This is a genomic window from Streptomyces minutiscleroticus, from assembly GCF_014650875.1.
GTDB classification, from domain to species: Bacteria; Actinomycetota; Actinomycetes; order Streptomycetales; family Streptomycetaceae; genus Streptomyces; species Streptomyces minutiscleroticus.
Window position 1 is genome coordinate 57284 of the sequence record NZ_BMVU01000010.1, and the last position, 57671, is coordinate 114954.

Annotated in this window: 43 protein-coding genes and 3 pseudogenes (2 of these 46 running past the window's edge); 20 read left to right on the top strand and 26 right to left on the bottom strand. The window is 74.0% G+C overall.

The window, feature by feature from the left end:
• From IE271_RS13485 to IE271_RS13530, 11 genes are all read right to left on the bottom strand, one after another.
• Positions 1-2124, bottom strand: partial view of a PQQ-dependent sugar dehydrogenase gene (locus tag IE271_RS13485; protein ID WP_190190504.1) — the 5' portion only. 402 nt of this gene lie to the left of the window's left edge; the window shows 2124 of its 2526 coding nt (coding positions 1-2124); its start codon is at positions 2122-2124; the stop codon falls past the left edge of the window.
• 239 nt (positions 2125-2363) lie between these two features.
• Positions 2364-3368: a sugar phosphate isomerase/epimerase family protein gene (locus IE271_RS13490; RefSeq protein WP_190190505.1), complete on the bottom strand. Its 1005-nt coding sequence runs from the start codon at positions 3366-3368 to the stop codon at positions 2364-2366.
• Between the two features lie 15 nt (positions 3369-3383).
• Positions 3384-4592 (bottom strand): Gfo/Idh/MocA family protein, encoded by a 1209-nt coding sequence (locus IE271_RS13495; protein WP_190190506.1) that lies wholly within the window; start codon positions 4590-4592, stop codon positions 3384-3386.
• Between the two features lie 55 nt (positions 4593-4647).
• The gene (locus IE271_RS13500; RefSeq protein WP_190190507.1) at positions 4648-5703 is read right to left on the bottom strand and encodes a substrate-binding domain-containing protein; all 1056 of its coding nucleotides are present in this window, start codon (positions 5701-5703) and stop codon (positions 4648-4650) included.
• A gap of 65 nt (positions 5704-5768) precedes the next feature.
• Positions 5769-6785, bottom strand: a complete 1017-nt coding sequence (locus IE271_RS13505) for an ABC transporter permease (RefSeq protein ID WP_190190508.1) — start codon at positions 6783-6785, stop codon at positions 5769-5771.
• Positions 6782-8299, bottom strand: coding sequence for a sugar ABC transporter ATP-binding protein (locus IE271_RS13510; RefSeq protein ID WP_190190509.1), 1518 nt, complete (start codon positions 8297-8299; stop codon positions 6782-6784). Before IE271_RS13510 ends, IE271_RS13505 begins: the two co-directional genes overlap by 4 nt.
• A gap of 533 nt (positions 8300-8832) precedes the next feature.
• Positions 8833-10014 (bottom strand): ROK family transcriptional regulator, encoded by a 1182-nt coding sequence (locus IE271_RS13515; RefSeq protein WP_190190510.1) that lies wholly within the window; start codon positions 10012-10014, stop codon positions 8833-8835.
• 325 nt (positions 10015-10339) lie between these two features.
• Positions 10340-11017, bottom strand: coding sequence for a GntR family transcriptional regulator (locus tag IE271_RS13520; RefSeq protein ID WP_190190511.1), 678 nt, complete (start codon positions 11015-11017; stop codon positions 10340-10342).
• A 390-nt stretch (positions 11018-11407) separates the two neighbouring features.
• Positions 11408-12355 carry a beta-ketoacyl-ACP synthase III gene (locus IE271_RS13525; RefSeq protein WP_190190512.1) on the bottom strand — a complete coding sequence of 316 codons (948 nt, stop codon included), beginning with the start codon at positions 12353-12355 and terminating at the stop codon, positions 11408-11410.
• A gap of 286 nt (positions 12356-12641) precedes the next feature.
• A complete protein-coding gene (locus IE271_RS43305) occupies positions 12642-12773 on the bottom strand; it encodes an MFS transporter small subunit (RefSeq protein ID WP_268256192.1) in 132 nt (43 codons plus the stop codon).
• Positions 12763-14085 (bottom strand): OFA family MFS transporter, encoded by a 1323-nt coding sequence (locus IE271_RS13530; protein ID WP_190190513.1) that lies wholly within the window; start codon positions 14083-14085, stop codon positions 12763-12765. The genes IE271_RS43305 and IE271_RS13530 overlap by 11 nt, the downstream gene beginning before the upstream one ends.
• A 139-nt stretch (positions 14086-14224) precedes the next feature.
• Between IE271_RS13530 and IE271_RS13535 the strand changes: the two are divergent.
• The 7 genes and pseudogenes from IE271_RS13535 to IE271_RS13565 all read left to right on the top strand — a co-directional run.
• Positions 14225-14470: pseudogene (locus IE271_RS13535) on the top strand (ketopantoate reductase C-terminal domain-containing protein); the annotation flags it as partial.
• Between the two features lie 34 nt (positions 14471-14504).
• Positions 14505-14729, top strand: a pseudogene (locus tag IE271_RS13540) (NADH-ubiquinone oxidoreductase-F iron-sulfur binding region domain-containing protein); the annotation flags it as partial.
• Positions 14726-15585, top strand: a pseudogene (locus IE271_RS13545) (2Fe-2S iron-sulfur cluster-binding protein). The pseudogenes IE271_RS13540 and IE271_RS13545, both read left to right, overlap by 4 nt.
• An 8-nt stretch (positions 15586-15593) precedes the next feature.
• Positions 15594-16457, top strand: a complete 864-nt coding sequence (fdhD, locus tag IE271_RS13550; protein WP_190190514.1) for a formate dehydrogenase accessory sulfurtransferase FdhD — start codon at positions 15594-15596, stop codon at positions 16455-16457.
• 598 nt (positions 16458-17055) lie between these two features.
• Complete coding sequence (locus IE271_RS13555) at positions 17056-17328, top strand: hypothetical protein (protein WP_190190515.1); 273 nt, start codon at positions 17056-17058, stop codon at positions 17326-17328.
• A complete protein-coding gene (locus tag IE271_RS13560; protein WP_190190516.1) occupies positions 17325-18179 on the top strand; it encodes a collagen-like domain-containing protein in 855 nt (284 codons plus the stop codon). Before IE271_RS13555 ends, IE271_RS13560 begins: the two co-directional genes overlap by 4 nt.
• A gap of 114 nt (positions 18180-18293) precedes the next feature.
• A complete protein-coding gene (locus tag IE271_RS13565; RefSeq protein ID WP_190190517.1) occupies positions 18294-20177 on the top strand; it encodes a sialidase family protein in 1884 nt (627 codons plus the stop codon).
• A gap of 173 nt (positions 20178-20350) precedes the next feature.
• Here IE271_RS13565 and IE271_RS13570 read toward each other — a convergent pair whose 3' ends face one another.
• Positions 20351-21391 carry a bile acid:sodium symporter family protein gene (locus IE271_RS13570; protein WP_190190518.1) on the bottom strand — a complete coding sequence of 347 codons (1041 nt, stop codon included), beginning with the start codon at positions 21389-21391 and terminating at the stop codon, positions 20351-20353.
• A gap of 204 nt (positions 21392-21595) precedes the next feature.
• On the opposite strand from IE271_RS13570, the gene IE271_RS13575 reads away from it, so the two are divergent.
• The 3 genes from IE271_RS13575 to IE271_RS13585 all read left to right on the top strand — a co-directional run bounded on the left by IE271_RS13575 (position 21596) and on the right by IE271_RS13585 (position 25774).
• A complete protein-coding gene (locus IE271_RS13575) occupies positions 21596-22465 on the top strand; it encodes a LysR substrate-binding domain-containing protein (RefSeq protein ID WP_190190599.1) in 870 nt (289 codons plus the stop codon).
• Positions 22466-22918: 453 nt separating this feature from the next.
• A complete protein-coding gene (locus tag IE271_RS13580) occupies positions 22919-24745 on the top strand; it encodes an AMP-dependent synthetase/ligase (RefSeq protein WP_190190519.1) in 1827 nt (608 codons plus the stop codon).
• Positions 24746-24985: 240 nt separating this feature from the next.
• Complete coding sequence (locus IE271_RS13585) at positions 24986-25774, top strand: aldo/keto reductase (protein ID WP_229919316.1); 789 nt, start codon at positions 24986-24988, stop codon at positions 25772-25774.
• Positions 25775-25870: 96 nt separating this feature from the next.
• Here IE271_RS13585 and IE271_RS13590 read toward each other — a convergent pair whose 3' ends face one another.
• The 3 genes from IE271_RS13590 to IE271_RS13600 form a co-directional block, all read right to left on the bottom strand.
• On the bottom strand, positions 25871-26812 hold the full coding sequence (locus IE271_RS13590) for a class I SAM-dependent methyltransferase (RefSeq protein WP_190190521.1): 942 nt from the start codon (positions 26810-26812) through the stop codon (positions 25871-25873).
• Positions 26813-27016: 204 nt separating this feature from the next.
• Positions 27017-28732 carry a glycoside hydrolase family 6 protein gene (locus tag IE271_RS13595; protein WP_190190600.1) on the bottom strand — a complete coding sequence of 572 codons (1716 nt, stop codon included), beginning with the start codon at positions 28730-28732 and terminating at the stop codon, positions 27017-27019.
• A gap of 164 nt (positions 28733-28896) precedes the next feature.
• Positions 28897-29316, bottom strand: a complete 420-nt coding sequence (locus IE271_RS13600; protein WP_190190522.1) for a hypothetical protein — start codon at positions 29314-29316, stop codon at positions 28897-28899.
• Between the two features lie 253 nt (positions 29317-29569).
• Between IE271_RS13600 and IE271_RS13605 the strand changes: the two genes are divergently transcribed.
• From IE271_RS13605 to IE271_RS13615, 3 genes are all read left to right on the top strand, one after another.
• Positions 29570-32485 (top strand): glycoside hydrolase family 48 protein, encoded by a 2916-nt coding sequence (locus IE271_RS13605; RefSeq protein WP_190190523.1) that lies wholly within the window; start codon positions 29570-29572, stop codon positions 32483-32485.
• A 133-nt stretch (positions 32486-32618) separates the two neighbouring features.
• A complete protein-coding gene (locus IE271_RS13610) occupies positions 32619-35282 on the top strand; it encodes a cellulose binding domain-containing protein (RefSeq protein ID WP_190190524.1) in 2664 nt (887 codons plus the stop codon).
• 311 nt (positions 35283-35593) lie between these two features.
• On the top strand, positions 35594-35917 hold the full coding sequence (locus IE271_RS13615) for a hypothetical protein (protein ID WP_190190525.1): 324 nt from the start codon (positions 35594-35596) through the stop codon (positions 35915-35917).
• A 215-nt stretch (positions 35918-36132) separates the two neighbouring features.
• On the opposite strand, the gene IE271_RS13620 is transcribed toward IE271_RS13615, so the two are convergent.
• A complete protein-coding gene (locus IE271_RS13620; RefSeq protein WP_190190526.1) occupies positions 36133-38004 on the bottom strand; it encodes a rhamnogalacturonan lyase in 1872 nt (623 codons plus the stop codon).
• Positions 38005-38219: 215 nt separating this feature from the next.
• On the bottom strand, positions 38220-38525 hold the full coding sequence (locus IE271_RS13625) for a 4a-hydroxytetrahydrobiopterin dehydratase (protein WP_190190527.1): 306 nt from the start codon (positions 38523-38525) through the stop codon (positions 38220-38222).
• A gap of 375 nt (positions 38526-38900) precedes the next feature.
• Between IE271_RS13625 and IE271_RS13630 the strand changes: the two genes are divergently transcribed.
• On the top strand, positions 38901-39764 hold the full coding sequence (locus tag IE271_RS13630) for a Sco1979 family transcriptional regulator (protein ID WP_190190528.1): 864 nt from the start codon (positions 38901-38903) through the stop codon (positions 39762-39764).
• A gap of 143 nt (positions 39765-39907) precedes the next feature.
• Positions 39908-40708, top strand: coding sequence for an SAM-dependent methyltransferase (locus IE271_RS13635; protein WP_190190529.1), 801 nt, complete (start codon positions 39908-39910; stop codon positions 40706-40708).
• Between the two features lie 267 nt (positions 40709-40975).
• Here the strand turns inward: IE271_RS13635 and dnaK are convergent, their stop codons facing one another.
• The 4 genes from dnaK to IE271_RS13655 form a co-directional block, all read right to left on the bottom strand.
• Entirely contained in the window at positions 40976-42871 is a 1896-nt protein-coding gene (gene dnaK / locus IE271_RS13640) for a molecular chaperone DnaK (protein ID WP_190190530.1), read from the bottom strand.
• Between the two features lie 240 nt (positions 42872-43111).
• Positions 43112-43537 (bottom strand): OsmC family protein, encoded by a 426-nt coding sequence (locus IE271_RS13645; protein WP_190190531.1) that lies wholly within the window; start codon positions 43535-43537, stop codon positions 43112-43114.
• A 262-nt stretch (positions 43538-43799) separates the two neighbouring features.
• Positions 43800-45866, bottom strand: a complete 2067-nt coding sequence (locus tag IE271_RS13650) for a phage holin family protein (protein ID WP_190190532.1) — start codon at positions 45864-45866, stop codon at positions 43800-43802.
• Between the two features lie 121 nt (positions 45867-45987).
• Positions 45988-46422, bottom strand: a complete 435-nt coding sequence (locus tag IE271_RS13655) for a recombinase family protein (protein ID WP_190190533.1) — start codon at positions 46420-46422, stop codon at positions 45988-45990.
• Between the two features lie 83 nt (positions 46423-46505).
• On the opposite strand from IE271_RS13655, the gene IE271_RS13660 reads away from it, so the two are divergent.
• Positions 46506-47279, top strand: coding sequence for an MBL fold metallo-hydrolase (locus IE271_RS13660; RefSeq protein ID WP_190190534.1), 774 nt, complete (start codon positions 46506-46508; stop codon positions 47277-47279).
• On the top strand, positions 47276-47893 hold the full coding sequence (locus IE271_RS13665) for a DedA family protein (protein ID WP_190190535.1): 618 nt from the start codon (positions 47276-47278) through the stop codon (positions 47891-47893). Before IE271_RS13660 ends, IE271_RS13665 begins: the two co-directional genes overlap by 4 nt.
• Before the next feature lie 225 nt (positions 47894-48118).
• On the opposite strand, the gene IE271_RS13670 is transcribed toward IE271_RS13665, so the two are convergent.
• From IE271_RS13670 to IE271_RS13685, 4 genes are all read right to left on the bottom strand, one after another.
• A complete protein-coding gene (locus IE271_RS13670; protein ID WP_190190536.1) occupies positions 48119-49285 on the bottom strand; it encodes an MBL fold metallo-hydrolase in 1167 nt (388 codons plus the stop codon).
• A complete protein-coding gene (locus IE271_RS13675) occupies positions 49282-50604 on the bottom strand; it encodes an aminotransferase class I/II-fold pyridoxal phosphate-dependent enzyme (protein ID WP_190190537.1) in 1323 nt (440 codons plus the stop codon). Before IE271_RS13675 ends, IE271_RS13670 begins: the two co-directional genes overlap by 4 nt.
• A 503-nt stretch (positions 50605-51107) precedes the next feature.
• Positions 51108-52259 (bottom strand): hypothetical protein, encoded by a 1152-nt coding sequence (locus IE271_RS13680; RefSeq protein ID WP_190190538.1) that lies wholly within the window; start codon positions 52257-52259, stop codon positions 51108-51110.
• Positions 52260-52418: 159 nt separating this feature from the next.
• Complete coding sequence (locus IE271_RS13685) at positions 52419-53210, bottom strand: SigB/SigF/SigG family RNA polymerase sigma factor (RefSeq protein ID WP_190190539.1); 792 nt, start codon at positions 53208-53210, stop codon at positions 52419-52421.
• Between the two features lie 724 nt (positions 53211-53934).
• Here IE271_RS13685 and IE271_RS13690 point away from each other — a divergent pair.
• The 3 genes from IE271_RS13690 (at position 53935) to IE271_RS13700 (ending at position 56727) form a co-directional block, all read left to right on the top strand.
• On the top strand, positions 53935-54372 hold the full coding sequence (locus IE271_RS13690) for a CBS domain-containing protein (RefSeq protein ID WP_190190540.1): 438 nt from the start codon (positions 53935-53937) through the stop codon (positions 54370-54372).
• Positions 54373-54738: 366 nt separating this feature from the next.
• Positions 54739-55302: a type 1 glutamine amidotransferase domain-containing protein gene (locus tag IE271_RS13695; protein ID WP_190190541.1), complete on the top strand. Its 564-nt coding sequence runs from the start codon at positions 54739-54741 to the stop codon at positions 55300-55302.
• A gap of 303 nt (positions 55303-55605) precedes the next feature.
• Entirely contained in the window at positions 55606-56727 is a 1122-nt protein-coding gene (locus tag IE271_RS13700) for a baeRF2 domain-containing protein (RefSeq protein WP_190190542.1), read from the top strand.
• A gap of 358 nt (positions 56728-57085) precedes the next feature.
• Here the strand turns inward: IE271_RS13700 and IE271_RS13705 are convergent, their stop codons facing one another.
• On the bottom strand, positions 57086-57671 hold the 3' end of the coding sequence (locus tag IE271_RS13705; RefSeq protein ID WP_190190543.1) for an ABC-F family ATP-binding cassette domain-containing protein. 1034 nt of this gene lie beyond the right edge of the window; 586 of the gene's 1620 nt are visible here — the last part of the coding sequence; its start codon lies off the right edge, out of view — the gene reads right to left on this strand; its stop codon occupies positions 57086-57088.

Below are 57671 nucleotides of genomic sequence, written 5' to 3' on the forward strand. Positions count from 1 at the left end.
GTTCTGGTCGTGCGTGGTGAGGGCCGCCTGGCCGCCGCCCCCGTTGTCGGTGTACTCGGCGTCGAGGACGCCGAAGATGTTGGCGTTCTCGTCGTGGCCGCCGTCGGCGCTGGTCTGGATGGTGCCGGAGCAGCCGTTCGCCGAGGTCAGCGGGTGGCCGTGGCTGTCGTGGCCGAGGATGAAGCTGACCTTGACCTTGGAGCAGTCGATGTTCCTGCGGTCCTCGGGGTCGGTGACCTTCACCTTGAACGGCACGGCGTCACCGAAGCTGAACAGCTGGCCGTCCTGGGGCAGCTGGAGCTCCACCGTGGGCGCGGTGTTGCCGACGACGATCTGCACGCTGGCGCTGCCGGTGCGGCCGTCGGGGTCCTCGGCGGTCAGGGTCGCGGTGTAGGTGCCGTTGGTGCGGTAGCGGTGGGTGGGGTTGGCGGCCGTCGAGGTGGAGCCGTCGCCGAAGTCCCAGCGGTAGGTGAGGGCGTCGCCGTCCGCGTCCGTGGTGCCGGCGGAGGAGAAGGAGACCCGCAGCGGGGCCTGGCCGGAGGTGCGGTCCGCGGCGGCCTGGGCGACCGGGGAGTGCCCGTCGGTGGCGTTCTCGATGCGGTACAGGGCGGAGTTCTCGTCGCCGCCGAACCAGGAGAGGCCGTAGTCCAGGACGTACAGCGCGCCGTCCGGGCCGAAGGCCATGTCCATGATCTGGGTGCCGGACCACGGGACGTCGTTGATCGACTGCACGGTGCCGTCGGCGTCCGAGGTGATGCGCTTGATCCACTGGCGTCCGAACTCACCGGCGAAGAAGTCGCCGTCGTATGCCTCCGGGAACTTCACCGGGGAGTCGAGGTCGGGGTCGTAGTGGTAGACCGGGCCGCCCATCGGGGACTCGGAGCCGTCGCCGAGCTCGGGCACGGACGCGCCGTCGTAGGGGATCCAGGCGGGCTGGGCCGGGGGCAGCTGGGTGAGGCCGGTGTTGTTCGGCGAGTCGTTGACGGGCGCCGAGCAGTCGAAGGGCTCGCCGGACGTCCTGGTGGCGAAGTCGTAGTCGACGTAGGGGTCGTTGTCGCCGGTGCAGTACGGCCAGCCGAAGTTGCCGGGGCCGGTGACGCGGGCGAACTCGACCTGTCCGGCCGGGCCGCGGTCGGGGTTGGCCGCGCCGGCGTCCGGGCCGTAGTCGCCGACGTAGAGGATGCCCGTCTCCTTGTCGACGCTGAAGCGGAACGGGTTGCGGAAGCCCATGGCGTAGATCTCGGGCCGCGTCTTCTCCGTGCCGGGGGCGAAGAGGTTGCCCTCCGGGACGGAGTACGAGCCGTCCTCGTTCACCTTGATGCGCAGGATCTTGCCGCGCAGGTCGTTGGTGTTGCCGGAGGTGCGCTGGGCGTCGAAGACCGGGTTGCGGCCGGCGCGCTCGTCGATGGGCGTGAAGCCGTCCGACTGGAACGGGTTGCTGTCGTCGCCGGTCGACAGGTAGAGGTTGCCCTCGGCGTCGAAGTCGATGTCGCCGCCGACGTGGCAGCAGATGCCCCGGGTCGCCTGGACGTCGAGGATCTTCTTCTCGCTGGCGTTGTCGAGGGTGCCGTCCTCGTTCAGCACGAAGCGGGAGAGGCGGTTGACGCCGTCGAAGGGCGCGAAGTCGGCCGCGGTGCCGTTCTCCGGGGCGTCGCCCTCGGGGGTGTCCAGCGGCGGCGCGTAGTACAGGTAGATGAAGCGGTTCTCGGCGAAGCCGGGGTCGACGCCGACGCCCTGCAGGCCCTCCTCGTCGTGCGAGTACACGTCGAGCTTGCCCGCGATCTCGGTGTCGCCCTCGGCGTCGGTCAGGCGCAGCGTGCCGTCGCGCGAGGTGTGCAGGACCGAGCGGTCCGGCAGCACGGCCAGCGACATCGGCTCGCCGACCTCGGCCGCGCCCTTGGCGAGGGTGACCTGCTGGAAGTCCTCGGCTGCGGCGGCCGCGCCCGAGGAGTCGGAGTCGGCGGCGCCGGCCGGGGGCACGGCGAGGGTGAGGGAGGCGCCCGCCAGGAGCGCTCCGCTGAACAGGGCGACGGCCCTGCGGAGTCCGGGGCGCCGTCTGCGGCCGCCGGTTCCGGGGGTGTTCCCGGTACCGGTGGTACTGGTGGTGCTGTCGTTCCCGTGCACGAATGGCCTCCAGGAAAAGGCTGGTTGTACGGGCGGGTGCGATACGCCGGGGTGCGCCGTCACCCCGGAGAGGGTGTGGGTCGTGCGGCCGGGGCCCGCCGCCGGGCGGCGGGCGGGACCCGGGGTCGTCGCCGTCCGTTCCTCCGTCCCCGCTGGGGCGGGGACGGAGGAGTGCCGGACGACGGAGTGTCGGTCGCCGCGGCCGGAGGGTTCACCGGCCCGCGACGCCCGGCACGGCGCTAGTCGTTGCCGCCGAACGCCGCGTCGAACGAGGCGGACGGCGGCTCGAAGTCGAAGGCCTTCAGGCGGGTCAGCGCCTCGGGGGCGCCCTGGAGCCGGTCCATGCCGGCGTCCTCCCACTCCACGGAGACGGGACCCGCGTACCCGATGGAGCGCAGCATCCGGAAGACGTCCTCCCAGGGGACGTCGCCGTGGCCGGCGGAGACGAAGTCCCAGCCGCGGCGCGGGTCGCCCCAGGGCAGGTGCGAGCCGAGCCGGCCGTTGCGCCCGTCCAGGCGCTTGCGGGCCTCCTTGCAGTCCACGTGGTAGATCCGGTCGCGGAAGTCCCACAGGAAGCCGACCGGGTCGAGGTCCTGCCAGACGAAGTGCGAGGGGTCGAAGTTCAGGCCGAAGGCGGGCCGGTGGCCGACCGCCTCCAGGGCCCGGTGCGTGGTCCAGTAGTCGTACGCGATCTCGCTGGGGTGGACCTCGTGGGCGAAGCGGACGCCCTCGGCGTCGAAGACGTCCAGGATCGGGTTCCAGCGCTCGGCGAAGTCCTCGTAGCCGCGCTCGATCATCGACTCGGGCGCGGGCGGGAACATCGCCACCAGGTGCCAGATGGCGGAGCCGGTGAAGCCGATGACGGTGTCGACGCCGAGGGCGGCCGCGGCGCGCGCGGTGTCGGCGATCTCCGCCGCCGCCCTGCGCCGTACGCCCTCCGCCTCGCCGTCGCCCCAGATGCGGGCCGGCAGGATCGCCCGGTGGCGCTCGTCGATGATGGCGTCGCAGACGGCCTGGCCGACGAGGTGGTTGGAGATCGCCCAGCACTTCAGGCCGTACTTGTCGAGCAGGGCCCGGCGCGATTCGACGTAGGAGGGGTCGGCGAGCGCCTTGTCGACCTCGAAGTGGTCGCCCCAGCAGGCGAGTTCGAGTCCGTCGTACCCGAAGTCGCGGGCGAGCCGGCAGACCTCCTCCAGGGGCAGGTCGGCCCACTGGCCGGTGAAGAGCGTGAAATTGCGCGGCATGGAACGGGCCTCCCTTTAGACCGCTACGGACGTGAAGACGGAGTTCTTCGCGGCGCTCTCCTCCACGGCCGCGAGGACGCGCTGCACCTGGAGCCCGTCGGCGAAGGACGGCAGCGGCTGCGTGCCCTCCGCGACGGCGTGGACCAGGTCGCGGGCCTGGTGGACGAAGGTGTGCTCGTAGCCGAGCCCGTGCCCGGGCGGCCACCAGGCCGCCAGGTAGGGGTGGTCGGGCTCGGTGACGAGGATGCGGCGGAAGCCGGCGTGCGTGTCCGGCTCGGTGCCGTCGTGGTACCAGAGTTCGTTGAGCCGCTCCAGGTCGAAGGAGAGCGAGCCGCGGGCGCCGTTGAGCTCGATGCGCAGCGCGTTCTTGCGCCCGGTCGCGTACCGGGTGGCCTCGAAGGAGGCCAGGGCGCCGGTGGTGAACCGGCCGGTGAACAGGGCCGCGTCGTCGACCGTGACCGCCCCGCGGCCGGCGCCGCCGGCCCCCGACAGGCCGCTGGAGGCGCCCTCGGGCAGCGGCCGCTCGCGCACGAAGGTCTCGGTGAGCGCGGAGACCCCGGCCAGCCGCTCCCCCGCCACGTACTGCGCGAGGTCGACGATGTGCGCGCCCAGGTCGCCGAGCGCCCCGGACCCGGCGGCCTCCTTGCGCAGCCGCCAGGTGAGCGGGAACTCCGGGTCGGTCAGCCAGTCCTGCAGGTAGGCCACCCGCACGTGCCGCAGCTCGCCCAGGCGCCCCTCGGCGACCATCGACCGGGCCAGCGCGGCGGCGGGCACCCGTCGGTAGTTGAAGCCGACCATCGCCACCTGTCCCCGGGCGCGGGCGGCCTCGGCGGCCCCGGCCATCGCCTCCGCCTCCTCGACCGTGTTGGCCAGGGGCTTCTCGCACAGGACGTGCTTGCCCGCGGCCAGCGCGGCGAGCGCGATCTCGGCGTGGCTGTCGCCCGGGGTGCAGATGTCGACGAGGTCGACGTCGTCCCGTTCGATCAGCGCGCGCCAGTCGGTCTCGGCCGCCGCCCAGCCGTGCCGGTCGGCCATCGCGCGCACGGCCGCTCCGTCGCGGCCGCACACGGCGGCCAGCACCGGCCGGCGCGGCAGGTCGAAGACGCGGCCCACGGTGCGCCAGCCCTGTGAGTGGGCGGCGCCCATGAACGCGTAGCCGACCATGCCCACGCCGAGCGGGGGGCTGCCGTCCCCGGCCTCGTCGCGCTGCTCGGGCTGTCCCATGCGGTGGTCCTCCTCGTCGTCGTGCGAAGCGCGGTGGGGGGTGCGACCGGATCGGTCACTTGAAGCCGGTGGGCATGTACTGATCGACGTTGTCCTTGTCGACGACGGCCGAGTAGAGCGTCAGGGACGACGGGATCTCGAACTCGGCCAGGCCGCCGATGCCCTTGCCCTGGCCGAGCGCGCGGGCCAGGTCGATCGCGGAGGCGGCCATGGTCGGCGGGTACAGGACGGTCGCCTTCAGCACGCCGTCGTCGGCCTCGATGGCCTGCATGGCGGAGAGCGCGCCCGCTCCGCCCACCATCAGGAAGTCGTCGCGGCCCGCCTGCTCGATGGCGCGCAGGGCGCCCACGCCCTGGTCGTCGTCGTGGTTCCACAGGGCGTCGAACCCGGACTGCGCCTGGAGCAGCTGCGCCATCTTGGCCTGGCCGGACTCGACGGTGAAGTCGGCGGCCTGCCGGGCGACCTTCTTGATGTTCGGGTAGTTCTTCAGGGCCGCGTCGAAGCCCGCGGTGCGCTGCTTGGTCAGCTCCAGGTTGTCCAACCCTGCCAGCTCGACGACCTTGGCGTTCTCCTTGTCCTTGAGCTTCTCGCCGATGTAGTGGCCGGCGTTGAGGCCCATGCCGTAGTTGTCGCCGCCGATGTAGCAGCGGTACGCCTGCGGGGAGTTGAAGATGCGGTCCAGGTTGACCACGGGGATGCCCGCGCGCATCGCCTTCAGTCCGACCTGGGTGAGGGCCTTGCCGTCGGCCGGCAGGATCACCAGGACGTCGACCTTCTTGTTGATCAGGGTCTCGATCTGGCCGATCTGCGCGGCGGTGTCGTTGGAGCCCTCGGTGACCTCCAGCGTGACGTCCTCGTACTTCTCCGCGCGGCTCTTGGCGTTCTCGTTGACGGCGTTGAGCCAGCCGTGGTCGGCCTGCGGTCCGGCGTAGCCGATGGTGACGGCCTTGCCGGGCTTGTCGTCGGCGGCCGGCCGGGTGTCGGCGCCGGTCTTCTCCCCGCTGTCGGCGGGCTCGTTGCTGGTGCAGGCGGTGAGGAACGCGCCGGCCGAGACGGCGGCGGTGCCGAAGAGCAGTCCTCTGCGGCTCGTGAGGCTCCTGGACTCTGGCATGGCGGTGGACCCTTCCCGTAGGGCGGTGGGCGGTGGGGCTGGGGGTGGCGGTGCGGCCGGTGGGGTCAGTCGCGCGCGGTGCGTCGCTGGACCAGGACGGCGGCGACGATGATCGCCCCCTTGGCGATCTGCTGGACGTCGGTCTGCAGGTTGTTCAGCGCGAAGATGTTGGTGATCGTGGTGAAGATCAGGACGCCGAGGACGGAGCCGACGATCGTGCCGCGGCCGCCGCTGAGCAGCGTGCCGCCGATGATCGCGGCCGCGATGGCGTCCAGCTCGTAGAGGTTGCCGTTGGTGTTCTGGCCCGAGCCGGAGAGCACGATCAGCAGGAAGGCGGCGATGCCGCAGCACAGCCCGGACAGCAGGTAGAGGTAGAGGCGCTGGCGGCGGACGTCGATGCCGGCGAGGCGGGCGGCCTCCGCGTTGCCGCCGACGGCGACCGTGCGGCGGCCGAAGGTGGTGCGGTTCAGGACGAGCCAGCCGGCGACCGTGACCGCCGCGAAGACCAGGACCAGCGGCGGGACGCCGAGGACGTAGGAGTCGCGCTCGCCGAGGTCGAGGATGCCGTCGACGGTGACGACCTGGGTCTTGCCGTCGGTGATCTGCAGCGCCAGGCCCCGGGCCGAGGCGAGCATGGCGAGGGTCGCGATGAAGGGCACCATGGCGCCGTAGGCGATGAGCACGCCGTTGACCAGGCCGCAGCCCACGCCGACGATCACCGCGGTGAACAGGATGCCCAGGAAGCCGTACTCCTGGGTGGCGACCGTGGTGGCCCACACGGAGGCGAGGGCGACGATCGCGCCGACCGAGAGGTCGATGCCTCCGGAGATGATGACGAAGGTCATGCCGACCGTGACGACGCCGATGACCGACGCCTGGGTGAGCACGAGCTGGAGGTTGCGGGTGTCGAGGAACTCGTCGGGCTTGGTGATGCCGCCGATGAGGACCAGGGCGGCGAGCACCCCGAGCAGCGAGAGCGTGCGCACGTCCGCGCGGGCCGTGACGGCCCGCCACGGGGTCGCCGCCGGTGCCGCCATCAGCTTCTCGCCGCCGTCGCGGGGCGGGGACACGGGCTGTGTCATGACGCGGGCGTTCCTTCCATGACCAGGTCGAGTACGCGGTGTTCGTCCAGCTCCGCGGCCGGCGCCGTGTGCACGACGCGGCCCTCGCGGAGCACCAGTACGCGGTCGGCGAGGCCGAGGACCTCCGGCACCTCGCTGGAGACCAGCAGGACGGCGAGGCCCTCGTCGGCCAGGCGGCGGACGACGGCGTACAGCTCGGCGCGGGCGCCGACGTCGACGCCGCGGGTGGGCTCGTCGAGCAGCAGCACCTTGCAGCCGCGCAGCAGCCAGCGGGCCAGGACGGCCTTCTGCTGGTTGCCGCCGGACAGGGTGCGCACGGGCACGGCCGGGTCGTCGGGCCGCAGCGACAGCTCGCGCACGGCCCCGCGCGCGGCCTCGCGCTCGGCGCCGCGGTCGAGCCAGCCGCCGCGCGAGAAGCGGGACATGGAGGAGACCGACACGTTGTTGGTGACGGACTCCAGCATCAGCAGGGCCTGCGCCTTGCGCTCCTCGGGGGCGAGGCCGAGGCCGGCCCGGACCGCCGCGCGCACGCTGCCCGGCCGCAGCGGCCGCCCGTCGACGAGCACGCGCCCCGCGGTGGACTTGCGGGCGCCGTAGATCGTCTCCAGGACCTCGGAGCGCCCGGAACCCACGAGACCCGCGAGACCGACGATCTCGCCGGGGCGCACGGCCAGGTCGAGGGGGGCGAACTCGCCCCTGCGGGTCAGCCCCTCCACGGTCAGCACGGGTTCGGGCAGGTCCCGGTGCCCGGGCCGCGCGGGGAAGACGTACTCGACGTTGCGGCCCGTCATCAGCGCGACGACCTCGCTGGTCGGCGTGGTCTTGGCGGGCAGGTTGCGGGCGACGGCGCGGCCGTCCTTCAGGACGGTCACCCGGTCCCCGATGCGCCGGATCTCCTCCAGGCGGTGCGAGATGTAGACGACGGCGACGCCGTCCGCCGTCAGGCCGTCCACGATGCGGAAGAGGTTGTCGACCTCGTCCGGGTCGAGGGCGGCCGACGGCTCGTCCATCACGATGAGCCGTACGTCGTGGGAGAGCGCCCGCGCCATGGAGACGATCTGCTGCTGGGCGGCGGACAGGTCGCCGACGAGCCGCGCCGGGTCGATCTCGGGGTGCCCGAGGCGGCGCAGCAGCGCGGCGGTCGCCGTCCGCGCCTCCTTGCCCCGCACGACGAACCCGGCGGCGGTCGGCTCGTGCCCGAGGTGCACGTTCTCGGCCACGGACAGGCCCTCCACCAGGTCGAGCTCCTGGTAGATGGTGGCGATGCCGAGGCGCATGGCGGCGATGGGCGAGCGCAGGACGACGGACTCGCCGCGCCAGCCGATCGTGCCGTCGTCCGGCTGGTGGGCGCCGGCGAGCACCTTGATGAGGGTGGACTTGCCGGCGCCGTTCTGGCCGAGCAGGCAGTGCACCTCTCCGGGCAGGACCTCCAGGTCCACGCCGTCGAGGGCGCGGACGCCGGGGAAGGACTTGGTGATGCCGGACATGGTGAGCAGCGGTGGTTCTGGTGCCATGACGGGTCCATTCGGCGAATGGGGCCCCTTGGCCACCGCGCCCGGACGGGGCCGGGCAGGGCGGATCGGGGACCGGATTCGGGGCAGGGCGGTCTTGCGGCAGGGCGGAGCGGTGCGCTGGGCGGGGGCGGGTTACACGTGTAGGGGAACAACGGTGGTGGTGCGACTCGGAGGCGCGCCGCACCGCGGGGTGCGCGGCGGTACGCGGGGTGGTGCGGCTCGGGTACCGGGGTGCGGGTGGTACTGCGGCTCGGGGGGTACGGGGCCGTGCGGGACCGTGCTCGGTGGTGCGGGTGGTGCGGCTCGGGGTACGGGGCCGTGCTCGGTGGGGCCGGGCGGTGCGGGGTGGTGCGTGTGGTGCGGGGCGGTGCGGCTCGGTGGTGCGGCTCGGGGCGGGACCGTGCGCGGGGCGCCGGGCGGTACGGGCCGTGCCCGGCGGTGGTGCGGGTGGTGCGGCTCTGAGGTACGGGGCCGTGCTCGGTGGTGCGGCTCTTGCCTGTGGTGCGCTTACCGGTGGTGCTCTTGCGGGCGGGTCACGCGGGTGAGAACAGGTGGTCGCTGATGAGCCGGGCCGCGCCGATGACTCCGGCGGTCGGCCCCAGCTCGCCCAGGACGATGGGCAGGTTGCCGGTCGCCAGGGGCAGCGACTGGCGGTAGACCTGGGTGCGGATCGCGGCGAGCAGCGTGTGGCCGAGGCCGGTCACCCCGCCGCCGATCACCACCAGGCCGGGGTTGAAGAACGACACCAGTGCGGCGATGACCTGGCCGGTGCGGGCGCCGCCCTCGCGGATCAGGTCGAGCGCGGTGGCGTCCCCGGCGGCGGCCGCGGCGGCGACGTCGACGGCGCTGAGGGCGCCGTTCGCGGCCAGCCGTGCCGCCAGCTCCGGCGACTGCCCCTGCTGGGCGGCCTCGGTGGCGTCCCGGGCGAGGGCGGCGCCGCTGAAGTGGGCCTCCAGGCAGCCGCGGTTGCCGCAGGCGCACGGGCGTCCCTCGGGCACGGCCTGGATGTGCCCGATGTCGCCGGCGCTGCCGGTCGTCCCGCGGTGGACCTCGCCGCCGACGACGATGCCGCACCCTATGCCGGTGCCGATCTTGACGCAGAGGAAGTCGCCCACGGAGCGCGCGACGCCCGCGTGCTGCTCCCCCATCGCCATCAGGTTCACGTCGTTGTCGACCATGACGGGGCAGCCCAGTTCCTGGCTGAGCGCCTCGCGCACCGGGAACCCGCCCCAGCCCGGCATGATCGGCGGGGCGACCGGCACGCCCTCGGGGAAGCGGACGGGTCCGGGGACGCCGATGCCGGCGCCGTCGAACCCCTCCGCGAGCCCGGAGGCCCGCAGCTTGCCCGCCATCGCCAGGACCTGCTCGAAGACCGCGACCGGTCCCTCGCGCACGTCCATGGGCTGGTTGATGTGGCCGAGCACCTCCAGCTCGGCGTTGGTGACGGCCACGTCGACCGAGGTGGCGCCGATGTCGACGCCGAGGAAGCGCAGGGCGGGGGCGAGCCGGATGTTGTGGGAGCGGCGGCCGCCGCGCGAGGCGGCGAGTCCGTCGGCCACCACGAGGCCCGTCTCCAGCAGCCGGTCCACCTCCACCGCCAGCTTCGACCGGGAGAGGTCGACCTGGTCGCCCAGCTGGGCGCGGGAGTTGGGGCCGCCGTCGCGCAGCAGTCGCAGCAACCGGGCCTGGTGGGCGTTGGCGGGCCGTGCCGTCATACGTCTCACGATCCCCTCCCCGCCTCGTAGGCCACTGTCCGCTGCACACTGTCTGCCGGGCTTTCGAGGGGAACGTAGCAGTGGCCGCCCACCCTGGGAAGAAGTTGCGCAGGAATTGCCCTCAGCTTTTTCCACTCACAGGACAAAGCGGGGTCGGCGCGAGGACGATCTGCGACGCGCGGCTCCGTCAACTCGCTTACTCACAACCGTTGTTGACTTGACGTCACCGACTGCGGGAGAGGCTCCGTGCGCAGGGAACGCCCGCGTGCACAGGCACGTGGGCGTCGGTCACAACGGCCGGCCGCGGCGCGGGGCGCCGGCCGGTTCAGCCCTTCTCGCGGTCGTGGTACGTCCGCCGCGTGTGCTCCGTGTGGGCGCGCATCACCTCGGTGGCGCGGGCCTCGTCGCGGGCGGCGACGGCGGCGATCAGCTCGCGGTGCTCGATCCAGGACTGGTGCCCGCGCTGCCGGGCGACCGGCGTGTAGTACCAGCGGACCCGCCGGTCGACCTGCGCGGCCAGCTCGGCCAGCACGGCGTTGCCGGCCAGCTCCATGATCTTGGCGTGGAAGCGGGCGTTCAGCGCGACCGCGCCGTCCACGTCGTCCGCGGCGACCGCGCGCTCGCCCTCCTCGCACAGCTCCTCCAGGGCGGCGATCCCCGCCGAGCCCGCGGTGGCGGCGGCGAGGCGGGCCGCCTCGGCCTCCAGCAGCGTGCGCACGGTGAGCAGCTGATCGGCCTCGTCCTCGGTGGGCTCGTGCACGAACGCGCCCTGGGCGGGCCGCAGGTCCACCCAGCCCTCGGTGTTGAGCCGCTGCAGCGCCTCGCGCACGGGCTGCCGGGAGACCCCGAGGTGCCCGGCGAGCTCGCTCTCGACCAGGTGCTGGCCCGGCTGGAGCGCGCGGGTGGTGATGAGTTCGAGCAGCGCCTCGTAGACGCGGTCCCGCAGCGGTCCGGGCCGCTCGAGCCTGGGCACCGCCCCCTGGGGCAGTCCTGTCGACAGCATCGCGGTCCCCCTCCTGGTGGCGCGGCGGCCAGAGCCAAGTATGAATTGTCTTTCGTCTACAGTCTACGGAGCTCAGAGGCCAGGCCCCCTGGACGTCGGCCTCGTCACAGCACCCGGCGCCCGGCGCCCGGCCACGATCGCCCGCGACCGACCGCGGCCGTCTCCGGCCGGTCCCCTTCCCGGCACCCCCGTTCCGGTTTCCGGCACCCCCGTTCAGGGCGTTCCCGATCCGGACGTTCCCGATCCGGGCAGCGCGAAGCCGTGCACGGTCGCGTTCCCGTCCCGGACAGCACGAAGCCGTGCACGGTGTCCCGCACGACACCGTGCACGGCCGCTCGTACGCGCGCGCCCTCGCCGGCCGCACGACGGCTCGGGCGCGAGGCCCAGGGCCTAGGGGCAGCGCACGACCTGCCCGGCGTACGAGAGGTTGCCGCCGAAGCCGAACAGCAGCACCGGGTCGCCGGAGGCGATCTCGCCGCGCTCCACGAGCTTGGAGAACGCGAGCGGGATGCTGGCGGCGGAGGTGTTGCCCGAGTCGACGACGTCGCGGGCCACGACCGCGCGGACGGCGCCGAGCTTCTCGGCGAGCGGCTCGATGATGCGCAGGTTGGCCTGGTGCAGCACGACGGCGGCGAGGTCCTCGGGGGCCAGCCCGGCCCGCTCGCACACCCGGCGCGCGAAGGGCGGCAGCTGGGTGGTGGCCCAGCGGTAGACGCTCTGGCCCTCCTGGGCGAAGCGGGCGGGCGTGCCCTCGATGCGCACCGCGTGCCCCATCTCCGGCACCGAGCCCCACAGCACCGGGCCGATGCCCGGCGCCTCGTCCTCGGGGCAGGTCTCGACCACGGCGGCGCCCGCGCCGTCGCCGACGAGCACGCAGGTCGTGCGGTCCGTCCAGTCGGTCACGTCGGACATCTTGTCGGCCCCGATCACCAGGGCCCGGCGCGCGGCGCCCGCCCGCACCGCGTGGTCGGCGGTGGCCAGCGCGTGGGTGAAGCCCGCGCAGACGACGTTGATGTCCATGACCGCCGGGGAGGGCATCCCGAGGCGGGCGGCGACCCGGGCGGCGGTGTTCGGGGAGCGGTCGACGGCGGTGGAGGTGGCGACCAGGACGAGGTCGACGTCCTGCGGCGCCCGGCCGGCCGCGGCCAGCGCCTTGGCGGCGGCGTGCGCGGCCAGCTCGTCGACCGGCTCGTCGGGCCCTGCGACGTGGCGGGTGCGGATGCCCACCCGGGTCCTGATCCACTCGTCGCTGGTGTCGACCATGCCCGCGAGTTCCTCGTTGGTGAGCACCCGGGCGGGCTGGTAGTGGCCGAGAGCGGCGATGCGCGTGCCGTTCATGGGTGGTTCCCCTCGTTCGCTGGCGGGACCCACCACTCTGCTCAGTGACTCACGGGTACGACGGCAGGCGAAGCCACAGATATCGAGGGCCGGGATTGTCGGCTTCCGTCAGGTCCCCGGGCGGACGGGCCCGTGTAACGCACACGAGGGCGCCGCGCCCCGGGCGTCGTACGGCACGGCACGTCCGTTCGGGCCGGCCTTCGTACGGGCGACCCGCGGGAACGCCGGCGGCCCGCCGACCGGGAACCGGTGCGGCGGGCCGCGGGGACGCCGTACGGCCGTGCCGTCAGCCGGTGAAGAGCTGCGTGGCCTTGCGCACCAGTTCGTACAGGCCGTAGCCGAGCGGGAGACCCACCCACAGCCAGGACAGGACGATCAGGCCGGTGCGACGCGGCTGCGGGCTGCTGTCACTTGACATCGGCGGCCTCCTTCTCGGTCGCGGGGTCGACGTGGTGCCGGGCGTGGACCGGGCGGACCAGCTCGTTCGCCACGAAGCCGACCACCAGCAGGCCGATCATGATCATGAAGGAGAGCCCGTAGAGGGACGCGCCGTCCTTGCCCGCGCTCTCCTGGTGGTCGGCGATCCAGTTGACGATCAGCGGGCCGAGGACGCCCGCGGTGGACCAGGCCGTGAGCAGCCGCCCGTGGATCGCGCCGACCTGGTAGGTGCCGAAGAGGTCCTTCAGGTAGGCGGGGATCGTGGCGAAGCCGCCGCCGTAGAAGGAGAGGACCACCAGCGCGCAGACGACGAACAGCGGCTTGGAGGAGTCGCCGAACTGCGAGATCAGCAGGTACATCAGCGCGCCGACACCCAGGTAGACGCGGTAGATGTTCTTGCGCCCGATCAGGTCGGAGGTCGACGACCAGCCGATCCGGCCCGCCATGTTGGCCGCCGAGAGCAGCGCCACGAACCCGGCCGCCGCGGCCGCCGAGACGGGCGTCGAGGAGTCCTGGAAGAAGTCCGTGATCATCGGGGCGGCCTTCTCCAGGATGCCGATGCCCGCGGTCACGTTCATGCAGAGCACGACCCACAGGCACCAGAACTGCGGGGTGCGGATGGCGCTGCCCGCCGACACCTGCACCCCCGGCGGCACGGCCGGGGTGCCGTCCGCCTCGGTCGCCGCCGCGCCGCGCGGCACCCGGATGAGCAGCACGCCGAGCGACATGAAGACGGCGTAGACCACCCCGTGCACGAGGAAGGCCAGCGCGATGCCGGACTTGTCGGTGCCGAAGGACTCCAGCATCTGGGAGGACCACGGCGAGGCGATCAGCGCGCCGCCGCCGAAGCCCATGATCGCGATGCCGGTGGCCATGCCGGGCCGGTCCGGGAACCACTTCATCAGCGTGGAGACGGGCGAGATGTAGCCGATGCCCAGGCCGATGCCGCCGACGAAGCCGTAACCGACCACGATCAGCCAGTACTGGCCGGTCGCGGCGCCCAGCGCGGAGATCAGGAAGCCGGACGAGAAGCAGACCAGGGCCACGGTCATGGCCCAGCGCGGGCCGTTGCGTTCGACGAGCGTGCCGCCGAACGCGGCGGACAGGCCGAGCATCACGATGGCGAGCTGGAACGGCAGGGCGCTCTGGGTGCCGCTGAGGTCCAGCGCCGACTCCAGCGCCGGCTTGAACACGGACCAGGCGTAGGCCTGGCCGATGGAGAGGTGGACCGACAGGGCGGCGGGGGGCACGAGCCAGCGGCTCCAGCCGGTCGGTGCTACAGGGGGGCTCATGATCCGCACCTTAGGAAGCGGCGCACGCGGTTGGGAAGGCTTTGGCCACAAGTCGTCGACCGTATGCGGTGAGCGGTATGCAACGGCCGGTGAACGGCACCCCGGCACGACGAGCGGTTGCTTCCTCGCGATCCCCGGCGCCGGTGCGATCGGCGCCTACGTCGGCGCCGCCCTGCACCGTGCGGGCGCCGACGTCCTCGCGGGCGCCGAGCGCGTCGGCGACCACCGCACCTCGACCCTGCAGGACCTGGAGCGCGGCAGGCCGCTCGAACTCGACGTGCTGCTCGCCGCCGTGATCGAGCCGGCCGGCATCACCGGCGTCCGGGTCCCCACGCTCCGCACCGTCCACGCCGTCTCGGACCTGCTCGCCTCCAGGAGCGCCGCACGAGGGAACACGACCGCACCCCCAGGACCTACACCGGGTCGGCACCGTCCGCCAGGAGGAGGCGCTGCGCCGCATCGTGGAGCGCACGGGCGCCGACACCGCGCCCGACGTCGTCCTGCTGCGCGAGGTGGGCCGCGCCATGCGGGACACCTCGATCTGCGGCCTGGGCCAGACCGCGTGGAACGCCGTGGAATCCGCCGTCGACCGCCTCGGCGCGTACGGGGCGGCACCGCGCCACCGCCAGGAGGACACCGTATGACCGTCACACCGTTGGGACTCCCCGCCGGCTGCTGGAGTTCACGCTCGACGGCGAGCCGGCCCGCGTCCCGGAGGGCTCGACGGTCCTCGACGCCCGCCGGGCCGCGGGCAAGGACGTGCCGACCCTCTGCGAGGGCGACACGCTGCGCCCGAAGAACGCCTGCCGGGTGTGCGTGGTCGAGGTGACCGGCTCGCGCACCCTCGTCCCGGCCTGCTCGCGCAGGGCCGAGGCGGGCATGGAGGTGCGCACGGACACCGGGCGCACCCGCCACAGCCGCAAGGTGGTCCTGGAACCGCTCGCCTCCTCGGTCGGCCTCTCCACCACCCCGAAGGCCGCCGGACGGCTGAAGGAGTACGAGGCGGAGCCCGGCCGCTTCGGCCCGGACGCCGCCCGCGTGGACGAGGAGCCGAGGGTCGACAACGACCCCTGCGTCCGCGACCACGGCAGGTGCGTCCTCTGCTACAAGTGCGTGGACGCCTGCGGCGAGCAGTGGCAGAACGCCTTCGCCGTCTCCGTCGCCGGGCGCGGCTTCGGCGCCCGCATCGCCGTCGAGCACGACGCGCCGCTCACCGACTCCGCGTGCGTGTACTGCGGCAACTGCATCGAGGTGTGCCCGACCGGAGCGCTGTCGTTCAAGCCGGAGTTCGACATGCGTGCGGCGGGTACCCGGGACGAGTCGGCGCAGACCGGGACCACCACGGTGTGCGCGTACTGCGGAGTGGGCCGCAGCCTGACGCTCCACGTACAGGACAACGAGATCGTCAAGGTCACCTCACCGCACGACAACCCGGTGACCCGTGGCAATCTCTGTATCAAGGGCCGCTTCGGCTACCAGCACGTACAGAACCGGGACTGAGCGAAACCATGGGACGAGTCACGGAACGACGCAAGGTGATCCGCATCCGGGACGGGGCCGTCGGCAGCCGCCCGGACACACTGGTCGCGGAGGAGCCGCTGGAGATCCGGCTCAACGGCAAGCCCCTCGCCATCACCATGCGCACCCCGGGCGACGACTTCGCCCTCGCGGCCGGCTTCCTGGTCAGCGAGGGCGTCCTGGGCGCCCGGGAGGACCTGCAGAACATCGTGTACTGCGCGGGCGCGACAGTGGACGGTTCCAACACCTACAACGTCGTCGACGTGGTGACCGCGCCCGGCGTCGTCCTCCCCGACATCACCCTCGAACGCAACGTCTACACCACCTCCTCCTGCGGCCTGTGCGGCAAGGCGAGCCTGGACGCGGTGCGCACGACGGCCCGCTGGCCGATCGACGACACGCGGGGCGGCACCGCCGACCCGGTGCGCCTGGAGCCCGGGCTGCTGGCGGACCTGCCCGACCGGCTCCGCGAGGCCCAGAAGGTCTTCGACCGCACCGGCGGCCTGCACGCCGCGGCCCTGTTCTCCGAGGACGGCGAACTGCTCGACGTACGCGAGGACGTGGGCCGCCACAACGCCGTCGACAAGCTGGTGGGCCGCGCCCTGCAGAACGGGGACCTCCCGCTGTCCCGCTCGGTCCTGCTGGTCTCGGGCCGGGCCTCCTTCGAACTGGCGCAGAAGGCGGTCATGGCGGGCATCCCCGTCCTCGCGGCCGTCTCGGCCCCCTCCTCCCTCGCCGTCGACCTGGCCGCGGAGACGGGCCTGACCCTGGTGGGCTTCCTGCGGGGCGCCTCCATGAACGTGTACGCGGGCGAGCACAGGATCGCCCTGCGGGCCGCGGCCGCCCAGGGCTGACCGGCTCCCCGCGGCACGGCTGCGGGGCCCACGTCCGGCGGGGAGCGCCCCTGCGCCGGCGGGGCCCCGTCTCGACGCGTCCCCGTGAGGCCGCCGCCTCCCGCGGGCGCGCCGTGCGCGGGGAGCCGCGGCGGCCCGTCCGGCCCCGGACCGCGCCCGGGCCGCGACCGTGCCGCCGCCCCCACTGTTCGTGCCGCTGTTCGTGCCGCTCCGCCCGCCGCGCGAGCCGTACCGCTTTCCCCTGCTCGCGCCGTCCCGCGCGTCTCCCGGACCGCTGCCCCGCGCCGCCCGCGCCACCCGTGCCGTACCCCGCCCGGACCGCCGCCCAGGACGCCGGTCCGGACTCCGGCGCGCCCGGCGACCCCCGTCCGGCGTACCGCGCCTGCGTCCGTCGACGTACCCGCCGCAGGACACGTGTCGGGCGCACGGCGTGTGCTCCGGCGTCCGGCCGCGCGCACCTGACGCATCGTCAGCACCCGTCCGGAGGGTCTGCCGGGCCGTGCCGGATCCGGCCGCCCGCCGCCTCGTTGCCCCGTGCGAGTGCGACGGACCGCGTGCGCGCGGCCCGTGGTCCACCGTCCAGGTAGGAGGAAGTCGCTTGGATGCCGGCATCACCCTGCTCGGCTCGTTGCTGGCCTGCACGGGCGTGCTGGGCGCGGCCGTGGCCGCGTACCTCGGCAAGCGCGGGGAGAACGCCCTGACCGGTTACTCGAGTCTGACCGAGAGACTCCAGACCGAACGCGACCGGCTCGAACGGCAGGTCGCCGAACGGGACTCGCGCATCGACGAGCTGTCGCTGCTGCGGGCCGCCGACCAGTCCGAGATCGCCCGGCTGCGACTCGACGTCCATCGACTCGGAGGTGCGCCGTGACCCGCTTCGAACGGCTGCTCGCCCCGCGCTGGCGCAGCGTCTTCCTCGTCTGCGTGCTGATCGCGCTGTCCGGCGCCGCGATCGTCCTGTGGGCCCGCATCGACGCCGGCGACCGCAGGGCCGACCGGATGCAGGACGAGGCGGACCGGCGCGGCCTGGCCGTGTCGACGCTCGCGCGGGACGTGCGGACCCTGCGCGCCCAGGTCGAGGCGAGCGGTGGCACGCCCGCCGCGCCCGACCCGTCGAAGGCCGTCGACGACCTGGTCGACCGCGTCCGGGTGCCGGCCGGCGTCCCCGGCGGGCCCGGGGCCAAGGGCGACCGCGGCGAGACCGGCGCCGCCGGGACGGACGGGCGGCGCGGCACGGACGGGGAGCGCGGGCCGCGCGGTGAGCCCGGACCGCGCGGCGGGACGGGGCCGCGGGGGCCGTCGGGGTCGCCGGGCCCCTCCGGTGAGCCGGGCGCGCCGGGCGCCGACGGCGAGGACGGTGTGAACGGTGCCGACGGCCGGGACGGTGTGAACGGCTCCGACGGCGAGGACGGTACGGACGGCGCCGACGGTGCGGGCGGCCCGGCCGGTCCGCCCGGCACCGGCGTGCAGGGCCCGCCCGGTCCCAAGGGCGACAAGGGCGACAAGGGCGACCCCGGCGCCCCGGGCCCCGCCTGCCCGGACGGCTACAGCCCGCAGGTCCCCGCCTACGACCCGGACGCCGTGGTCTGCCGCAAGGACGGCGCCGCCGCCCCGGGGCCCGCACCGGAGCCCGCGCCGGAGGGAGCCGCCGTGCTCCCCCTGCCGCCGCCACTGCGCCGTCGGAGGGATGTCGCCCGACTGGCCGGTGCGCGCTCCTTGTGACGCGCCCCTTACGTCAGTAGCTTCTGTGCCCGCGCACGTCCGACGTGGGATGTCCGGATGTTCAGACGCATGTCCATCCGCAGGTCCGTACCCATCGAAGGGGCAGGTCGCAGCATGCCGTCACGTCTTCGCGCACGTCTCAGATCCACCTTCGCCACGGCGCTCGCCGCGGCGTCGCTGATGTCCCTGCCGGTGCCCGCGCACGCGGGCGCCCCGGCGCGGCCGGACACGGCCGGCTTCGGGGAACAGATCCTCTTCAAGGCCTCCCAGGATCCCGGGTACGCCTGCTTCCGCATCCCCGCCGTCGTGCGGACGGCCGACGGCACCCTGCTCGCGTTCGCCGAGGGACGGGTCCACGACTGCGGCGACTCGGGCGACATCGACATCGTCCTCAAGCGCTCCACCGACGGCGGCCGCACCTGGGGCCCGCTCCAGGTGGTCGACGAGGGCGGCGGCGACACGCACGGCAACCCCGCGCCCGTGGTGGACCGCGAGACCGGGCGCGTCCTGCTGGCCGAGACCTACAACACCGGGCGCACGGACGGCCGCAACTGCGCCATACCGTGCGACCGCACCCCGCACCTCCGGCACAGCGACGACGACGGCCGCACCTGGTCGCAGCCGCGCGACCTGAGCGACGAGATCATGCCCGGCCACTGGAACTCCTGGTACGCCACCGGGCCCGTGCACGGCATCCAGCTCACCCGCGGCCGGCACGCGGGCCGGCTCGTCCTCACGGTCAACACCGAGACCTGGGACGGCACCCGGATCAGCGCCAGCCACGCCGCGCTCGTCGTGAGCGACGACGGCGGCGACCACTGGCGGGTCGGCGCCACCGACTCCTGGCCCATGGACGAAGACGGGACGTTCCGCCAGAAGCCGTCCGAGATGACGCTCGCCGAGCGGGCCGACGGCGCGATCCTGGTCAGCGGACGCGAGCAGGACGGCACCGACCTGGGCCACCGCGCCCAGGCGGTCAGCCGCGACGGCGGCGAGCACTTCACCGGGCCCTTCCGGACCCTTCCGGACCTCTACACCCCGCAGGTGCAGGCCTCGGTCCTGCGGCTGGGCGACCGCGTGCTGCTCGCCGCGCCCGCCGACCCGAACCGCCGCCGGACCATGATGATCCGCTCCTCCTACGACGGCGGGCGCACCTGGGACAGCGTCGACCGCGGCACCGTCGTGACCACCGACTGGTCCGGCTACTCCGACCTGGTGGACGCCGGCGGCGGCACCGTCGGCCTGATGTACGAGGCCGGCGCGGTCGACGCCCGCGACGAGATCCGCTTCGCCCGGTTCACCGAGGACTGGCTGCGGCCGCGCCGCGGGCCCGATCCGACGACCCCCGACCGCGGCCTCCTCGCGCCCCCGGCGGCGGTGCTCGGCGGAGCCCGCCCGACGCCGGGCGTGTCCCGCGGCGCGCTGGAGTTCGACGGCGCGGACGACGCCGTGCGCCTGCCGTACGGCGACCGGCTGCCGCTGGGGACGAAGGACTTCACGGCGTCCCTGTGGTTCCGGTACACGGCTACGGCCGGGGAGCAGCCGCTGCTGTGGATGGGCGGGGTCGGCGCCGACCAGCCGCAGGTGTGGCTGCGCGCCGAGCCCGCGAACGGCCGCGTCCAGGGCCTGATCACCACGCGGGACGGCGCGGCGCCGCCGGCCTCCGCGTACGTGCGCACCACGAAGGCGTACAACGACGGCGCGTGGCACCACCTCGCCCTGCGCCGCTCCGCCGGGCGGCTCGTCCTGTCGGTCGACGGCACGGAGGTCAACGGTGCGGACGTACCGGGTTCGGTCAGCCGGAACTCCCCGTTCGGGGTGCACGTCGGCCAGCGGGTCGACAGCCGGGCGCACTTCACCGGCGCGATCGACGACGTCCGCGTGTACGACCGGGCGCTCGGCGACGAGGAGCTGGCCGCGGTGCGCGACCTGGACGCGAGGGCGCCGAGGGACGCGGTGGTGTGGCTGCCCCTGGACCGGGTGAAGGCCGCACGCTGAGGAACCGGGCGAGGCCGCACGGCGAGGGGCCGGACCATGGCCGCGTGGTGAGGGACCGGGCCGAGGCCGTGCGGCGAGAGGCCGGGACGGAGCCGCACGGCGAAAGGCCGGGCCATGGCCGTGCGGCGAGAGGCCGGGGCGGCGGTGAGGGGTGCCGGCCCGGTCGCTGCCGGTCAGCCGGAGGAGACCCCCGAGCCGGCCCCGACCCGCGGGTCGTCGTCCGGCGCCCCGGCGGCGCGGTCCGGCTCCGGGTCCCGGGAGCGCCGCTTGGCGATCACCGCGCACACCATCAGCTGCATCTGGTGGAAGAGCATCAGCGGCAGCACGGCCAGCGAGGCGTGCGCCCCGAACAGCACGCTCGCCATGGGCAGCCCCGACGCCAGGGACTTCTTCGACCCGGCGAACTGGATCGCGACGCGGTCCTCCCTGCCGAAGCCCAGCGCCTTCGCCCCGTACCAGGTCAGCGCGAGCATCACGGCCAGCAGCACGGCCTCGACCGCCAGCAGTCCCGCCAGCCGCACGGGGCTGACCTGGTGCCAGACGCCCTGCACCATGCCCTCGCTGAACGCGGTGTAGACGACCAGCAGGATCGAGCCGCGGTCGACCAGGCCGAGCACCTTCTTGTGCCGTGCCATGAAGCCGCCGATCCAGCGGCGCAGCACCTGCCCCGCCGCGAACGGCACGAGCAGCTGCAGCACGATCTCCACGAGCGAGTCCGCGGAGAAGCCGCCGCCGCTGTCGCCGAGCAGCGCCGCCGCGAGCAGCGGGGTGACGACGATGCCGACGAGGGAGGAGAAGGAGCCCGCGCAGATCGCGGCGGGCACGTTGCCGCGCGCGATGGAGGTGAAGGCGATCGAGGACTGGATCGTCGAGGGCACCAGGGTCAGGAAGAGCAGACCGGTGTAGAGGGGGTGGGTCAGGAAGACCGGTTCGAGGCCCCGGGCGGCCAGGCCGAGCAACGGGAAGACCACGAAGGTGCAGGCCAGCACGGTGATGTGGAGGCGCCAGTGGCGCAGCCCGTCGAGCGCCTCGCGGGTGGAGAGGCGGGCCCCGTAGAGGAAGAAGAGGAAGGCGATCGCCGCGGTGGACACCCCCGACGTGACATCGGCGGCCGTGCCGCGGGCGGGCAGCAGGGCCGCGAGGCCCACCGTCCCGAGCAGCAGCAGGATGTACGGGTCGATCGGCAGCCAGGACGGCCACTTCAGGCGTTTCACGGTGCTCCACTTGCCTCGGGTCCGGGGACGGGACGTGCCCTCTCCATCGTCCTCCCCGGGACCGTGATCGGGAATCCGGTACACCGCTCTGACTGTGATCGCGCATCGCGATGACCGCGCTAGCCTGGTCCCGTGCCCGATGCCTCCCGCGCCTCCGGTCCGCCCCGTGGCTTCGACCCGTCGCGCGCGCTCGACCCCTCCCGCGTGTTCGACCCCTCGCAGCTGCGCACCTTCCTCGCGGTGGCGCAGACGCTGAGCTTCACGCAGGCGGCCCGGCGGCTCGGCCTGCGCCAGTCGACGGTGAGCCAGCACGTGCGCCGCCTGGAGGCCGCCTCCGGGCGGACGCTGTTCTCCCGGGACACCCACTCCGTGGAGCTGACCGAGGACGGCGAGGCGATGCTCGGCTTCGCGCGCCGCATCCTGGACGCGCACGAGCAGGCGGCGGCGTTCTTCACGGGGACGCGGCTGCGCGGCAGGCTGCGCTTCGGGGCCTCCGAGGACTTCGTGCTGACCCGGCTGCCGGAGATCCTGGAGGCGTTCCGGCACGACCACCCCGAGGTGGACCTGGAGCTGACGGTCGAGCTGTCGGGCGTCCTGCACGAGCGGCTCGCCGCCGGGGAGCTGGACCTCGTCCTGGCCAAGCGGCGCCCGGAGGACCCCCGGGGGGAGCTGGTGTGGCGCGACCGCCTGGTGTGGATCGGCAGGGAGCACCTGCGCCTGGACCCCGAGCGGCCGGTGCCGCTGATCGCCTATCCGCCGCCGGGCATCACCCGGGCCCTGGCCGTCGAGGCGCTGGAGTGCCAGGGCCGGTCCTGGCGCGTCGCCTGCACCAGCGGCAGCCTCAACGGCCTGGTGGCGGCGGCCCGGGCCGGACTCGGCGTGATGGCCCACTCGCGGGGGCTGATCCCGCCGGACCTGGTCCGCGTGCCGGAGCGGGCGGGCCTGCCGGAGCTGGGCGAGGTCGGCTTCGTCCTCGTGCACGGCAGGCGCCGCCCGTCGGCGCGGGGCGCGGCGGACGCGCTGGCGGCGGCGATCCTGGCGGGCGGGGACCGGCTGCACCGGGGGCGGCCGTAGCCCCGCGGCCCGCCGCGGCTCCGCGGCCCGCCGCGGCTCCCATGCCCCTGCCGCACCCGGCCGCGCACCGGTACCGCCGCGCGGTGGGACGGCACACGGCGGGCGGCGCACGGCGGGACGGCGCAGCGGGGCCGAATGTGTTCGAAAAGCGCTCGCGCGGTGAAGGGGAAACGGCTGCTCCGTGCAGGGAAATCACCGACGCTTTTCCCCTGCCCGCTTTTCCCGGCGTAATTGGTCCGGTGCGGTAAGCGCGGCGTACAGATTCCGTGGAGATCGGACGCACTGAACTTACCGAACCGTAAGAATTCTCTCTCCGCCCCACCGCGTGTGGCCCGTTTCGCTCTGCTGACCTGGACATACGAGGTGCGGGTCCGGCGCTGCGGCGCCCCTCCCGCCGGGGCCTCCGGTGGGGTAGCTTTCACGGCGCTGTGCGGAGCGCCACGAGGAGCGGGATTGCGCGAGTTCACCAACACTCCGTTGGCGTCGGCGCCGCCGGTGGGCGGTCTGGCCGACGTCGTCTTCGAGTACGCACGGGAGGATCCGCAGCGCGTCGCCTTCGGCCGCAAGGACGAGACGGGTACCTGGCGAAACGTCACCGCGGCGGAGTTCCGCGACGAGGTGCTCGCCCTGGCCAAGGGCCTGCTCGCGCAGGGCGTCAGGTTCGGCGACCGGGTCGCGATCATGTCCCGTACGCGCTACGAGTGGACGCTGTTCGACTTCGCGCTGTGGACCGTGGGCGCCCAGGTGGTGCCGGTCTACCCGACCTCGTCGGCCGAGCAGGTCTTCTGGATGCTGCACGACGCCCAGGTGTCGGCGGCCATGGTGGAGCACGAGGACCACGCGATGACCGTCGCCACGGTCATCGATCGGCTCCCTGGACTGCACCGGCTGTGGCAGCTGGACGCGGGCGCGGTGGGCGAGCTGTACGAGGCGGGCGCGCACCTGGACGACGAGGTGGTGCACCGGCACCGCCGCGCGGTCACCCCGGAGTCCACCGCGACGGTCATCTACACCTCCGGCACCACCGGCCGCCCCAAGGGCTGCGTCATCAGCCACGCCAACTTCATGTTCGAGGCGGACACGGTCATCGAGCGCTGGGAGCCGGTGTTCCACTCCCGGCGCGGCGACGAGGCCGCCACCCTGCTGTTCCTGCCGCTGGCGCACGTCTTCGGGCGCATGGTCGAGATCGCCGCCGTCCGCGGCCGGGTCAAGCTGGGCCATCAGCCGCAGCTCAGCGCGGCGGCCCTGATGCCGGACCTGGAGGCGTTCCGGCCGACGTTCTTCCTCGCGGTGCCGTACATCTTCGAGAAGGTCTTCAACGCCGCCCGCCGCAAGGCCGAGAGGGAGGGCCGGGCGGCCGCCTTCGACAAGGCGGTGGACGTGGCCGTGCGCTACGCCGAGGCGATGGAGGCGAAGGCCTGGGACGTCGGCCCCGGCCCCTCGGCGGCCCTGCGCATGCAGCACCAGATGTACGACAAGCTCGTCTACGCGAAGATCCGCAACGCGATGGGCGGCCGGGTGCGGCAGGCGATGTCCGGCGGCTCGGCGATGGACCGCCGGCTCGGCCTGTTCTTCGCGGGCGCCGGCGTGCACGTCTACGAGGGGTACGGCCTGACGGAGTCCACCGCCGCCGCGACGGCGAACCCGCCCGAGCGCACCCGCTACGGCACGGTCGGGCAGGCGATCCCCGGCACGACCGTGCACATCGCGGACGACGGGGAGGTCTGGCTGCGCGGCCCCAACGTCTTCCAGGGGTACCTGAACAACCCCAAGGCCACCGACGAGGCGCTCCACGACGGCTGGCTCGCCACCGGCGACCTGGGCTCCCTCGACGACGACGGCTACCTCACGATCACCGGCCGCAAGAAGGAGGTCCTCGTCACCTCCGGCGGCAAGAGCGTCTCGCCGGGCCTCCTGGAGGAGCGGGTGCGCGACCATCCGCTGATCGCCCAGTGCGTCGTCGTCGGCAACGACCGCCCGTACATCGCCGCACTGGTCACGCTGGACGGCGAGGCCGTCGAGCACTGGCTGCAGATGCAGGACAGGCCGCCCCTGGACCCCGCCCGGCTGGTGCGCGACACCGCGCTGGAGACGGAGGTGCGGCGGGCCGTGGTCGCCGCGAACACCCTGGTGTCGCAGGCCGAGTCGATCCGCACGTTCCGGATCCTGGCCCACCAGTTCACCGAGGAGCACGGCCTGCTGACGCCGTCCCTGAAGCTGAAGCGCAGGGCGATCGAGAAGGCGTACGCGGCCGAGGTCGACGCGCTGTACCGGGCCTGAGGCCCCGGGACCGGCCGCGGCACGCCGGGCGGCGCGGTCCGGCGGCGCCCGGGAGGCCGGACGGCGGTGATGCCCGGATCAGGGCTTATTTTCGGACAAAGTGCATGCGTCGGGAGTGGCGTCCTTCACGGGAATGCGACAGGCGCGATGATCGTTGACGATGGGAGTACCACCCGACGAAAGAAGGATCGAGAGCTCGTGAGCAAGGTCCCCCCGATCACCCTGAACAACGGCGTCGAGATGCCCCAGCTGGGCTTCGGTGTCTGGCAGGTGCCGGACGACGAGGCCGAGAAGGCGGTCGGCCTGGCGCTGGAGGCCGGGTACCGCAGCATCGACACCGCGGCGATCTACGGCAACGAGGAGGGCACCGGCCGGGCCATCGCGAACTCCGGCGTCGCCCGCCAGGAGCTGTTCGTCACCACCAAGCTGTGGAACAGCGAGCAGGGCTACGACTCCACGCTGCGCGCCTTCGACGCCTCGCTGGAGAAGCTGGGCCTGGAGTACGTGGACCTGTACCTGATCCACTGGCCGGTGCCGGCCAAGGACGCCTACGTCGACACGTACAAGGCCTTCGAGAAGATCCTCGCCGACGGCCGCGCCCGCGCCATCGGTGTCTCGAACTTCCTGCCGGAGCACCTGGACCGGCTGGCCGAGGCGACGAGCGTCGTCCCGGCCGTCAACCAGATCGAGCTGCACCCGCACCTGCAGCAGGCCGCCTCCCGCGAGTACCACGCGCAGCACGGCATCGCCACCGAGGCCTGGTCGCCGCTCGGCCAGGGCAAGGGCCTGCTGGAGGTCCCGGCCGTCGTGGCCGTCGCCCGGAAGCACGGCCGCACGCCCGCGCAGATCGTCCTGCGCTGGCACCTCCAGCTGGGCAACGTGGTGATCCCGAAGTCCGTGACCCCGTCGCGGATCGAGGAGAACATCGACGTCTTCGGCTTCACCCTGGACGACGAGGACATGGCCGCCATCGGCGCCCTGAACGAGGACCGCCGTCTGGGCGCGGACCCGGCGGCGTTCAACGGCTGATCCGCCGAATCGTTCCTTCCCGGCCGCCGTCCGGTTCCCCCGGGCGGCGGCCCCGCCGTTCCCGGAACGGCAGGGCCGCTCCGGCGCCCTGCGGGGCTACCCTTCCGCGCGCACGCCCACGTACACGGTCTGCGCCGTGAGGAAGAAGGCGTCCGGGCGGTGGTGCAGGCTCTCCTTGTCACCGGGGTCGAGCAGCCGGTCCACCGTCGCCAGGTCCTCGGCGTCCAGGCCGTCGGCGAGCACGTCGCGGCGGTGGGCGAGCGTCGCGGCGACGTGGGCGCGGGCCGCGTCCGGCAACGGGGCCGGCAGGTCGAGCAGGAAGGTGCGGGTGGCCGCGTGCCGCAGGCCGGCCGCCGCCAGCAGGGCGGGCCAGTCCTCCGGCTCCGCCACCGCGCCCGGCAGCTCCGCGCGCATCCGGTCGAACCCGCGGTCCTCCAGCTCGTCCAGGCGGGACTGCAGGCCGGGGCGGCCGAGGCCGAAGTCGCGGGGCAGGAAGCGGGTGGGCAGGCCGCCCTCCAGGAGCGCGAGGACACCGCCGGGCGCCAGGCGGCCCGCGAGCACGGACAGGGCCGCGCGCTGGTCGCCGACGTGGTGGACCGCCTTGCTCGCCCAGATCAGGTCCGCCGGGTAGGCCAGGCCGTCGAGGCCCGTCGCGAGGTCGGCCTCCAGTGTGTCGAGGCGGTCCGCGAAGCCCTGCCGCTCCGCCCTCCGCCGGGCCCGCTCCAGCAGGTACGGGCTGCTGTCGACGGCGACGGTCCGTGCGCGCGGGAACGCCTCCGCGAGCAGCGCGGTGACGACTCCCGGACCGCTGCCCGCGTCGACGACCAGCTCGGGCTCCGGCTGCCACCGCCGCAGCCAGGCGGCGGCCTCGGCGTGCAGGGGCGCGAACAGCTCCGCACCCCGTTCGAGGTACGGGGCCATCGCGGCCCAGTCCACGTCGGCGCCGTGCCCGTGGCCGTGGGCGTGCCCCTGCCCGTTCCCCGGCCCCGGGCCGTGGTCTCCGTGCCGGTGTGCCGTGTCGTGGTGTCCGTGTGCCATGGCGGCGAGCCTTTCGTCCGGGCGTCCGGGAGGCTGCCAGCCTGCGCCCGCGGCCGCGGGGGCGCCACTTTCCTTGCCGTTCCCGCAAACCGCTTCTGCGGGAACGGGACGCGCCGGCGGCCGGCCGGCGGCGGGCACGCGTGATCCGCCGGGGCCGGGCGGGCAGAGCCCGCGCCGGTCCCGGCGGACCGTCTCACACCGGTGTCACAGCGCCGGGTACGCGTTCCTCATGAGCTCCTGGAACTGCGCCGAGAACCACTTCCCGGACAGCGGTGCGTTCGGCAGGGCGCCCGACATGTTGTTGCCGTTGAGCGCGTTGCCGGTGTACGTCGGGTCGCACATCCGGTCGAAGCCCTTGCCCTCGTCGTTCGGGATCTGCTGGCTGGCCCCGTCGGACTCGCCCGGAGGCTTCATCCACACGTAGGCGTCGATACCGGAGGCGGGACTGGCCTGCGGGCGCTCGCCGAGACCGGCGCCGGACTGGTTGCACCAGTTGCCGGGGTGGATACGGCGGTCGTAGCGTCCGCCGTTGACATAGTCGTCGACGCTGGTCTTCGGACCGGGGCCGGCGGGCCGGGCCGAACCGCCCCAGCCGTTGCGGGAGGTGTCGATCAGCGCGCCGATGTCCGACCGGAAGCCGGCCTTGACCAGTTCCTGACGGAAGCCCTGGGCGAACGACAGCTCGTCCACGTACTGGTTCCAGTCCACCCACTTGGACTGCCGGACCGGCTGGCCGTTCACGGTGTCGCCGACGGAGAAGTTGTTCTCCTTCAGCGCGCTGTAGTTGGCCGTGTTGAGGATGACACCGGCGACGTCGTCGACCGTGGCGCCCTCGGCGGTGGCCGCTTCGTGGATGATTTTCGCGGTGGGTGTGAAGTTGCTGTCCCAGCCGATCCAGCCGTGGTGCGCGGCGTCGATGTAGTTGTAGACGTTGGGGATGGCGCCGAGCTTGTTCAGCGCGTAGCCGACGCCCTTGACGTAGTTGCCGTTCTGCTTCATCGTCTCGCACTGCGGCGTGCTGGTGTTGGTGCCGCCGGCGTTGGTGACCAGGTTCGGCAGCGAGTCCACCTCGATGGTGTTCACGATGCGCAGGCCGGCGTACTTCGAGTCCGCCATGATCGCGGCGATCGGGTCGATGAACTCCTTCTTGTACCGGTCGATCTCGGTCGGTCCGAGCTCGCCGTTGGAGGCCAGCGCCGCGCAGTCGCGGCCGGGCAGGTCGTAGACCACGAACTGCACGACCAGTTCGCCGGAGCCCTTCTGCTTCAGCGCCTCGTCGAGGTGGGCGCGCAGGCCCATGCCACCGTTGGCACCGTTGATGGCGGCGATCCGGTCCAGCCACACGCCGGTGGGCTGGTTGGAGACCCGGCTGCCGCCCGGTTCGGCGGCCGCCCTCGCGGACCACTCGGGGTTCACGTACACCTTGGCACCGGCGTACGGGTTGTCGACCCGCGTGCCGGGCTCCGGCTCCGGGTCCGGATCGGGGTCGCCGCCCCCTCCGTCGTCGACGTTGCAGGTCACACCGTCGAGCGTGAAGGCGGTGGGCAGCGCGTTGGTGCCGCTGTAGGTGGCGTTGAAGCCGAAGCTGATCGAGCCGCCGGTGGCGAGGGAGCCGTTGTACGCCTCGTTGGCGGCGGTCACGGCGGCGCCGCTCTGGCTGAGGCGCGCGTTCCAGCCGCTGGTGACCTTCTGGTTCCCGGCGTAGGACCACTTCACGGCCCACGACGACTTGGCGGCGCCGTTGTTGGTGACGGTGACGGCGGCGGTGAAGCCGCCGCTCCACTGGTTCTGCAGCTTGTAGTCGACGGTGCACGGGACGGCGGCGGCCGCGGCGCCCGCCGGTCCGGCCGCGACGACACCGCCGGTGCCGGCGGCGACCAGCGCGAGCGCCGCGAAGAGGGCCGTTCTGGTACTTCTCATCTGTGCTTCTTCCTGTTCGTCGAGGGCGCGCAGGTGGTCGCGCGGCCCGATGCCGTACGACGCGGGGGTGCCGTCGCAGTCGGGGGTCGGGGACGGCCCGAAGGAGCGGTCCCAGGTGTTCCGGGTGCGGCCGGGGCAGGACGGGCCGCGGTCGCCGGACCGCTTCACGACGCGGTCGGCGAAGGAGTGCGCGCAGGCGTGCCCGCCGGTCCCGCCCGCCACGAGCGGCACCCGCACGGCGACCGCGCCGGCGCGGCGCGCACCGCGGCGTACCCGGGCTCGGCGCCGGCCGGCCCGAGCCGGCGCCCCGCGCCGGGCGGGACGCGGACGGTGCCCGCACTCCGGACGGCGACCGCATCGCCGTCGGCGGAGCCGGAGGCGGTGCCGTGACCGCTCGGCGCGGAGCGGTCGTCCGTGATGCTCGTGGCGCCCTGGAGGCCGTCGTCCCGCTGCCCGGTGACGGCGTGCTCCACCGTGCGGGCGGACATGGCTCCGAAGGCGCCGGTCACCGGTGCCGCCGCGGCGCCCGAGGGGGCGGTCGCGGCGGCGCCGGGTGAGGGACCTGAACGCGGGGGGTGTCGCATGAGCGACTCCTTGCAGATCGGGCGCGTCCCACGGACGCGTCGACTGACGGAATCGCTCCCACTGGTGCCGAGGACCGTAGCGCCGACTCGCGCTCCTGCCCAGGGGTCTCGGCATGTTCACTTCACCAATTTTTTTTCGGCGCCCCGACACCTTGACCCTCCACGACCCCTTTCTCATCATGGGAGCGCTCCCACTGGTTCAAGGCTTGTCGCTCCTCCCCCACTCTCCCGAGCCGCAAGGAGGAACCAGCACATGCGCACAGGACGGAGACGTCGCGCCGCGTCGCGGTTATGGACCGCCGTCGCGGCGGCTTTCGCACTGCCTCTGACCATGCTCGGCACGGGTTCGACACCCGTACACGCGGCGGCGGTCCAGTGCAGTGTCGACTACAAGACCAATGACTGGGGCTCCGGCTTCACCGCCGATCTGACGCTCACCAACCGGGGCACGGAGACGATCTCCGGCTGGACCCTGACGTACGACTACGCGGGCAACCAGAAGCTCAGCAGCGGCTGGAGCGGCACCTGGTCGCAGTCCGGCAGGACGATCACGGTGAAGAACGCGTCCTGGAACGGGACGATCGCCGCGAACGCGGCCGTGACCACCGGCGCCCAGTTCACCTACAGCGGCGCCAACGCCGCTCCCACCAACTTCGCGATCAACGGCACCACCTGCACCGGCGCCCACCAGCCGCCGGTCGCCGTGCTGACCAGCCCGGCCGCGGGCGCCGTCTACGCGCAGGGCGACGCGGTGCCGCTCGCCGCCACCGCCGCGGCGGCCGACGGGGCGTCCGTCACCAAGGTCGAGTTCTACGACGACACGAGGCTGCTGGGCACGGACACCAGCTCGCCCTACACGCTCTCGGTCTCCGACCTGTCGGTGGGCGGCCACTCACTGGTGGCGAAGGCGTACGACAGCCTGGGCGCGTCGGCGGACTCGACACCGGTCGGCATCACGGTCGCCTCGGGTCCCGCCGTCGTCGCCTCGCCCACCCAGCTCGGCGTCCAGCAGGGCGAGTCGGGCACGTACGAGGTGAAGCTGTCGACGCAGCCGTCCTCGAACGTGACGGTCACGACCGCCCGCGCCAGCGGCAACTCCGGCCTCTCGGTCAGCGGCGGCGCGAGCCTCACCTTCACGCCCTCCAACTGGAGCACCGCGCAGAAGGTGACCATCGCGGCCGACTCCTCGGGCACCGGCTCGGCGGTCTTCGAGTCGACGGCGAACGGCCACGCCAAGGCCGCGGTCACCGTGACGCAGCTCGGCGAGCAGAAGGAGTACGACGCCCGCTTCCTGGAGCTGTACGGGAAGATCACCAACCCGGCCAACGGCTACTTCTCCCCCGAGGGCATCCCGTACCACTCGGTGGAGACGCTGATGGTCGAGGCGCCGGACCACGGCCACGAGACCACCTCCGAGGCGTACAGCTACCTGCTGTGGCTCCAGGCCATGTACGGCAAGGTGACCGGTGACTGGTCCAAGTTCAACGGCGCCTGGGCGATCATGGAGAAGTACATGATCCCCACCCACGCCGACCAGCCGACCAACTCCTTCTACAACGCCTCCAAGCCGGCGACCTACGCGCCCGAGCACGACACCCCGAACGAGTACCCGTCGCAGCTCGACACCGGCGTCTCCGTCGGCCCCGACCCGATCGCGGCCGAGCTGAAGAGCGCGTACGGCACGGACGACGTGTACGGCATGCACTGGCTGCAGGACGTCGACAACGTCTACGGCTACGGGAACTCGCCCGGCAAGTGCGAGGCGGGCCCGTCCGACACCGGGCCGTCGTACATCAACACCTTCCAGCGCGGCCCGCAGGAGTCGGTGTGGGAGACCGTCCCGCAGCCCACCTGCGACGCCTTCAAGTACGGCGGCAAGAACGGGTACCTGGACCTGTTCACGAAGGACGCCTCGTACGCCAAGCAGTGGAAGTTCACCAACGCCCCCGACGCCGACGCGCGCGCCGTGCAGGCGGCGTACTGGGCGGACGTCTGGGCCAAGCAGCAGGGCAAGGGCGGTGACGTCTCCGCGACCGTCGGCAAGGCGGCCAAGATGGGCGACTACCTGCGCTACGCCATGTACGACAAGTACTTCAAGAAGGTGGGCAACTGCGTGGGTCCGTCGGCCTGCCCGGCGGGCACCGGCAAGGACGCCTCCTTCTACCTGCTGTCCTGGTACTACGCGTGGGGCGGCGCGACCGACTCCTCGGCCGGCTGGGCCTGGCGCATCGGTTCCAGCCACGCGCACAGCGGCTACCAGAACCCGTTCGCCGCGTACGCGCTCAGCGAGTACGCCGCGCTGAAGCCCAAGTCGGCGACCGGCCAGGCGGACTGGGCGAAGTCGCTGGACCGGCAGATCGAGTTCTACCGCTGGCTCCAGTCCGACGAGGGCGCCATCGCGGGCGGCGCGACCAACAGCTGGGCGGGCCGGTACGCCACCCCGCCGGCGGGCACGCCGACCTTCTACGGCATGTACTACGACGAGAAGCCCGTGTACCACGACCCGCCGTCCAACCAGTGGTTCGGCTTCCAGGCGTGGTCCATGGAGCGGGTCGCCGAGTACTACCAGCAGTCGGGTGACGCGGGCGCCAGGGCCGTCCTCGACAAGTGGGTCGACTGGGCGCTGTCCGAGACCACCGTCAACCCGGACGGCACCTTCCGCATCCCCTCCACGCTCAAGTGGTCGGGCGCCCCCGACACCTGGAACGCGTCGAACCCGGGTGCCAACGGCTCGCTGCACGTCACCGTCGCCGACTACACCAACGACGTGGGCGTGGCCGCCTCGTACGCCAAGACGCTGGCGTACTACGCCGACCGCTCCGGTGACACCGAGGCGGCCCGGACGGCGAAGGCGCTGCTCGACGGCATGTGGGAGAACAACCAGGACAGCCTCGGCATCGCCGTCCCGGAGACCCGCACCGACTACAGCCGCTTCGACGACCCCGTGCACGTCCCCAGCGGCTGGACCGGCACCATGCCGAACGGCGACGTGATCGACTCCTCGTCCACCTTCGCCTCGATCCGCTCCTTCTACGAGGACGACCCGGCCTGGTCGAAGATCGAGTCCTACCTGGCGGGCGGTGCCGCGCCCACCTTCACGTACCACCGGTTCTGGGCCCAGGTGGACATCGCCACCGCCATGGGCTCGTACGCGGAGCTCCTCGAATAAGTCCCCGCTGATGCTCCGCGTGCCGCGCCGGGCGGCCCCTCCGCACGGGGGGCCGCCCGGTCGTCGTTTTCCTCTTCCCCTCCCTCTTCCCCCTCCTCCCCTCCCACGGACGGTCACGGAAGGACCCCCCACCGTGCGAAGAATCCGCATCCTCACGGCCGTGTCGGCGCTCGCGGCCGGCCTGCTGACGGGCGGCCCGCCCGCCCCGGCCTCCGCCGACGAGGCGAAGGCGCCGATCGCCGCCGACACCTACACCTGGAGGAACGCCCGCATCGACGGCGGCGGCTTCGTCCCCGGCATCGTCTTCAACCGCACCGAGAAGAACCTCGCGTACGCCCGTACGGACATCGGCGGCGCCTACCGCTGGGAGCAGTCGACGAAGACGTGGACGCCGCTGCTCGACCACGTCGGCTGGGACGACTGGGGCCACACGGGCGTCGTCAGCCTCGCCTCGGACTCCGCCGACCCGAACCGGGTGTACGCGGCGGTCGGCACGTACACCAACAGCTGGGACCCGGGGAACGGTGCCGTGCTCAGGTCCACCGACCGGGGCGCCACCTGGAAAAAGGCCGACCTGCCGTTCAAGCTGGGCGGCAACATGCCGGGGCGTGGCATGGGCGAGCGCCTCGCGGTGGACCCGAACAAGAACAGCGTGCTGTACCTGGGTGCGCCCAGCGGCAAGGGGCTGTGGCGCTCGACGGACTCGGGAGCCACCTGGTCGCAGGTGACGAGCTTCCCGAACCCCGGCAACTACGCCCAGGACCCGAGCGACACGAGCGGCTACGGCTCCGACAACCAGGGCATCGTCTGGGTCACCTTCGACGAGTCCACGGGCACCTCCGGGAACGCCACGAAGACGATCTACGCCGGGGTCGCCGACAAGGACAACGCGGTGTACCGCTCGACGGACGCGGGCGCGACCTGGACCCGCCTCGCCAGCCAGCCCACCGGCTATCTGGCCCACAAGGGCGTGCTGGACGCGGAGAACGGCTACCTCTACCTCGCCTACAGCGACACCGGCGGCCCGTACGACGGCGGCAAGGGACGGCTGTACCGGTACGCGACCGCCACGGGCACCTGGACGGACATCAGCCCGGTCGCGGAGGCCGACACCTACTACGGCTTCAGCGGGCTGACCGTCGACCGGCAGAAACCCGGCACGGTGATGGCGACGGCCTACAGCTCCTGGTGGCCGGACACCCAGATCTTCCGCTCCACGGACAGCGGTGGCACATGGACCAAGGCGTGGGACTACACGTCGTACCCGACCCGCGAGAACCGCTACACGATGGACGTGTCGTCCTCGCCCTGGCTGACCTGGGGCGCCGACCCGTCACCGCCCGAGCAGACCCCGAAGCTCGGCTGGATGACGGAAGCTCTGGAGATCGACCCGTTCGACTCGAACCGGATGATGTACGGGACGGGCGCGACGATCTACGGCACGGAGAACCTGAAGAACTGGGACAGCGGCGGCAAGTTCACCATCAGGCCGATGGTGCAGGGCCTGGAGGAGACGGCGGTCAACGACCTGGCCTCTCCCCCGTCGGGCGCCCCGCTGCTCAGCGCGCTCGGCGACATCGGCGGCTTCCGCCACACGGACCTGACCGAGGTCCCGTCGATGATGTTCACCTCCCCCGACTTCACGTCGACGACGAGCCTGGACTACGCGGAGACCGACCCGGACACGGTCGTCCGGGTCGGCGACCTGGACTCGGGCCCGCACATCGCGTTCTCGGCGGACAACGGCGCCAACTGGTTCGCGGGCACCGACCCCTCGGGCGCGAGCGGCGGCGGCACGGTCGCCGCGGCGGCCGACGGCAGCCGCTTCGTGTGGAGCCCGGCGGGAGCCGGAGTGCACCACACGACCGGCTTCGGCACCTCCTGGTCGGCGTCGAGCGGTATCCCGGCGGGCGCGATCGTGGAGTCGGACCGGGTGGACCCGAAGACCTTCTACGGCTTCAAGTCCGGGAAGTTCTACGTGAGCACGGACGGCGGGGCGACCTTCACGGCGTCGTCCGCGACCGGGCTGCCGAGCGGTGACGGCGTCCGCTTCAAGGCGCTGCCGGGCACGAAGGGCGACGTCTGGCTGGCGGGCGGGGCCGCGGACGGCGCGTACGGCCTGTGGCACTCCACGGACGGCGGGAAGAGCTTCGACAAGCTGCCGAACGTCGAGCAGGCCGACACCGTCGGCTTCGGCAGGGCGGCCCCCGGCGCCTCGTACCAGACCCTCTACACCAGCGCGAAGATCGGCGGCGTACGCGGCATCTTCCGCTCCACCGACAAGGGCGCGACCTGGACCCGGATCAACGACGACGCCCACCAGTGGGGCTGGACGGGCGCGGCGATCACGGGCGACCCGCGCGTCTACGGCCGGGTGTACGTGGCGACGAACGGCCGGGGCGTCGTCTACGGCGACACCTCGGACACCGGCGGGGGCGGCACGGACCCGGGCCCCGGTCCCGACCCGGAGCCGGCCGGCTCCTGCGCCGTGGCGTACACGGTCACCAACCGGTGGCCGGGCGGCTTCCAGGCGGAGGTGCGGCTGACCAACACGGGATCGAGCGCGTGGAACGGGTGGTCGCTGGCCTGGTCCTCCCCGGCCGGCCAGACCGTCGCGCAGGCGTGGAACGCCGCCGTGACCCAGGAGGGCTCCGCGGTCACGGCGAAGAACGTGTCCTGGAACGCCGGCGTGGAGCCCGGCGCGTCGGTGGGCTTCGGCTTCACGGGCGGCTCCGCCGGCGCCGCCGCCGAACCGGCGGCCTTCCGGCTGGGGAACCAGTCCTGCACGGTGACCTGACCGGCGGTGACCTGACGGACCCTGCGCGGTGATCCGGCGCGGCGGGCACGGCGGGCGTGCCGGACACACCGGGTGCGCCGGGCGGGACGGAGGGGCGGGCGCGGGCCCGTCCCTCCAGGGTCCGCCCGGTGCCGCTCCTCAGTCGCCGTTCGGTGACCGGGTCGTCACCCGGGTGTCCCCCACGGTGCGGGCGAGCCCCTTGGTACGGGGTGTCCGTGACCCCTCTCACAGTCTTCGCACGCCGCTTGCCGGGGCTCTGACCTGCTCGCACTCTTCGGTCACATGCCAATGGCCTATGAGGAGAGTGTGCTGTGATCCAGTGCCCGAACGCCTCGTGCCGGTCCACGAACATCGAATTCCTGCCGCACTACTGGCAGTCTCTGCCGGACGAGTCGCCGCTCAAAGACGAGTACAAGCCGCCGGCCGTGGCACCGTCGCAGTTCTGGTGGGTCCTGGCGATCATCGCGCTGGGCGTCGTCGTGGCCGTCCTGGGCGCCGTCCTGCTCGGGCTGCTCGTCGTCCTGGGCGGACTGGTCTGGGGCGCGCTCGTGCACACCGGCATCTCGGCCACCCGGACCAAGCTGGCGAGCTGGGACACCAGCCACATCTGCCTGGCCTGCACGCGGCGGTTCTAGCCGGGGTGCGGACGGCGCGGCCGGGGCACGGGACGGCCGCGGCCCGGTCACCGAGGCCGGACCGGGCCGCGGCACGAGCGGGGGAACGGTGGCCGTCCGCACCGCGGTGCGGACGGCCACCGTGACTGCTTTCCGCCCACCGTGACTGCTTTCCGCCCGCCGGGAGCGCGTCGCGCCCGGGGCACGGACGGTGTCAGGGGGTGCGGCGGACGGTGTCAGGGCGTGTAGACGGTGGGACGCGGGGCCGTCGCCATCTTGTTCCCGATGAAGAAGCTCGGGTGCGGCGGCTGGTTGTAGGCAGTATTTTGCCAGGCCAGGCCCGTGCGGTACATCGTGTCGTGCAGCAGGGTGGTGATGCGCGTGCCCGTCTCGTTCGGCGTCGAGTGGATCCGCAGCGCCGTGTTGTCGGTGGTGGGCCAGACGACCTCCTCGCGCCAGTCGCCGAGGATGTCGCCGGACAGGGCGGGCGTCGCCTTGGTCCCGTTGTTGGAGTGGACGCCGGACGCGGTCAGCAGGCGGGTGTCGGACGAGGTGCCGTACTTGTCGATGTGGGTGCCGTCGAGGAGTTCGCGGGTGGTGTCGCCGTCCCACCAGGCCAGGAAGTTCACCGAGGACGGCTCGCGGCCCTTCGTCGCGCCCGCCTCGTCGCGGACGGAGGTGTCGGAGGCGGACCACGTCTCGGCGCCGTCGTTGCCCGCCCAGACGTCGCCGGCCACGCCGCGGCCGTTGTCGCAGCAGGCGGCCAGCTTCCAGTTCACCGTGCCCTTGGCCGGGTCGATGTACAGCGCGGCCGGCTGGGACGTGGACTCGGAGACCTTGTAGTACTCCAGGCCCGCGTGCGAGGGGTCGAGGTCGCCGAGGTGCTGGGCGTCGCCGTGGCCGGTCCTCGTGGTCCACAGCCCGTTGCCGTTGTCGTCCACCGCCATCGAGCCGTAGACGATCTCGTCCTTGCCGTCGTTGTCGACGTCGCCGACGGACAGGCTGTGCGAGCCCTGGCCGTCGTAGCCCCTGCCGCTGTTGGTGGAGGAGTCGGTGTCGAAGGTCCAGCGGCGGGTGAACCGGCCGTTGCGCCAGTCCCAGGCCGCGATGACGCTGCGCGTGTAGTAGCCGCGCGCCATGATCAGCGACGGGCGGGCGCCGTCCAGGTACGCGGTGCCCGCGAGGAAGCGGTCGACGCGGTTGCCGTAGGAGTCGCCCCAGGACGAGACCGTGCCGCGCGCGGGGACGTGGTCCACGGAACTCATCGCCTTGCCGGTCCGGCCGTTGAACATGGTCAGGTACTCGGGCCCGGACAGGACGTACCCGCTGGAGTTGCGGTGGTCGGCGGAGGAGCTGCCGATGACCGCGCCGGTGCCGTCCTTGGTGCCGTCGGCGGTCTTCATGGCGACCTCGGCCTCGCCGTCGCCGTCGTAGTCGTAGACCTGGAACTGCGTGTAGTGGGCGCCGGAGCGGATGTTCCTCCCCAGGTCGATGCGCCACAGCCGGGTGCCGTCCAGTTCGATGCCGTCGACGACGGTGCTGCCGGTGCAGCCGGACTGCGAGTTGTCCTTGGCGTTGGTGGGCTGCCACTTGAGGACGAACTCCAGCGCGCCGTCGCCGTCGAGGTCACCGACCGAGGCGTCGTTGGCCTCGTAGGTGTAGGCGACGCCGTCCGGAGTGGTGCCTCCGGCGGGCGGGCTGATCGGCACGTCCTTGTAGCCGGCCCGGAACTGGACCGCGTGCACCGAGTCGCCCTGCTCCACACCGTTCATGACCGCGCGGACCGTGTAGTCGGCGGAGTCGGGCGCGCCGGAGTGGAAGTAGTTCGTGGAGCCGGTGACCGGCGAGGAGTTGACCCTCGTGCCGGCCCGGTAGACGTTGAAGGACACATCGTTGGGATCGGTGGCCAGCCAGCGCCAGCTGACCAGGTTGCCGCTGCCGGTGTACACGCTGACCACGCCCCGGTCGAGCTTCTCGACCTGCCGGGCGGTGGCGGCCTGGGCCGGCGCGCCGGAGAGGGCGGTGAGCCCGGCGCCGGCCAGCGTCGCGGCCGCCAGCGCGGACAGCAGCGCGTGCGTGCGTCTGCGGTGCTTGCGCGGGTGCTGCACGGTGGGTACCTCCAGGGTCCCGAGGGGGGAAACCGACGTTGCGGTCGTCAGTCGCCGCCGCCCCGGCGGAGGTTGCCGCCGGGGCGGCGGAAGTCCTCCCGCGCTCCGAACGGTGGGTGATCTCCGGGTGATGGGCGATCTCCGAACGGTGGGTGTTTCCCGCGCGGCGGGGTTCTCCGCCCTCCGGACGGTGGAGGTGGCGCGCCCGGCCGGGCTCAGCTCGCGCCGTGCACGGGTGCCAGCTCCTCGACGCGGCGGGCGAGTGCGAAGTCCAGCTCGGTGACGGCGCCGCCCACGCTGTGGGTGTGCACCGCCAGGGAGACGGTGCGGTACCCGAGGGTGAGGTCGGAGTGGTGGTCGAGCTCCTCCTGGACCCGGGCGACGTGCACCACCATCGCGGCGGCCGCGAAGTGCGAGCCGAGCCGGTAGGAGCGGGTGATGCGGTCCCCGTCGAGCGACCAGCCGGGCAGCTCCGCGAGCCGGTCCTCGATCTCCTTCTGCGACAGCGGTGCGACGGGCATGGCGCGGCTCCTTCCGTGGGTGGTGTCCGGCCCGCCGTCCCGGCGCGCCGGCGGCTCCCAGCGTCCCACAGCGCCGCCCCGTCCCGGGCCGGCCACGTCGGGCCCGCCACGGCCCGCGGCCGCCGGGACCCTCCCCGGCCGGCGGCCGGGCGACGGTCGCGCGACCGCTGCCGCCCCACTGCCGCCGCCGCTGTGACACCCCGTCATGACGCCCCGGCGCCGCCCCCTCGGGCCGGTCCCGGCGGCGAACGCGCTCCGTCGCCGCCCGGTCCCCCTGCGTGACCTGCGGGATCCTGGATACGTTTCCGAACTCCTGAGCAATTCGCCGGAACATGCCACACTTGCGGCGTTGCTCGGCACGTGGGGAGGCGTGACGTGAGTGAACGGCGGCCTGCGCCGACCGTGGGACAGGTGGTCCTGGGGAGACGGCTGCAGGAACTGCGCGAGGCGTCCGGTCTGAAGCGGGAGGAGGCCGCACGCGTCCTGCGGGTGAACGCGGCCACGGTCCGGCGGATGGAGACGGCCGAGGTCGCGCTGAAGATCCCCTACGTGCAGGTGCTCCTGGAGACCTACGGCGTGTCCGAGGAGGACGCCCGGGTCTTCGTCTCGCTCGTCGAGGAGGCGAACAGGCCCGGCTGGTGGCAGCACTACCACGACGTGCTGCCGGAGTGGTTCAGCCTCTGCGTCAGCCTGGAGGGCGCCGCCCGGCTGATCCGGTCCTACGAGCCGCACTTCGTGCCCGGACTGCTCCAGACCGAGGCGTACGCCCGCGCCGTCCTGGAGGCCGGCACGGTGGGGTTCACCAGCCCCGGGGAGATCGAGCGGCACGTCTCGCTGCGTATGGCCCGGCAGGGGCTGCTGGCCCGCGAACGGCCCCCGCACCTGTGGGTGGTCATGGACGAGACGGTGCTGCGGCGGCCGGTCGGCCGTGACCCGCGCGTCATGCGCGACCAGCTGGAGCACCTGCTGGAGGTCACCGAGCGCGACACCGTCACGCTGCAGGTGGCCGAGTACGCGGACGGGCCGCACCCGGGGACGTACGCGCCCTTCTCGCTGTTCCGCTTCGCGGAGCCGGAGCTGCCCGACATGGTCTACAGCGAGTACCTGACCGGCGCGCTCTACCTGGACTCGCGGGCGGAGGTGGCCACGCACCTGCAGGTGCTGGACCACATGTCGGCGCGGGCGGCGCCGGCGCAGCGCGCGAAGAAGCTCATCCAGCAGTACCGCGACAGCTACTGACACCGGGCGCCGGCGCCGGCACCGCCGCGCGGCCCGTTCCCGGCGCCGGCGCCCGCGCGTCCGCGCCTTCGCACCCCAGCACGCCCGTACGTCAGCACCTCCGCACGCCCGCACGTCCCTCCAGCGAACAGGAGCAGCACGGCATGACCGGACCCGACGCGGCGCCCACCCTGACGGACCCCGGCCGGCCCCACCCGGCACGGGTCTACGACTGGTGGCTCGGCGGCAAGGACAACTACCCGGTGGACGAGGAGCTGGGCCGGGGCATCCTCGCCGCGGACCCGACGGTCCGGCGGGGCGCCCGCGCCAACCGCCGGTTCATGCTGCGCGCGACCCGTGCGCTCGCCGAGGGCGGCATCCGCCAGTTCCTCGACATAGGCACCGGCATCCCGACCGAGCCGAACCTCCACCAGGCCGCCCAGGAGGCGGTACCCGAGGCACGGGTGGTGTACGCCGACAACGACCCCGTCGTGCTGCGCCACGCCCAGGCGCTGCTGCGCGGCTCCCCGCAGGGCAGGACCGACTACGTGCACGCGGACGTCCGCGACCCGGAGACGATCCTGCGGTCGGCCGCCGAGACGCTGGACCTCGACCGGCCGGTCGCGCTCTCCCTGGTCGCGCTGACGCACTACCTGGCGGCCGACGAGGACGACGCGTACGGGCTGCTGGGACGGTACATGGACGCGCTCGCGCCGGGCAGCTGCCTGGTCCTGTCCCAGGTGACCCAGGACCTGGCGCCGGAGAGGATGGCGAAGGTGACGGAGCTGTTCCGCCGGGGCGGCACCCCCTTCTTCCCGCGCTCGCACACCGAGGTGTCCCGCTTCTTCGACGGCCTGCACCTGCTGGACCCCGGCGTCGTCCCGGTCCTCGAATGGCGCCCGGGGCCGGAGGACCCGGCCGAGGAGCCGGTCCCGGTCTACGCGGCGGTGGGCCGCAAGCCCTGACGGCCCGGCCGCGCCGGGCGGCCCGGGCCCTCACGTCCCGGACGTCCCACCGGGAGGACCCGCGCGTCCCTGACGTCCCGCCGGGAGGGCCCGGGCGCCGCGCTGCCGGGGCCGTGCCCGGCGCGGGCGGCGCCGTCGGGCCCGGTTCCGCGAAGGGCCCGGCACCCGGCCGGTGCGCGCGGACGGCGGTGCCCGGCTCGGGGCGTGCCGGGGAGGCCGCACCGGTGCGGAGGGCGTGCGCAAGGTCCCGGCGGCCGGGCCCGTCCGCTACGCCGCGCCGTCCCGGCCGTCCTTCTCCTCGTCGACGATCTCCGCGTCCACGACGCCCTCGTCCTCCGCGGACGGCGGGCGCGTCCCGGCGCCGCCCGCGGCGCCTGTGGTGCCGCCGTCGGCCGCGTCCCGGGCGTCGGCCCGGTCGTACATCGCCGAGCCCATCCGCTGGCTGACGGTGGCGAGCTCCTCCATGGCGGTGCGCAGCGCGCCGACGTCGGCGCCGTCGCGGTCCTCCAGCAGGCCCTTCAGCGCGGCGACGGCGGCGCCGACCTCCTCGCGCGTCCCCTGCGGGATCCGCTCCCCGTGCTCGCCCAGGAAGCGCTCCGTCTGGTGGACGAGCTGCTCGGCCTGGTTGCGGGTCTCGGCGGCCTCCCGCTTCCTGCGGTCCTCCTCGGCGTACTGCTCGGCCTCGCGCACCATCCGGTCGATGTCCTGCTTGGGCAGCGCCGAGCCGCCCGTGACGGTCATCTTCTGCTCCCGCCCCGTGGCCAGGTCCTTGGCCGAGACGTGCATGATCCCGTCGGCGTCGATGTCGAACACCACCTCGATCTGCGGCACCCCGCGCGGCGCGGGCGGCAGCCCGGTGAGGTCGAAGACACCGAGCTTCTTGTTGTACGCGGCGATCTCCCGTTCGCCCTGGAAGACCTGGATGCCGACCGACGGCTGGTTGTCCGCGGCCGTGGTGAAGATCTCCGAACGCCTGGTGGGGATCGTCGTGTTGCGCTCGATCAGCTTCGTCATGATGCCGCCCTTGGTCTCGATGCCGAGGGACAGCGGGGTGACGTCGAGGAGCAGGACGTCCTTGACGTCACCGCGGATCACGCCCGCCTGGAGGGCCGCGCCGACCGCCACGACCTCGTCCGGGTTGACGCCCTTGTGCGGGTCCCTGCCGGTGAGTTCGCGCACGAGGCCGGTGACCGCGGGCATCCGGGTGGAGCCGCCGACGAGGATGACGTGGTCGATCGCGGACAGCTCCACGCCCGCGTCCTGGACCGCCTGGTGGAAGGGGGTCCGGCAGCGGTCGAGCAGATCGGCCGTCAGCTCCTGGAACCGGGCCCGGGTCAGCTTCTCGTCCAGGTGCAGCGGCCCCTCGGCGGAGGCGGTGATGTAGGGGAGGTTGACCGTCGTCTCGGAGGAGCTGGACAGCTCGATCTTGGCCCTCTCGGCGGCCTCCCGCAGCCGCTGCAGCGCCATCTTGTCGCGGCCGAGGTCGACGCCGTACGCGCTCTTGAACCGCTGCGCGAGGTGCTCCACGATCCGCTGGTCCCAGTCGTCGCCGCCGAGGCGGGTGTCGCCGTTGGTGGCCTTGACCTCGATGACGCCCTCGCCGATCTCCAGCAGCGACACGTCGAAGGTGCCGCCGCCCAGGTCGAAGACGAGGACGGTCTGCTCCTCGCCCCGGTCCAGTCCGTACGCGAGGGCGGCGGCCGTCGGCTCGTTGACGATGCGCAGGACCTTCAGGCCCGCGATCTCGCCGGCCTCCTTGGTGGCCTGGCGCTGGCTGTCGTCGAAGTAGGCGGGCACGGTGATCACGGCGTCCGTGACGTCCTCGCCGAGGTACGCCTCGGCGTCCCGCTTGAGCTTCTGCAGCACCCGGGCCGACAGCTCCTGGGCGCGGTAGCGGGTGCCGTCGACCGAGCCGCGCTCGGGGAAGCGCCAGTCCGGGTCGCCCATGTGCCGCTTGACCGAGCGCGCGGTGCGCTCGACGTTCGTCACGGCCTGCCGCTTGGCGACCTCGCCGACGAGGACCTCGCCGTTCTTGGCGAAGGCGACGACGGAGGGCGTGGTGCGCGCGCCCTCGGCGTTGGCGACGACGGTGGGCTCACCTCCTTCGAGGGCGGCGACCACCGAGTTCGTCGTACCCAGGTCGATGCCGACCGCACGTGCCATGTCCCTCCCCTTCCGCCCGGGTTCTTCCGCCCTCCAGCACAAAACTTGAGCGCGTCGATGTCAATGGGCGCCGGGGGCGGCGGGCGCACAACCGGCCGCCGCGGAACACGTACCGGGGTGCGGACGCGCGACCGGCCGCCGTGCGGGCACGCGGGTGTGCGGGCGGCGCGCGGCGGCCGGTCCGTGGCGCGGTCCCGCCGGCGGGCGCACCCGAGGGGGCGCGCCGGCCGGCGGGAGGCGTCAGGCGAGCTTGGCCGACAGGGTGATCGTCGTGCCGGACAGGGCCTGGCTGACCGGGCAGTTGGCCTTGGCGTCCTCCGCCGCGGCGACGAACCCGTCGTTGTCGAGGCCCGGGACGGTGCCCTCGACGGTGAGGTGGATGCCGGTGATGCCCTCACCCGGCTGGAACGTCACGTCGGCGGAGGTGACGAGCTTGGTGGGCGGGTTGCCCGCCTTGGCCAGGCCGTTCGACAGCGCCATGGAGAAGCAGCTGGAGTGGGCGGCGGCGATCAGCTCCTCGGGGCTGGTCCTGCCGTTCGCCTGCTCGGCGCGCGACGGCCACGACACCGGCTGCTCACCGATGCCGGAGGAGTCGAAGGTGACGACGCCGTTGCCCTTGAGGAGGTCGCCTTCCCAGACGGTGTGTGCGGAGCGCGTGGTGGCCACGTGTGATCCTTTCCTTTTCCTGGTCCAGTCGGACCTGTCGCCAGGTTCCGTGGAACCCATCCGATCACACCCGGCCCCGGCGTACTCGCAGGACCGGCCCACTACGGGTGAACGGAGGCCGTACCGCGGCCGACGGAGGAACCGGCTCCGGACACCGGCCCGGGTTCCGGACACCGGACGGGACCGGCTCCCGGGCACGGGACCGGCTCCACGTACCAGGTCTGGTCCCGAGCACGGGACCGGCTCGACGCACCGGGCCGGCTCAGGCTGCCTGCCGGCCGTTGTCGTGGTCCGGGGCCAGCGGGACCTGCGGGCCCGCGGACTCGCGCAGCCAGCGGCGCAGCACGCGGTGCACCTGCTCGGCGCCGACCAGTTCCTCCCCCTCCCGCACCGGCGCGGACAGCGCGAGGGGCGACAGCAGGAACGGGCGGCCCTGGGCGCCGCCGAGGCCGCCGTGCGAGCCGATCTGCTCCTCGAAGGCCAGCACCTCGCCCTCGGCCGGGTCGTACCAGGAGTTGACCATGATGTCGGCGGTGTGCGGGAAGGTGTGGGTGCGGCGCACGGCGTCGGCGGCCCCGGGACCGAAGCCGTCGAGCGGCCCGGAGCCGTCCACGAGGTCGGCCACGGGCACCTCGGCCCCGTGCGCGCCGAGCACCACGCCCCCGTGCCGCTCGCTGCGCACGAGCAGGAAGCCGATGCCCGGGTGGTTGGCGAGGGTGGACAGCAGCGCCGGGTGGCGGGCGTCGATCTCCTCGCGGGTCATCCGGTGGTGCACGTCCGGGAAGGAGACCAGGCCGAGGTTGCCGGAGGCCAGCACGACGGGTTCGGAGCCGTGCACCCGGGGGTGCTGCGCGCCGTTCTCCTCCACCGGCCGGCGCAGCGCGGCGCGCACCGTCGCCCGCGCCTCGGCGCCGCTGTGGGTGCGCTGCACCTTGCGCGGCACGGGCAGTCCGCAGCCGGCCCGGACCAGTTCGCCCAGTTCCAGGCCGTAGCGCGCGCGGAAGGTCTCGCCTGGGCTCTGCCCGTGGTCGGACAGCACGACGATGCGGTACGCGCGCGGGGCGTGCTCGGCGACCTTCGCCAGGAGCGCCAGCGAGCGGTCGAGCCGCTCCAGCACCTTCTGCGCGTCCCGGCTCAGCGGACCGGAGTGGTGCGCCACCTCGTCGTACGCCACCAGGTCCGCGTAGACGGCGGTGCGTCCGGCGAGCATGTCCCCGATCACCGCCGCGACCACGACGTCCCGCTCCACGACGGTGGCGAAGGCCCGGATGAACGGGTACAGCCCGCCGCGCCCCACGCGGGGGCGCTGCTTGCGCAGGCGGGCGCGGGTGGACTGCCCGATCTCGCGGCCGACCTCGGCGACGAAGGACATCGCGGTGCGCACGGCGTTGGCGGGGTCGGAGAAGTAGGCGAAGTACCCGGCGCGGGAGCGGTTCCCCCTGCCGCGCCGGGCCGCCACCGAGAGCACCAGGGCGAGTTCCTCGGCGCCGCCGCCGAACAGGTTGCCCCGGCTGGCGCCGTCCAGGGTGAGCAGGCCGCCGTCGCCGGTGCGCTCGACGGCGCGGCGCTGGAGCTCGGCGGCGCTGGAGGGCCGGTTGGAGACCATGACCTCCCCGCGGTCCTTCTCGTACCAGCGGAAGGCGGGCACGTCCTCATTGGAGCCGTGCAGGATGCCCAGCTGGCTGGCGCCGGTCTGGCTGGACCAGTCGGTGCGCCAGGGGGTCAGCCGGTGGGTGGGGCGGTCGCCGAGCCAGCCGCGGACGGTGGGCATCAGGCCGCGGTCCACGGCGTCCAGCAGGACGTCGTGGCCGACGCCGTCGAGCTGGAGGAAGACCGTGCCCGGGGTCGGCACGCCGTCGGGGACGGCGCGGCGCCGCCGGTCGGAGAGCCGGTAGAGCCTGCGCCGGTAGGCGTCGTCGTCGCGCACCGTGAGCGCGCCGCCGGTGGCGGAGGCGACGGCGGACATCACGGCGGCGACGGCCACGGCCGTCTCCGGGGCGGCCTCACCGCGCCCCGAGGGGTTGAGGTGCAGCGCGAGCAGCAGCAGGGAGCCGTTGAGGAAGAAGACGAGCAGGCCGAGGACGAGGGCGGGCACGAGGAGCAGCAGCCGCACCAGCAGCGGCCACACGAGCGAGGAGAGCACGCCGAAGGCCCCGGCCCCGAACGCCGCGGTGACGGCGATGTCCGTGGCGCTGTCCTCGTTCTCGGCCTGCAGCCGGAAGTCCGGCAGGATCCCGGCGAGCACGAGCATCGTGACGGTGGACACCGCCCACACGGCGACGCTGCGCCACACCCCGCTGGCGACTCTGCGCCATCGCCCTTCACCCACGCCGGTCCACCTCACGTTCAGCACTCCTGGCCCGGCCTGCGGGCCGCTCCCCACCTTGTCACACAGTGTGAACGAGTCCGCCGCGCGCCCGGCGCAGCGGCGCAGCGGCGCACGGCGGGTGTCAGCGGCCGTCGTAGCCGGCCGTGGGCATGGACAGCCGGCGGTGCACGCAGGCCTTCATCCGGGCGTCGTACGCCGGTTCCGCGCGGCCGACCGTCTCGACGCGCACCCCGCGGCGGGCGCACTCGGCGGTGAACTCGTCGACGGAGGCGAGCGCCCGCTCCAGGACCCGGCGGCTGGGGGCGACGAACAGGTCGACGAGGCCCGCCTCGACGTCCTCCCACAGCGCGCCGTGGTCGGGGCGCAGTCCGCGGACGAGGAGTTCCCGCGTCACCACGTAGCCGTGCTCCGCGGCCCAGCGCGCGCACATCGCGTGCTGGCTGCGGGAGTCGACGAGGAAGGGCTCGGCGTCCAGCTCCTCCAGGGGCGTCAGGCTGGCGATGGCCGTGACGCGGAGCGGGCCGGGCAGGCCGGAGGCCGTACGCGCGTCCGTCATGACGTGTCTCTCACCTCCGGGTTCCGCCGCCGACCCTACTCCTGCCCGTAGGCTCGGGGGAGTCGCACGAAGGAGGCAAAGGGGTGCCGGTGGAGGTCACCTGGTGGGGTCATGCCACCTGCACGGTCGAGGATTCCGGCTGCCGAGTGCTCACGGACCCGCTGTTCGCCCGAAGACTCGCGCATCTGCGCAGACGGCGGGGGGCACCGCCCCCGCCCGAGGCGACGGTCGCGGACGTGGCGCTCGTCTCGCATCTGCACGCCGACCACCTGCACCTTCCGTCCCTGTCCCGGCTCGCGCCCGGCACGCCGCTGCTGGTGCCGCGCGGCGCCGGGCGGGCGGTGCCGGGGCTGCGGCGCCTCGACCGGCTGCGGATCACGGAGGTGGAGCCGGGCGACGAGGTGCGCATCGGCGGCCTGGCCGTCCGCGTCGTGTCCGCGCACCACGACGGACGGCGGCTGCCGGTCGGCCGGCACCGCTGCCCCGCCCTGGGCTTCGTCCTGGAGGGCGAGGCGCGGACGTACTTCGCCGGGGACACCGGGCTCTTCGAGTCGATGGCCGACGAGGTCGGGGCGGTCGACGTGGCGCTGCTGCCGGTCGGCGGCTGGGGCCCGCACCTGGGCGAGGGGCACCTGGACGCCGGGCGCGCGGTCGAGGCGCTGACCCGGCTGAAGCCGCGCAGCGCGGTGCCGGTGCACTACGGCACGTACTGGCCGATCGGCATGGACGCCGTGCGCCCCCACGAATTCCACGCGCCCGGCGACGAGTTCGTGCGCCTGGCGGCGCAGCACGCGCCCGGTGTGGCCGTGCACCGCCTCGGGCACGGCGAGACGATACGGCCGGAGGTCGCCCGGTGACGTACCTGTCCGTCTCGACGGCCCCGACCGCCCTCACGCACCAGGCGCTGGGGTACCCCTCGTTGTTCCTGCTGGTGCTGATCGGCGCGCTGGTGCCGGTCGTGCCGACCGGCGCGCTGGTCAGCTCGGCCGCGGTGGTGGCCTGGCACCAGGCGCTGCCGTTCTCGCTGCTGCTGGTCTTCGTGGTGGCCGCGCTCGCGGCGTTCCTCGGCGACGTCGCGCTGTACTGGCTGGGCCGCCGGGGGCTGCACTCGAAGAACGGCTCGCGCTGGCTGGAGGCGATCCGCGACCGCGCGCCCGAGGAGCGGCTCGAACAGGCCCAGGGCAAGCTCACCGAGCACGGGGTGGCGGTGCTGGTCCTGTCCCGGCTCGTGCCGGCCGGCCGCATCCCGGTGATGCTGGCCTGCCTGCTGGCCGAGTGGCCGCTGCGCCGCTTCGCCCGCGGCGACGTGCCCGCCTGCCTGGCCTGGGTGGTGACGTACCAGCTGATCGGCATCCTCGGCGGCTCGCTGTTCAAGGAGCCGTGGGAGGGCGTGGTGGCGGCCGTGCTGCTGACCGTGGCCGTCAGCGCGGCACCGAGCGTGTGGCGGAAGGTGCGCAGGCTCGCCGCCTAGGGCCGGCCCTTCACCCACGGCAGGGCCGCGGGGCCGCGGGGCCGCGCTGTGAACGGGCGGTGGCCGGGGGCGTGTCACGGGCGGGCGGGGGTGCTGTGCGTACGGCCGTGGCACGGACGGAGTGGATGGCGTGGACGGAGCGGGCCGGCGCGGACGGAGCGGGCCGGCCGCGATGTGCCGTCGGCCCGCTCCCTCCGCGCCGTTCTCTGCTTTCCGTCCGCGCCGTCAGTCCTCCAGGACGCGCGATCCGCCGACCGGCAGGTCCCAGAGGTCCTCACGGGGCAGGCCCGCCGCCTCCCAGGCCGCACGGACGCGGGTGAGCGGCTCCATGACCGGCTCGGCGGACAGGACGAACGTGCCCCAGTGCATGGGGGCCATCCGGCGCGCGCCCAGGTCCCGCGCGGCTCGGACCGCCTCCTCCGGGTCGCAGTGCACGTCCCGCAGCCACCAGCGCGGCTCGTACGCGCCGATGGGCAGCAGCGCCAGGTCGATGCCCGGGTAGCGCTCGCCGATGCGCGAGAACCAGTGGCCGTACCCGGTGTCGCCCGCGAAGTACACGCGCTGCCCGTCCGGGCCGGTGAGCACCCAGCCGCCCCACAGCGAGCGGCAGGTGTCGGTCAGGGTCCGCTTGGACCAGTGATGGGCGGGCACGAAGTCGAAGCGGACGCCCGCCCGCCGCCCGCCGTCGCCCGGGGCGACCCCGGCGTCGTCCTTCGCGGGCAGCTCGACCGCCTCCCACCAGTCCAGCTCGGTGACCCGGGTGAAGCGGCGGCGCCGGAACCAGCGGCCGAGCCCCGCCGGGACGAACACGGGCGTGTCGCGCGGGAGTCTGCGCAGGGTCGGCGCGTCCAGGTGGTCGTAGTGGTTGTGGCTGATGACCACCGCGTCGACGGGCGGGAGCGCGTCCCAGGGCACGCCGACGGGCGTGACGCGGGCCGGGGTGCCGAGGATGCGGCGCGACCACACGGGGTCGGTCAGCACGGTCAGGCCGCCTATGCTCACCACCCAGCTCGCGTGGCCGGCCCAGGTGACGGCGACCGTGCCCGCGTCCACGCGCGGCAGCGGGGCCGGCGCGTACGGCAGGCGCGGGACGTCGGCGAGGCCCTCGCGGTCCGGGCGCACGGCGCCCTCGCGGGCGAAGCGCGCGTAGCCCCGCAGCCCCGGCAGCGGCGTGGTCAGCCGGTCGGCGAAGGACCGCGGCCACAGGCGGTTCCCGCCCTGCGGAAGGGGGTCGGCGAGCGGCGGCGCGGCCGGGCGGGCGGCGGTGAGCAGGGGCGCGGCGGGAGCGCCGTCCGCCGTGGGAGGGGCGACGGGAGGGGACGCCGCGGAAGGGCCCGCGGCGGGGGCGGCCGCCGTGGTCTGCGTGGCCGGCTCGGACTGCTGCTGTGTCATCGGGGGGACTCCCATCGCCCGGCGTCGTCGCGTAGTTCGTCGAAGACCGCTGCCACCTGGGTCAACGCACGTCGTACATGGGGCAGTTCCAGGGGTGCGGGGGACATGAGGGAGGCCGTGCGCTCGCTGTCCGCCGCACCGAGGAACGGGCCGGTGGACAGCCGTACGCGCAGGGCGTCGAGGTCGTCGCAGAAGCGGTGGCCGCCGGGCACGGGCGTGCCGAGCCGGGCGGTCAGGTAGTCCTCGAGCTCCTGGGCGTCGTGCACGTCGCGGGCGGCGAGCGCGGGCCGCAGCGGGCCGAGGTCGGCGTACAGGTGGCGGCCCGCCCGCGGGGGCCGGGCCACGGCGCCCGCCGAGACGACGGTCCGGTGCAGGGCTGCGGCCACACGCCCGTGCAGCCGGGCCGCGGCGGCGCGTCGCGCGACGACGTCGCCGGGCTCGCCGAGCGCGTACGCGGCGGCCGCGGCGACCGGCGCGGCGACACCGGCGCCGGTCGCGGTGAGGACGTCGAGGACCCGGGCGCGCAGCCGGGCTCCGGCGGCGTCGCCGGGGAACCGGGCGACGGCGGCGGGCCAGCCGGGGGGAAGGTGGGCACCGGACAGGTCGGTGAGCACGGTGACCCGGTCCGGGAGCATCTCGGCGGGGCTCAGCAGCACCGTGTCGTGCTCCTGGTGCAGGGTGTCGCGCCAGGTCTCGTCGCTGACGACGTGCAGCCCCTCGCCCGCCGCGGCCTCCACGGTCTCGTGCAGCAGCTCGGGCGGCGCGACGGTCGCGGCGGGGTCGTCGGCCACGGACAGCACGAGCAGCCGCGGGTCGCCGCCCTCGGCGCGCACCCGGCGCACCGTCTCCAGCAGGGCGTACGGGTCCGGGACGCCGCCGCACTCGGCGGGCGTCGCCGCGTGGAAGACGGCCCTGCCCAGCAGCCGCGCCTGGGGCTCCCACCAGGCGGCGCAGGGGCGGGGCAGCAGGACGTCGCCGCCGACGGCGGCGGTCAGGGCGAGCAGCAGGGCCGGGCCGCCGGACGCGGCGGCGGTCCGGTCGGGTTCGGTGGGCAGGCCGCGCCGCGCCCAGTAGGCGCAGGCGGCGTCCAGCAGGGCCCCCACGTCGCTGCGCGGCCGGCCGGGGACGCCGTCGGAGGGCCGGCCGCCCGGCACCGGGCCGCCGGCACCGCCCGTGCCGTCGGGCCCGCCGGTGCCGCCGATGCCCTCGGCGGACGCCGTGAGCGCGGCGGTGAGACCGGGCAGGACGGGCAGTCCCTGGTCCGGCAGCGGGGGGCCGTAGCGGACCGGGCCGTGCCCCTCCTGCTCCGTCCGCCGCATCCGTACCTCCGAGCCGTCCCAGGTGCCTCGCCCTGCTCCCTGTACCCCGCCTCCGGCGGTGTCAACGCGGGGGCGGGAAGGACGGTGTCATCCCCCGGGGCCGTCCCCCGGGACGACGGTGTGAGCTGCTGTGAACAGTGGGGAAGAGGGCGGACGCGCCGACGGCGGCGGGGCACAAGGGTGTGAACGGGGAGGGGGCCGGGGGCGGGGCTGGGCGCGGGGCGGGGTCGGTCGCGGGGCGTGACGTGGACCGTGGCGCGGCTGCCGGCCGGCCGGCCGAGGAACGGGTGCCGGTCGGCCGACCGGCCGGGGAGCGGTTGACGGCCGAGCCGGGAAACGGTGGTCGTCGGTCTGACCGGGGAGCGGTCGCCGATCGGCCGGGGCGCAGCCGTGCCCGCCGACCGGGAACGGCGGGCACGGCTGCGCGTGGGACGGCTTCCGGCGGACCGCAGCACGGGTGCCGGCGGAGCGTGGCACGGCTGTCGGCGGAGCGCAGGACGGTTCTACCAGCGGTGCGGGTGGGGGCGGCCGCGTCGGCACAGCCGGTGGACGGCGCTTCCGAGCGCCCACGCGATGAGGAGGCCCCCGGCGATCTGTGCGGGCACGGAGTCGGTGAAGGCGCCGCCTCCGCCCGCCTGCGCGCCCTGCCGGGGTCCGGCGTCGTCCCCGGTGCCGGGCCCGCCGTCGTGGGACACCGTGAAGGCCGCGCTCCAGCGCTCGCCCGGCTTGTCCGGGGTCCCCGGGCAGGCCCCCTCGACCCGCTGCTCCCCCGAGGCGGCGTCGCCCTTCCCCGCGGACGCCACGCGCGCGGTGCCGCGGTAGGCCGGCCGCCCGGCCGCGTCGCCGCCGCCGGGGGCGGGGGCGGGGGCGGCGCGGCCGGTGCCGGTACGGGCGCGGTCGGCCGCCGGCTTGCCGTCGTCCCCCGGGTACGAGGGACCCGCGGCGCCGGCTCCACTGCCACCGTCACCGCCACCGCCGCGGTTGCCGGGACCGGCCTCCCCGCCGGGGAGCGGCGGCTCCACGGGCATCTCATCGTCGGCGCCGGAGCCCGTGTCGAGGTACGGGACGTCCGCGGACTCCCCGTCCTGTCCCGGCCCTCCGGGCTCCGCGCCGTCGCCTCCGGCCCCGGACGGCGGCGGCGGCTCCACGATCTCCTCCTCGCCGCCCGGACCGCCGGGCTCCACGGCCTCCTCGCCGTCCTCCGGCTCCACCGGGTCCTCGGCGCCGGCGTCCTCGTGGTCGGGCTCCCCGCTCCCGGCGTCGGCCCCGGGGACGCGGCGCAGTTCGGCGGTGCCCTTCTCGAAGGCCTGCGAGCGGGCCTCGACCGTGTCGGGCGCCGGACCGCCGGCCGGGGCGCAGGTGACGGAGACCGTGACGGTCCCGCCGGGCGGGACGGTACCGGGGGCGACCTGCGCGACGGGCCCCTCCGCCGCGTCCGGTCCCGCGGAGACGGCCGGATCCGGCCCCGCCGAGGCGGCCGGATCCGCGGACGCGCCCGGGTCCGCCGGTACGGCGGACCCGGCCGGGGCGGCGCCCAGGGCCAGCGCGGCCAGCACCGCCACGGACACGACGGCGGCGGGAGCGGAGGCCGCAGCGGACGTGGCGGCGCGGACGGTCGTGGGGACGGCACGGACGGTACGGCGCGTACGGCGCATGGGGCGGGCTCCTCGGGCCGGCTGCGGTGGCGGGCACGGCCGCCGTGCCCGCGGCCATCCCATCCCGCCGGCCGCCCGGCCGCGCGCGGCCGGGCACCATTCGTGCCACCGGGGCGCCCGACCGGGTGACGGGCGCGCTCCGCGCCGCCCGGGGCGGCGTCAGAACGCTTCGCGCATGACCTGTTCCCGCAGGCGGGCGCAGGAGCGGGTGATGAGCCGGGAGACGTGCATCTGGGAGATGCCGAGCTGCTCGGCGATGTGGCTCTGGGTCATGTCCCCGAAGAACCTCATGTAGAGGATGGCGCGTTCGCGCTCGGGCAGGGCCCGCAGACGGGGCTTGACGGCCTCGCGGTCGACGACGACGTCCAGGGCCGGGTCGGCGGCGCCGAGCGCGTCGCTCAGCGAGTAGCCGTCGTCGCTGCCCGGCAGCTCGGCGTCCAGGGACAGCGCGCTGAAGCTCTCCAGCGCCTCCAGGCCGGTACGGACCTCGTCCTCGGTCAGCTGCGCCTGCGCGGCGATCTCGGGGACGCCGGGCTGCGGCCCGGGCGCCGTCTGGGCCAGTTCCTGGCAGGCGACCCGGACCCGGTTGCGCAGGTCCTGGACCCGCCGGGGCACGTGCAGCGTCCACATGTGGTCGCGGAAGTGGCGCTTGATCTCTCCGGTGATGGTCGGCACGGCGTAGCTCTCGAAGGCGTTGCCGAGTTCCGGGTCGTAGCGGTCGACGGCCTTGACCAGGCCGAGCGCCGCGACCTGGCGCAGGTCCTCGTAGCTCTCGCCGCGGCTGCGGAAGCGCCCGGCCAGCCGTTCGGCCATGGGCAGCCACGCCTCCACGATCCCGTCGCGCAGCGCGTCGCGCCGCGGTCCGGGGGGCAGCTCGGCCAGGGTGCGGAAGTCCTCCGCGGTGTCGGGGGCGTCGTCGTGCGGGTGGTGCTTCGCGCTTGCGGTTCGCATGGTGCGTCGCAACTCCCTCAGGTGCTCTGACTGGCGTCACCGTGGGAAGCACCGTCACAGACCGGACGGACACAACCGCGGCGGGACGGGCCACCCCACGGACGTGCCTCCTGTCCGAAGCACTGGGGTGCGCCTGCCCTCTTCGTCCTGTGCCAAACGCACATCGCCGTGGCATCGCAAGGTTTTCGCCGGGTGCCGTCCTCCCGCTCCGCGGAGCGGGACGGAGCCGCGCGGTGCGGGACGGCGACGCGTTCCGGCCTCCCCGGACCGGTCGGGCGGACCACCCGTGTCGATGCGCGGCGGCCGGGTACGCGAGGGGTCGCCCCCGTACTTCTGGAGGGAGTTCATGCAGCGAGGCAGCGACCGGCTCGGCGTCCACCGGGACGACGCGACGCAGCGCGCACCGCGGGGTCCGCTCCGGCCCGGCCGTCACGCGCCGGGACGGACGCCGGACCGGTCCGCCGTCCCGGCGGGCCCGGGCGGGCCCGTGGACGCCCCGCGCCGCGGCCACGGGCCCGACGGGCCGGCCGAACCGACCGGACCGCTGCCCCGCACGGCCCGCCACGCCGGCGCCCAGGAACCGGCGGAGGCACTGGTACGGGCCGGTGAGGAACCCTCGCCCGACGCTTGGACCCGCCGCTCGGGGGTACAGCGGCCCGGGTCCCCGACGCAGCCTCCCCCGGTCCGCGCGACCGGGGGACCACAGGAAGAAGGCCCACTGTCCATGGCTGAATTCGTGAGGGAAGTCATGACGCCCGGTGTCGTCGCGGTCCGTCCGGGCGCGTCGCTCGTGGAGGCGGCGCGGCTGATGCGGACGCAGGACGTCGGCGACGTCGTGGTGGCCAGCGACCGGCAGGTGGTCGGTGTGCTGACCGACCGGGACATCACGCTGCGCGCCGTCGCCGAGGGCGTCGACCCGCAGGCCGTGAGCGTCGAGGCCGTGTGCACCCCGGACCCGGTGGTCGTCGGCCCGAACGACGCCGTCGCCGCGGCGGAGGCGCTGATGCGCGACCACGCCGTACGGCGGCTCCCCGTCGTCGAGGACGGCCTGCCGGTGGGCATGGTGACCCTGGGCGACCTGGCGGAGGCGCGGGAGCCGAGGTCGGCCCTGGCCGACATCGGCCGCGCCGAGCCGGACGTCCCGGCCGACGCGCGGCCCTGAGCCGTGGACCGGGGCGGAGCGCGGGACCGCGCAGACTCCCCGGCCGGGCCTCGTCCCCGCCTCGCCGAGGACGGCCGACCGACGGCCGACGGCCGGCGGCTGGCGGCTGGCGGCTGGCGGTCAGTGGCCGGCGGTCTTCTCGGCACAGGGCCGGCGGACGGTCCGGCGGCGCGCGGACTGCCCTGTCCGGGACCCGCGCACGGCCTCGGACGGACCGCGCCTCCTTGCGGCCCGTGCGCGGTCCCGTCGGCCCGTCCCTCGGCCTAACCCCGTAGTACGGGCGGGACGCCCCGCGTGTCCCGCCCCGCCCGTGACATGTGATCCGCGGCCGGTCGCCCCGGCGCGGAGGAACGGAGAGAGAAACAGATGCGTATCGCATTCCTCGTGGCCCCCGAAGGCACCGAGCAGGTCGAGCTGACCGAGCCCTGGAAGGCGGCCGAGAACGCGGGCCACGAGCCCGTGCTGGTGTCCACCCGGAGCGGTGAGATCCAGGCGTTCAACCACCTCGACAAGGCCGACACGTTCCCCGTGCAGGAGGTCGTCGGCGAGGCGTCGGCGGACTCGTTCGGCGGCCTGGTCCTGCCCGGCGGCGTCGCCAACCCCGACAACCTGCGCATGGACGAGAAGGCCGTGGCCTTCGTGCGCGACTTCTTCGACCGGGGGCTCCCGGTCGCCGCGATCTGCCACGCCCCGTGGACGCTGATCGAGGCGGACGTGGTGCGCGGCCGGACGCTCACCTCGTGGCCGAGCCTGCGGACGGACCTCGGCAACGCGGGCGCCACCTGGGTCGACGAGCAGGTCAAGATCTGCGAGGGGGCGCCCAGCACGCTGGTGACCAGCCGCAAGCCGGACGACCTGAAGGCGTTCTGCGAGGCGTACCTGGACGTCTTCGCCAAGAAGCAGCAGGAGCAGCAGGAGCGGCAGGGCTGAGACGGCGGGACCCGGCCGGCCGGGTCCCGGAAATAAGCGGGTCCCGGGAACGGGCGGGGCGCGTCCCCCCTGTACCCGACGGGTCCCGGGTGCGGCCGGGGCTCGCCCCGCCGTACCGGGCGGCCCGCCGCGACGAGAGGCTCCGCCGCCTTGTGCGCCGGCTCCGACGGCATCGCCGTCGGAGCCGGCGCACAGTTCGTTTTGTGCACTGTGTCCAGGTTCGCCCCCCGGAACATCGTGTTCCTCGGCCCTGTTCGGGTACTCGGCCCGCAAGCCATACCCGAGCGGCATCCGGAGGGAGCCATGGATCTCGCTTTTCTCCATCCACTCTACGAACGGCCCGGGCCCTGGGCCTCCGTCTACGTGGACACTTCACGGCACACGGAGTCCACCACCCCCCACGAGCGGTCGCTCCTCGCCCAGGAGGCCTCCCGGCAGCTGGCCGAGCAGGGCGCCGACGAGGCCACGTGTGCGGCGGTCCGCGCGGCGATGGAGGAACTGCGGTTCTCCTCCGACCTCTGCGGACGGGCGCTGTTCGCGAACGGCGGCGAGGTGGTCCTCGACCCGTCGCTGGCGTCCGTGCCCCTGGCGCCCCTGAGCACGACATGGGGGATGCTGCCACGCGTCGCGCCGCTGCTCGACCTGGTCGGTGAGGACCCGCTGGTCCTGGTGGCCTACATCGACCGCACCGGGGCGCACTTCGAGCTGCGCAGCGGCGGGAGCGGGCCGGAGGACGCGGGGTCGGTGACCGGTTCGCGGCAGTGGCCGATGCACCGCACGTCCTCGGTGATGCAGTGGTCGGAGCGGCACTTCGAGCTGAAGGTGGAGAACACCTGGGCCCAGAACGCCGCGGAGATCGCCGACGCGCTCGACTCGTGCCAGCAGGAGTCCGGGGCCGACCTGATCATCCTGGTGGGCGACGAGCGGGAGCGGGCGTACGTGCACGAGCGGATCGCGAAGCGGCTGCTCGGCTGCACGGTACAGGCCCCGCACGGCACGGGCAGCAGGCTGCTCGACGAGGACGTCGAGCGGCTCCGCGCCCAGCACGTGCACCAGCGGGCGGCCGGGGAACTGGACCGGTTCCTGTCGGCGCGGTCCCCGGACGACGAGGGGCGCGTCGGCGCGGTCGAGGGCGTGCCCGCCCTGGTCGACGCGGCCCGGCAGCACCAGATCGACGAGTTGCTGATCCGCATGGACGGCCCCGACGCGCACCGCGAGGTGTGGATCGGCGAGTCGCCCGACATGCTGGCGGTCAAGCAGGCGGACCTCAAGGCGGTGGGCCAGGAGCACACGTGGTCCGCGCGCGCGGACGACGCCCTGCTGCGGGCCGCCGTGGCGACGGGCGCGCCCGCCCTGTCCATGGCGGCCGCGGGACCGGGCGACACGCCGTCGGGCGGTCTGGGCGCCCTCCTCCGCTGGTCCTGACCGGCCCGGCGGAGAGGCGCCGGCCGCCCGTCCGTCCACGGTGCCGCCCCGGCGGGACGTCCCGCCGGGGCGGCACCGTGCCGGTGGTACGCGTACGGGCCGGAGGCTCGGTGCTGCAAGCCCCGTCCGCAGGCCGGAAGTCCGGCACTCCTGGTCCTCGTACGGGCCGCGGGCCGCTGCCGCCGGTCCGTTCACGGGCCCACGGCTTGGCGCTACAGGTCCCGTCCGCAGGCCGGAAGCCCGGCGCCCGGGGCCGCGAGGCGCGGCCCCGTCGCTCAGCGGGTGCCCACCGGGCGGCCGTCGCCCCGCGTCCGGCCGCCGGAGCGGGGCCTCCGGAGCAGGGCCGCCGGGCCGGGCGCTACCGCGCCCGTTCCACCCGTCGCTCGTCCCAGACCGGCTCCGCCGTCTCGCGGACCCGGCCGTCGCTGCCGAAGACCAGGTAGCGGTCGAAGGAGCGGGCGAACCAGCGGTCGTGGGTGACCGCGAGGACCGTGCCCTGGTACGCCCCCAGTCCCTCCTGGAGCGCCTCGGCGGACTCCAGGTCGAGGTTGTCGGTGGGCTCGTCGAGCAGCAGGGCCGTCGCGCCCGCCAGCTCCAGGAGCAGGATCTGGAAGCGGGCCTGCTGGCCGCCGGAGAGCTGGTCGAAGCGCTGCTCCGCCTGCGCGGTCAGCTCGTAGCGGCGCAGCCGGGACATGGCGCCGCCCCGGTCCTGCGCGTGCTCGGTCCACAGGACGTCGAGCAGCGTGCGCCCCTCCAGCTCGGGGTGGGCGTGCGTCTGCGCGAAGTGGCCGGGCACCACGCGCGCGCCCAGCTTCCACGTGCCGGTGTGGGCCACGTCGCCGCCCGCGAGCAGCCGCAGGAAGTGCGACTTGCCCGAGCCGTTGGAGCCGAGCACGGCGACCCGCTCGCCGTAGAAGACCTCCAGGTCGAACGGCTTCATCAGA

Bases quoted from the DNA above. Each gene is read 5' to 3' on its own strand.
- IE271_RS13490 (WP_190190505.1), bottom strand. From the start codon at position 3,368: ATGCCGCGCAATTTCACGCTCTTCACCGGCCAGTGGGCCGACCTGCCC.
- IE271_RS13495 (WP_190190506.1), bottom strand. From the start codon at position 4,592: ATGGGACAGCCCGAGCAGCGCGACGAGGCCGGGGACGGCAGCCCCCCG.
- IE271_RS13500 (WP_190190507.1), bottom strand. From the start codon at position 5,703: ATGCCAGAGTCCAGGAGCCTCACGAGCCGCAGAGGACTGCTCTTCGGC.
- IE271_RS13505 (WP_190190508.1), bottom strand. From the start codon at position 6,785: ATGACACAGCCCGTGTCCCCGCCCCGCGACGGCGGCGAGAAGCTGATG.
- IE271_RS13510 (WP_190190509.1), bottom strand. From the start codon at position 8,299: ATGGCACCAGAACCACCGCTGCTCACCATGTCCGGCATCACCAAGTCC.
- IE271_RS13515 (WP_190190510.1), bottom strand. From the start codon at position 10,014: ATGACGGCACGGCCCGCCAACGCCCACCAGGCCCGGTTGCTGCGACTG.
- IE271_RS13520 (WP_190190511.1), bottom strand. From the start codon at position 11,017: ATGCTGTCGACAGGACTGCCCCAGGGGGCGGTGCCCAGGCTCGAGCGG.
- IE271_RS13525 (WP_190190512.1), bottom strand. From the start codon at position 12,355: ATGAACGGCACGCGCATCGCCGCTCTCGGCCACTACCAGCCCGCCCGG.
- IE271_RS43305 (WP_268256192.1), bottom strand. From the start codon at position 12,773: ATGTCAAGTGACAGCAGCCCGCAGCCGCGTCGCACCGGCCTGATCGTC.
- IE271_RS13530 (WP_190190513.1), bottom strand. From the start codon at position 14,085: ATGAGCCCCCCTGTAGCACCGACCGGCTGGAGCCGCTGGCTCGTGCCC.
- fdhD (WP_190190514.1), top strand. From the start codon at position 15,594: ATGGGACGAGTCACGGAACGACGCAAGGTGATCCGCATCCGGGACGGG.
- IE271_RS13565 (WP_190190517.1), top strand. From the start codon at position 18,294: ATGCCGTCACGTCTTCGCGCACGTCTCAGATCCACCTTCGCCACGGCG.
- IE271_RS13585 (WP_229919316.1), top strand. From the start codon at position 24,986: ATGCCCCAGCTGGGCTTCGGTGTCTGGCAGGTGCCGGACGACGAGGCC.
- IE271_RS13590 (WP_190190521.1), bottom strand. From the start codon at position 26,812: ATGGCACACGGACACCACGACACGGCACACCGGCACGGAGACCACGGC.
- IE271_RS13595 (WP_190190600.1), bottom strand. From the start codon at position 28,732: ATGAGAAGTACCAGAACGGCCCTCTTCGCGGCGCTCGCGCTGGTCGCC.
- IE271_RS13600 (WP_190190522.1), bottom strand. From the start codon at position 29,316: ATGCGACACCCCCCGCGTTCAGGTCCCTCACCCGGCGCCGCCGCGACC.
- IE271_RS13605 (WP_190190523.1), top strand. From the start codon at position 29,570: ATGCGCACAGGACGGAGACGTCGCGCCGCGTCGCGGTTATGGACCGCC.
- IE271_RS13625 (WP_190190527.1), bottom strand. From the start codon at position 38,525: ATGCCCGTCGCACCGCTGTCGCAGAAGGAGATCGAGGACCGGCTCGCG.
- IE271_RS13635 (WP_190190529.1), top strand. From the start codon at position 39,908: ATGACCGGACCCGACGCGGCGCCCACCCTGACGGACCCCGGCCGGCCC.
- dnaK (WP_190190530.1), bottom strand. From the start codon at position 42,871: ATGGCACGTGCGGTCGGCATCGACCTGGGTACGACGAACTCGGTGGTC.
- IE271_RS13655 (WP_190190533.1), bottom strand. From the start codon at position 46,422: ATGACGGACGCGCGTACGGCCTCCGGCCTGCCCGGCCCGCTCCGCGTC.
- IE271_RS13670 (WP_190190536.1), bottom strand. From the start codon at position 49,285: ATGACACAGCAGCAGTCCGAGCCGGCCACGCAGACCACGGCGGCCGCC.
- IE271_RS13675 (WP_190190537.1), bottom strand. From the start codon at position 50,604: ATGCGGCGGACGGAGCAGGAGGGGCACGGCCCGGTCCGCTACGGCCCC.
- IE271_RS13680 (WP_190190538.1), bottom strand. From the start codon at position 52,259: ATGCGCCGTACGCGCCGTACCGTCCGTGCCGTCCCCACGACCGTCCGC.
- IE271_RS13685 (WP_190190539.1), bottom strand. From the start codon at position 53,210: ATGCGAACCGCAAGCGCGAAGCACCACCCGCACGACGACGCCCCCGAC.
- IE271_RS13690 (WP_190190540.1), top strand. From the start codon at position 53,935: ATGGCTGAATTCGTGAGGGAAGTCATGACGCCCGGTGTCGTCGCGGTC.
- IE271_RS13695 (WP_190190541.1), top strand. From the start codon at position 54,739: ATGCGTATCGCATTCCTCGTGGCCCCCGAAGGCACCGAGCAGGTCGAG.
- IE271_RS13700 (WP_190190542.1), top strand. From the start codon at position 55,606: ATGGATCTCGCTTTTCTCCATCCACTCTACGAACGGCCCGGGCCCTGG.